44 protein-coding genes, 1 tRNA gene and 2 pseudogenes (1 of these 47 running past the window's edge) are annotated in these 57,671 nt (G+C 70.3%); 18 read left to right on the forward strand and 29 right to left on the reverse strand.

All coding sequences use genetic code 11. The annotated features are described in order from the left end of the window. Window positions 1-918, reverse strand: a 918-nt coding sequence (gene aztB / locus ACIREI_RS17975; RefSeq protein ID WP_403333714.1) for a zinc ABC transporter permease AztB, incomplete at its 3' end; no start/stop codon positions are given. Between the two features lie 14 nt (window positions 919-932). On the opposite strand from aztB, the gene aztA reads away from it, so the two are divergent. After that, window positions 933-1,676, forward strand: coding sequence for a zinc ABC transporter ATP-binding protein AztA (aztA, locus tag ACIREI_RS17980; protein ID WP_403333716.1), 744 nt, complete (start codon window positions 933-935; stop codon window positions 1,674-1,676). 331 nt (window positions 1,677-2,007) lie between these two features. Here the strand turns inward: aztA and ACIREI_RS17985 are convergent. The 5 genes and pseudogenes from ACIREI_RS17985 to sucC all read right to left on the reverse strand — a co-directional run. Next, window positions 2,008-2,721: pseudogene (locus tag ACIREI_RS17985) on the reverse strand (GlxA family transcriptional regulator); the annotation flags it as partial. 185 nt (window positions 2,722-2,906) lie between these two features. After that, window positions 2,907-2,991, reverse strand: a tRNA-Leu gene (locus ACIREI_RS17990). A gap of 295 nt (window positions 2,992-3,286) precedes the next feature. Next, entirely contained in the window at window positions 3,287-4,828 is a 1,542-nt protein-coding gene (locus ACIREI_RS17995; protein WP_403333718.1) for an aldehyde dehydrogenase family protein, read from the reverse strand. Between the two features lie 109 nt (window positions 4,829-4,937). After that, entirely contained in the window at window positions 4,938-5,822 is an 885-nt protein-coding gene (gene sucD / locus ACIREI_RS18000; RefSeq protein WP_403333720.1) for a succinate--CoA ligase subunit alpha, read from the reverse strand. Window positions 5,823-5,836: 14 nt separating this feature from the next. Continuing rightward, window positions 5,837-6,970 carry an ADP-forming succinate--CoA ligase subunit beta gene (gene sucC / locus ACIREI_RS18005; RefSeq protein WP_403333722.1) on the reverse strand — a complete coding sequence of 378 codons (1,134 nt, stop codon included), beginning with the start codon at window positions 6,968-6,970 and terminating at the stop codon, window positions 5,837-5,839. 145 nt (window positions 6,971-7,115) lie between these two features. Here sucC and ACIREI_RS18010 point away from each other — a divergent pair, with 145 nt between their 5' ends. The 5 genes from ACIREI_RS18010 (at window position 7,116) to ACIREI_RS18030 (ending at window position 15,107) form a co-directional block, all read left to right on the forward strand. Next, on the forward strand, window positions 7,116-8,813 hold the full coding sequence (locus ACIREI_RS18010) for a thiamine pyrophosphate-binding protein (protein ID WP_403333724.1): 1,698 nt from the start codon (window positions 7,116-7,118) through the stop codon (window positions 8,811-8,813). 10 nt (window positions 8,814-8,823) lie between these two features. Continuing rightward, window positions 8,824-10,065, forward strand: coding sequence for a formyl-CoA transferase (gene frc, locus ACIREI_RS18015; protein WP_403333726.1), 1,242 nt, complete (start codon window positions 8,824-8,826; stop codon window positions 10,063-10,065). A gap of 4 nt (window positions 10,066-10,069) precedes the next feature. After that, window positions 10,070-12,214: an acetate--CoA ligase family protein gene (locus tag ACIREI_RS18020; RefSeq protein ID WP_403333728.1), complete on the forward strand. Its 2,145-nt coding sequence runs from the start codon at window positions 10,070-10,072 to the stop codon at window positions 12,212-12,214. A 120-nt stretch (window positions 12,215-12,334) separates the two neighbouring features. Next, window positions 12,335-13,720, forward strand: a complete 1,386-nt coding sequence (locus ACIREI_RS18025; protein WP_403333730.1) for an OFA family MFS transporter — start codon at window positions 12,335-12,337, stop codon at window positions 13,718-13,720. A 1-nt stretch (window position 13,721) separates the two neighbouring features. Further along, complete coding sequence (locus ACIREI_RS18030; RefSeq protein ID WP_403333732.1) at window positions 13,722-15,107, forward strand: OFA family MFS transporter; 1,386 nt, start codon at window positions 13,722-13,724, stop codon at window positions 15,105-15,107. A gap of 65 nt (window positions 15,108-15,172) precedes the next feature. On the opposite strand, the gene ACIREI_RS18035 is transcribed toward ACIREI_RS18030, so the two are convergent. The 15 genes and pseudogenes from ACIREI_RS18035 to ACIREI_RS18105 all read right to left on the reverse strand — a co-directional run bounded on the left by ACIREI_RS18035 (window position 15,173) and on the right by ACIREI_RS18105 (window position 34,880). Further along, on the reverse strand, window positions 15,173-16,231 hold the full coding sequence (locus ACIREI_RS18035) for a sugar phosphate isomerase/epimerase family protein (RefSeq protein ID WP_403333734.1): 1,059 nt from the start codon (window positions 16,229-16,231) through the stop codon (window positions 15,173-15,175). Between the two features lie 114 nt (window positions 16,232-16,345). Further along, entirely contained in the window at window positions 16,346-17,725 is a 1,380-nt protein-coding gene (locus ACIREI_RS18040) for a nucleotide pyrophosphatase/phosphodiesterase family protein (RefSeq protein ID WP_403334333.1), read from the reverse strand. A 74-nt stretch (window positions 17,726-17,799) separates the two neighbouring features. Then, window positions 17,800-18,969, reverse strand: coding sequence for a metabolite traffic protein EboE (gene eboE / locus ACIREI_RS18045; RefSeq protein WP_403333736.1), 1,170 nt, complete (start codon window positions 18,967-18,969; stop codon window positions 17,800-17,802). A gap of 174 nt (window positions 18,970-19,143) precedes the next feature. After that, a pseudogene (locus ACIREI_RS18050) lies at window positions 19,144-20,019 on the reverse strand (TatD family hydrolase); the annotation flags it as partial. Next, window positions 20,019-20,792 carry an EboA domain-containing protein gene (locus ACIREI_RS18055; RefSeq protein WP_403334335.1) on the reverse strand — a complete coding sequence of 258 codons (774 nt, stop codon included), beginning with the start codon at window positions 20,790-20,792 and terminating at the stop codon, window positions 20,019-20,021. The gene ACIREI_RS18055 and the pseudogene ACIREI_RS18050, both read right to left, overlap by 1 nt. A gap of 422 nt (window positions 20,793-21,214) precedes the next feature. Continuing rightward, window positions 21,215-22,138 (reverse strand): sugar phosphate isomerase/epimerase family protein, encoded by a 924-nt coding sequence (locus tag ACIREI_RS18060; RefSeq protein ID WP_403333738.1) that lies wholly within the window; start codon window positions 22,136-22,138, stop codon window positions 21,215-21,217. Continuing rightward, window positions 22,135-23,514, reverse strand: a complete 1,380-nt coding sequence (locus ACIREI_RS18065) for an inositol-3-phosphate synthase (protein ID WP_403333740.1) — start codon at window positions 23,512-23,514, stop codon at window positions 22,135-22,137. Before ACIREI_RS18065 ends, ACIREI_RS18060 begins: the two co-directional genes overlap by 4 nt. A 116-nt stretch (window positions 23,515-23,630) precedes the next feature. After that, complete coding sequence (locus ACIREI_RS18070) at window positions 23,631-25,061, reverse strand: ThuA domain-containing protein (protein WP_403333742.1); 1,431 nt, start codon at window positions 25,059-25,061, stop codon at window positions 23,631-23,633. Window positions 25,062-25,076: 15 nt separating this feature from the next. After that, complete coding sequence (locus tag ACIREI_RS18075; RefSeq protein WP_403333744.1) at window positions 25,077-27,572, reverse strand: PQQ-dependent sugar dehydrogenase; 2,496 nt, start codon at window positions 27,570-27,572, stop codon at window positions 25,077-25,079. 82 nt (window positions 27,573-27,654) lie between these two features. After that, window positions 27,655-28,659 (reverse strand): sugar phosphate isomerase/epimerase family protein, encoded by a 1,005-nt coding sequence (locus ACIREI_RS18080; protein ID WP_403333746.1) that lies wholly within the window; start codon window positions 28,657-28,659, stop codon window positions 27,655-27,657. 14 nt (window positions 28,660-28,673) lie between these two features. Further along, a complete protein-coding gene (locus tag ACIREI_RS18085) occupies window positions 28,674-29,888 on the reverse strand; it encodes a Gfo/Idh/MocA family protein (RefSeq protein ID WP_403334337.1) in 1,215 nt (404 codons plus the stop codon). 59 nt (window positions 29,889-29,947) lie between these two features. Then, window positions 29,948-30,997, reverse strand: coding sequence for a substrate-binding domain-containing protein (locus ACIREI_RS18090; protein ID WP_403333748.1), 1,050 nt, complete (start codon window positions 30,995-30,997; stop codon window positions 29,948-29,950). Window positions 30,998-31,046: 49 nt separating this feature from the next. Further along, window positions 31,047-32,066 carry an ABC transporter permease gene (locus ACIREI_RS18095; RefSeq protein ID WP_403333750.1) on the reverse strand — a complete coding sequence of 340 codons (1,020 nt, stop codon included), beginning with the start codon at window positions 32,064-32,066 and terminating at the stop codon, window positions 31,047-31,049. Beyond that, window positions 32,063-33,586 (reverse strand): sugar ABC transporter ATP-binding protein, encoded by a 1,524-nt coding sequence (locus ACIREI_RS18100; RefSeq protein ID WP_403333752.1) that lies wholly within the window; start codon window positions 33,584-33,586, stop codon window positions 32,063-32,065. Before ACIREI_RS18100 ends, ACIREI_RS18095 begins: the two co-directional genes overlap by 4 nt. A 112-nt stretch (window positions 33,587-33,698) precedes the next feature. Further along, window positions 33,699-34,880 carry an ROK family protein gene (locus ACIREI_RS18105; protein WP_403334339.1) on the reverse strand — a complete coding sequence of 394 codons (1,182 nt, stop codon included), beginning with the start codon at window positions 34,878-34,880 and terminating at the stop codon, window positions 33,699-33,701. A 261-nt stretch (window positions 34,881-35,141) separates the two neighbouring features. Between ACIREI_RS18105 and ACIREI_RS18110 the strand changes: the two genes are divergently transcribed. Then, entirely contained in the window at window positions 35,142-35,960 is an 819-nt protein-coding gene (locus ACIREI_RS18110) for an NAD(P)H-binding protein (RefSeq protein ID WP_403333754.1), read from the forward strand. 69 nt (window positions 35,961-36,029) lie between these two features. On the opposite strand, the gene ACIREI_RS18115 is transcribed toward ACIREI_RS18110, so the two are convergent. The 4 genes from ACIREI_RS18115 to ACIREI_RS18130 form a co-directional block, all read right to left on the reverse strand. After that, window positions 36,030-36,707, reverse strand: a complete 678-nt coding sequence (locus ACIREI_RS18115) for a GntR family transcriptional regulator (RefSeq protein ID WP_403333756.1) — start codon at window positions 36,705-36,707, stop codon at window positions 36,030-36,032. Window positions 36,708-36,880: 173 nt separating this feature from the next. After that, window positions 36,881-37,819, reverse strand: coding sequence for a beta-ketoacyl-ACP synthase III (locus ACIREI_RS18120; protein ID WP_403333758.1), 939 nt, complete (start codon window positions 37,817-37,819; stop codon window positions 36,881-36,883). Window positions 37,820-38,026: 207 nt separating this feature from the next. Next, complete coding sequence (locus ACIREI_RS18125; RefSeq protein ID WP_301995480.1) at window positions 38,027-38,155, reverse strand: hypothetical protein; 129 nt, start codon at window positions 38,153-38,155, stop codon at window positions 38,027-38,029. Continuing rightward, complete coding sequence (locus ACIREI_RS18130; RefSeq protein WP_403333761.1) at window positions 38,130-39,461, reverse strand: OFA family MFS transporter; 1,332 nt, start codon at window positions 39,459-39,461, stop codon at window positions 38,130-38,132. The genes ACIREI_RS18125 and ACIREI_RS18130 overlap by 26 nt, the downstream gene beginning before the upstream one ends. Before the next feature lie 278 nt (window positions 39,462-39,739). Here ACIREI_RS18130 and ACIREI_RS18135 point away from each other — a divergent pair, with 278 nt between their 5' ends. Genes ACIREI_RS18135 through fdhD form a run of 5 tightly spaced genes read left to right on the forward strand, consistent with a single transcriptional unit; the run spans window position 39,740 to window position 46,226 of the window. Continuing rightward, complete coding sequence (locus ACIREI_RS18135; protein ID WP_403333763.1) at window positions 39,740-40,711, forward strand: 2-dehydropantoate 2-reductase; 972 nt, start codon at window positions 39,740-39,742, stop codon at window positions 40,709-40,711. Continuing rightward, window positions 40,708-42,657: a molybdopterin oxidoreductase family protein gene (locus tag ACIREI_RS18140; RefSeq protein ID WP_403333765.1), complete on the forward strand. Its 1,950-nt coding sequence runs from the start codon at window positions 40,708-40,710 to the stop codon at window positions 42,655-42,657. The genes ACIREI_RS18135 and ACIREI_RS18140 overlap by 4 nt, the downstream gene beginning before the upstream one ends. Before the next feature lie 10 nt (window positions 42,658-42,667). Continuing rightward, the gene (locus ACIREI_RS18145; protein WP_403333767.1) at window positions 42,668-44,491 is read left to right on the forward strand and encodes an NAD(P)H-dependent oxidoreductase subunit E; all 1,824 of its coding nucleotides are present in this window, start codon (window positions 42,668-42,670) and stop codon (window positions 44,489-44,491) included. Next, window positions 44,488-45,348, forward strand: coding sequence for a 2Fe-2S iron-sulfur cluster-binding protein (locus tag ACIREI_RS18150; protein WP_403333769.1), 861 nt, complete (start codon window positions 44,488-44,490; stop codon window positions 45,346-45,348). Before ACIREI_RS18145 ends, ACIREI_RS18150 begins: the two co-directional genes overlap by 4 nt. Before the next feature lie 23 nt (window positions 45,349-45,371). Beyond that, complete coding sequence (fdhD, locus tag ACIREI_RS18155) at window positions 45,372-46,226, forward strand: formate dehydrogenase accessory sulfurtransferase FdhD (protein WP_403333771.1); 855 nt, start codon at window positions 45,372-45,374, stop codon at window positions 46,224-46,226. Between the two features lie 88 nt (window positions 46,227-46,314). Here the strand turns inward: fdhD and ACIREI_RS18160 are convergent, their stop codons facing one another. Both ACIREI_RS18160 and ACIREI_RS18165 read right to left on the reverse strand, forming a co-directional pair. Then, window positions 46,315-46,842, reverse strand: a complete 528-nt coding sequence (locus ACIREI_RS18160) for an isochorismatase family protein (RefSeq protein WP_403333773.1) — start codon at window positions 46,840-46,842, stop codon at window positions 46,315-46,317. 19 nt (window positions 46,843-46,861) lie between these two features. After that, window positions 46,862-47,299: a MarR family winged helix-turn-helix transcriptional regulator gene (locus ACIREI_RS18165; RefSeq protein WP_403333775.1), complete on the reverse strand. Its 438-nt coding sequence runs from the start codon at window positions 47,297-47,299 to the stop codon at window positions 46,862-46,864. A 100-nt stretch (window positions 47,300-47,399) separates the two neighbouring features. Between ACIREI_RS18165 and ACIREI_RS18170 the strand changes: the two genes are divergently transcribed. The 3 genes from ACIREI_RS18170 to ACIREI_RS18180 all read left to right on the forward strand — a co-directional run bounded on the left by ACIREI_RS18170 (window position 47,400) and on the right by ACIREI_RS18180 (window position 51,588). Further along, window positions 47,400-48,317 (forward strand): zinc-binding alcohol dehydrogenase family protein, encoded by a 918-nt coding sequence (locus tag ACIREI_RS18170; protein WP_403334341.1) that lies wholly within the window; start codon window positions 47,400-47,402, stop codon window positions 48,315-48,317. 132 nt (window positions 48,318-48,449) lie between these two features. After that, on the forward strand, window positions 48,450-50,339 hold the full coding sequence (locus ACIREI_RS18175) for an exo-alpha-sialidase (RefSeq protein WP_403333777.1): 1,890 nt from the start codon (window positions 48,450-48,452) through the stop codon (window positions 50,337-50,339). A gap of 10 nt (window positions 50,340-50,349) precedes the next feature. After that, a complete protein-coding gene (locus ACIREI_RS18180) occupies window positions 50,350-51,588 on the forward strand; it encodes a DUF4185 domain-containing protein (protein ID WP_403333779.1) in 1,239 nt (412 codons plus the stop codon). Here the strand turns inward: ACIREI_RS18180 and ACIREI_RS18185 are convergent. Beyond that, the gene (locus ACIREI_RS18185; protein ID WP_403333781.1) at window positions 51,524-52,555 is read right to left on the reverse strand and encodes a bile acid:sodium symporter family protein; all 1,032 of its coding nucleotides are present in this window, start codon (window positions 52,553-52,555) and stop codon (window positions 51,524-51,526) included. The genes ACIREI_RS18180 and ACIREI_RS18185 overlap by 65 nt on opposite strands. 194 nt (window positions 52,556-52,749) lie before the next feature. On the opposite strand from ACIREI_RS18185, the gene ACIREI_RS18190 reads away from it, so the two are divergent. From ACIREI_RS18190 to ACIREI_RS18200, 3 genes are all read left to right on the forward strand, one after another. After that, window positions 52,750-53,613: a LysR substrate-binding domain-containing protein gene (locus ACIREI_RS18190; RefSeq protein ID WP_403333783.1), complete on the forward strand. Its 864-nt coding sequence runs from the start codon at window positions 52,750-52,752 to the stop codon at window positions 53,611-53,613. A 599-nt stretch (window positions 53,614-54,212) separates the two neighbouring features. Beyond that, window positions 54,213-56,039, forward strand: a complete 1,827-nt coding sequence (locus ACIREI_RS18195; RefSeq protein ID WP_403333785.1) for an AMP-dependent synthetase/ligase — start codon at window positions 54,213-54,215, stop codon at window positions 56,037-56,039. A gap of 117 nt (window positions 56,040-56,156) precedes the next feature. Continuing rightward, a complete protein-coding gene (locus ACIREI_RS18200) occupies window positions 56,157-56,993 on the forward strand; it encodes an aldo/keto reductase (RefSeq protein WP_403333787.1) in 837 nt (278 codons plus the stop codon). An 83-nt stretch (window positions 56,994-57,076) separates the two neighbouring features. Here ACIREI_RS18200 and ACIREI_RS18205 read toward each other — a convergent pair whose 3' ends face one another. Next, a protein-coding gene (locus ACIREI_RS18205) for a hypothetical protein (protein ID WP_403333789.1) crosses the window boundary here: on the reverse strand, window positions 57,077-57,671 show its 3' portion. Its footprint extends 17 nt past the window's final position; 595 of the gene's 612 nt are visible here — the last part of the coding sequence; its start codon lies beyond the right edge, outside the window — the gene reads right to left on this strand; the stop codon is at window positions 57,077-57,079.

A 57,671-nucleotide genomic window follows, 5' to 3' on the forward strand; every position in this document is an offset into this window, starting at 1 on the left:
GGGGGCCCCCCTTTTTTTTGGGGGGGGGGGGGGGGCCCTGGGGGGGGGGGGGTTTTGGGCGGGGGGGGGGGGGGCGGCGCCCCCCCCGCCCCCCCCCCCACGGCGGCGGTGACGGAGAGCGGATGCCAGGTGGGAGAGGAAGAACAGGCTCACCGCGAGGGCCGAGACGGTCGCGCCGGCCGCGGTGCTCAGGTGCCAGGACAGCAGCAGGCCACCGAAGGTGGCGGTGGCGCCGAGGAGCGCCGCGAGGGCCATGACGCCCCGCACACTGCGCGCCCAGGGCAGCGCTGCGGCCGGCGGAGCGATGAGCAGGCCGAGCACCAGCAGCGTGCCCACGATGTGGAAGGAGGCGACGATGGCCAGCGCCAACAAGCCGAGCAGCACTGCGTGAGCCAGGCGGGGCCGCAGGCCGAGCGTCTGGGCCTTGCGTGAGTCGAAGGCCAGGGCGAGGAAGGCCCGGTGACCGAGGACCGAGACGGCGAGTGCCAGCAGCAGCGCCACACCCAGCAGCACCAGGTCCTGCTCGCGGACGGCGAGGACGTCACCGAAGAGGAACCCGGTCAGGTCGACCGCGAAGGACTGCGACCGCGACACGATGATGACACCGAGCGACAGCATCCCCACGAACAGCAGGCCGATACCCGTGTCCTGAGACAGCCTCGGGTTGCGGCCGAGGGCTGTGACGCCGACCGTCATGACGGCCGCGCTCAGCAACGCCCCCACCAGCAGGTTGCCGCCGAACAGCGCGGCGAGCGCGACTCCCGGCAGCAGCCCGTGCGACATGGCGTCGCCGAGAAAGGCCATCCCCCTGAGCACCACCCAGGTGCCGGCGAGGGCGCAGATCGCCGACACCAACATCCCGCCCCACAGTGCCCTCTGCACGAAGGTCACCTCGAAGGGACCCGTCAACCACTCCATGTAAGCAGACTATAATGAAAACCATGTTCAAAACACAGGGGCCTCCTCCCGCTCTCGCCGAGGCCAGGACACCCCGGGTCCGCTTCACGGAGCTCTCCGCCGGTTACCCCGGCCGCCCTGTTCTGCGCCAACTCGACGCGGAAATACCGGCGTTGGCGATCACCGCACTCGTCGGCCCCAACGGGAGCGGGAAGTCGACCCTGCTCGGAGTCATTGCCGGAGTGATCCAACCCACATCAGGCCGGCTCCACCACGTCGGCAACCGGCCGCCGGCGTTCGTCCCGCAGCGCAGCGCCGTCGCTGACGTGCTGCCGCTGACGGTCAGACAGACAGTGGAGATGGGGCGCTGGGGCGACCGCGGACCGTGGCGCCGACTGACCCGACAGGATCGCGCCACCGTGGACCAGTCCATGGAGAGGCTCGGCATCACCGACCTCGCCACCCGTCAACTCGGAGAACTCTCCGGCGGACAGCGGCAACGCGCCCTGATCGCCCAAGGGCTCGCCCAGGAATCGGACCTGCTCCTCCTGGACGAACCGACCACGGGACTCGACCCCGAGGCGAAAGATCGAATCGCCGCGCTGCTGACGGAGCTGGTCGTCGATGGGGTGACCGTCGTCCACGCCACCCATGACCTCGAAGCCGCACGCTCGGCGGACGCCTGCCTCCTGCTCCGCGACGGCCACCTGGCAGGACAGGGGCACCCCGAACAGCTCCTCACCGCCTCGGCACTCGCTCAGATCTGGCAACCGGCCTGACACGACTGCCCCGTCATGTCTCGTGACGACGGTGCCTCATGTGCCGCTGTCGCATGTAACCGCGCGGTGCCGGTGGAAGCCCGAGCTGTCGCAGCGCCTATGTCACGGCACCGTCGGGCTTTCTCGGCGTCAGCAGCGATGCTCGACAACTTCACAGCCGCCGACGTGGAGAAACGGCTGACTGACATGGGTCCGGCCCGGATCACGACTCCCGCACGTCGATCGGGTCCACGCCGATGAGAGCCGACGCACCCTTTCGAGCACTCTCCCGCAGTCCCGCATGGAGTCGGTCACCGAAGTACTGGCTACCGGTAGATCCTGGTGGGCACTGGCGTGCCGCCCGGAACGTACGCCGATACGCCTGCGGCGAGACGCCGATTGCCGCGTGGAGGTGCTGCCGCAGGGAGGCGCCCGTGGCGAAGCCGACCCGGCCGGCGATCTGGTCCACCGACAGGTCGCTGGACTCCAACAGGTCCCGGGCTCGAGCGACGCGCTGCTGGATCAGCCAGCGGCCGGGGCTGAGGCCCACCTCGTCGTTGAAGCGGCGGGCGAAGGTGCGCCGGCTCATCCGGGAGTGGGCGGCGAGGTCGGCAAGTGTCAGTGGTGCGTCGAGGCGTGCGAGGGCCCAGGCGGGAGTGGCGGCTGTGCTCGCGGCCCTGCTTTCGGGGACCGGCTGCCCGATGTACTGCGCCTGGCCGCCGTTCCGGAACGGCGGCACGACGCAGCGGCGGGCGACCGTGTTGGCGAGTCGGCCGCCGTGGTCCTTGCGCACGATGTGCAGACCTACGTCGACGCCGGAGGCGGCTCCGGCCGAGGTCAGGATGGGGTGGTCGTCGACGAAGAGCACGTCCAGGGTCGAGAGTGACGTGCGGGAACATGCGCCGGAACCGCTCCGCCTGCCGCCAGTGCGTGGTCGCCTTGCGGCCGTCCAGGAGAGCCCGACCGCGGCGAGCACGAAGGCGCCGCTGCAGATGGAGACGATGCGCGTGCCCGGCCGGGTCCAGGCGAGCGCGGCGGTGACCTCGTCAGGAAGCTCGGCGGTGACACACGACGGCGAGGTGTTTCCGCAGATGAAAGGCCCAGTACCGGGACCACCACCGCCCCACCCTCACCGGGCCGATCACGAGGCTCGAAGGCCCCAGGAACAACGAATTACCGGCGAGTCACATGACTCGCCGGTAATTCGTGAACGCTTCAGGACGATCTTGCGAACATCCCGATTTGCATTTGTGTCCGAGGGGGGACTTGAACCCCCACGCCCGATAAAGGGCACTAGCACCTCAAGCTAGCGCGTCTGCCATTCCGCCACCCGGACTAGGTGTCTGCCGCCTTGCCGGGGGTCTTCCCCGCGGCGACATGGACAACAATACCAAGGTTTCGGAGTGCCCTTCACCTGCATATCCGTCCGTCGGACGGCCGTCCGGCGGCGCGCGACACGAGCCGGAGGCGAGGCCGTTCGAGGGGGTTCACCCCGTGTGATCCCGTGGTCACGCATGGCTGGGGCCGGCCGGTGGCGCCCCCTGTGGAGTGGGCGCGCCACCGGGACCCGTCCCCGGCGTGAGGGGTCACGTCACGGCATGACAGATGCCGTCACGCCGTACCAGATGCCGTCATGGCATGAGGTGGTAGTCCGGGAAGTTCCCGGGCAACCGCTCCCCCGCCGGCCCCTGCGTCACCGCGCGCACCAGCAGATCGCCACCGACGAACGCGCCCCGCCAGGACGCGCCGAAGCCGCCGAACAGCTCGTCGCGGTCGCCGCGGGAGCGGGGTTTGCCGTGGCCGACCTTGAACGCGCGGATCTGCGGGGCCAGACGGTCGTAGGTCTCCCGGTCGTCCGTGGACAGCGTGGCGACGAGCGCGCCGTTGGACGCGTTCATCGCCGCCAGCAGCTCTGCCTCCGTGTCGACCAGGACGATCGTGTCGACCGGCCCGAACGGCTCCGCGTGATGCAGCGGGGAGGACGGGGGCGGGTTCAGCAGCGTGACCGGCTGGACGTACGCCGAGGTGTCCTGGCCGGGCAGGTATCGGGCGTCCGACAGCTGTCCCCGGTGCAGCGGGACGGCACCTCGGCCGATGGCCTCGGCGACCTGATCGTGGAGTTCCTTCGCCTTGGCGGCGTTGATCACCGGCCCGAAGTCCAGCCGCGGACAGGGGTCGTCCCGCTTCTCGACCGCCAGGGGGTGGCCGACCCTCAGCGTGCGCACCGCCGGGAGGTATGCCGCGAGGAACTCGTCGAACAGCTCACGCTGGACGACGAAGCGCGGGTACGCCGTGCAGCGCTGCTTGCCGTAGTCGAAGAGTTTGGGGATGACCGCCGTGAGCGCGTCCCAGTCCGTGCAGTTCCAGATGCCCCAGGTGTTGAGTCCTTCCTGCTCGAGTACGTGTCGTTTGCCCAGGTCGGCGACGGCCGTGGCCACCGCGGCGCCGGTGTCGCGGCCGCCGACGAAGGAGACGCAGCCGATCTCGGGCGCCCGCACCAGCGCCTGGGACAGCTCGCCTCCGCTGCCGCTGACGAGGGTGACGGGAATTCCCTCGCGGGCGGCGAGCGCGCAGGCCAGGGTCAGACAGGCGACACCGCCGTCGGTCGGGGTCTTGGCGATGACCGCGTTGCCTGCCAGTGCTTGTACCAACACTGCGTGAACGAGCACGCTCATCGGGTAGTTCCAGCTCGCGATGTTGGATACCGGACCGTCCAGCGGGGCCCGGCCTGCCACCATCGGCTCGATGCCGTCGACGTACCAGCGCACGCCGTCGATGGCCCGGTCGACGTCCGCCTGGGCGAGCCGCCAGGGCTTGCCGATCTCCCAGACGAGGAGCAGCGCGAGCAGGTCCCGGTGCTGGGTCAGGGCGTCGAGCGTGGCCGCGACGCGGGCGCGGCGCTCCTCCAGTGGGATGTGCCGCCACGCGCGGTGCTGGTCGAGCGAGGCGCGTACGGCCTGGTGGGCGGTGGCCCGGTCCAGACGCGGCGGGCCGGCGATCGGGCCACCGTCGACGGGGCTGGTGGCGGGCAGGGCCCGGCCGTCCGCCTGCCAGGTGGAGTTCCAGAGGTTGAGGACGCGGTCGTCCCGGAATGCCTCCGGGGCCACGGCGAGGCAGCGCTGCCAGGCGTCGGCCCAGGAGGTGCCGGATTTCAGGGTGAGGGTGGTTGCCATCGGGGTCTCCGCTCTCGGTGCACAGTCGGGGGCGGTCGTACATGGCTGTGGCGGACGCCGGCGCGGCGCGGTGCAGCTGAAGGTGGCCTTGTGTCGACTACGGGTGACGTCACGCCCCGGCTTCCAGGCGCTCGAGCACCAGGCGCGCGGTCTCGGTGGGCGTTTGGCCGACCCGGACTCCGACGGCCTCCAGCGCCTCCTTCTTCGCCGCCGCCGTACCGGACGATCCGGAGACGATCGCGCCCGCGTGCCCCATCGTCTTGCCCTCGGGTGCGGTGAACCCGGCGATGTAGCCGACGACCGGCTTGGTGACGTGGTCGCGGATGTATGCGGCCGCGCGTTCCTCCGCGTCGCCGCCGATCTCGCCGATGAGGACGATGAGTTCGGTGTCGGGGTCGTCCTGGAAGGCCGCCAGGCAGTCGATGTGGGTCGTGCCGACGACCGGGTCGCCGCCGATGCCGACGCAGGTCGAGAAGCCGATGTCGCGCAGCTCGTACATCAGTTGGTACGTGAGCGTGCCGGACTTGGAGACCAGGCCGATGCGGCCGGGCTTGGTGATGTCGGCCGGGATGATGCCCGCGTTGGACTGGCCGGGGGTGATCAGGCCGGGGCAGTTGGGGCCGATGACGCGGGTGCCCTTGGCCTTGGCATACGTGGTGAAGGCGACGGAGTCGTGGACCGGGATGCCCTCCGTGATCACGACGGCGAGTCCGATGCCGGCGTCGGCGGCCTCGACGACGGCCGCCTTGGTGAAGGCGGGCGGCACGAAGACCACGGTCACGTCGGCGCCGGTGGCGCGCATGCCGTCGGCGACCGAGCCGAAGACGGGGACGGCACGGTCGTCGAAGTCGACGGTGCGGCCGGCCTTGCGCGGGTTGACGCCGCCGACGACGTTCGTGCCGGCGGCGAGCATGCGCCGGGTGTGCTTCATGCCCTCGCCGCCGGTCATGCCCTGGACGAGGACCTTGCTCTCCTTGGTGAGGTAGATGGCCATGTCGTCATGTCTCCTCAGGCTGTGGCGGCGGCGAGTTGGGCGGCCCGCAGCGCGGCGCCGTCCATGGTGGTGGCCTGTTGGACCAGGGGGTGGGCGCGGTCGTCGAGGATGGCGCGGCCGCGGGCGGCGTTGTTGCCGTCGAGGCGTACGACGAGCGGCTTGGTCAACTGGACGCTGTCCAGGGCTCGCACGATGCCGTCGGCGACCGCGTCGCAGGCGGTGATCCCGCCGAAGACGTTGACGAAGACCGACTTCACGGCCGGGTCGGAGAGGATGACGGTCAGGCCGTCGGCCATGATCTGGGCCGATGCCCCGCCCCCGATGTCGAGGAAGTTGGCGGGGCGGGCGCCGCAGCCCGCGACGACGTCGAGGGTGGACATGACGAGACCGGCGCCATTGCCGATGATGCCGACCTCGCCGTCGAGCTTGACGTAGTTGAGGCCCTTGGTTGCGGCCGCCGCCTCCAGCGCGTCGTCGTGCTCCACGCCATTGGCGCCCCAACGTGCCTGCCGGAAGCGGGCGTTGTCGTCGAGGGTGACCTTGCCGTCGAGGGCGAGGATCTGCCCCTGCGCGGTGCGGACGAGCGGGTTCACCTCGACGAGGAGGGCGTCCTCACGGACCAGCACCTCCCAGAGCCGCATGAGGACGTCGACGGTCTGCGGCGGCAGCCCGGCCGCTGCGGCGAGCTCGCCCGCCTTCGCGGAGGTGACGCCCTCGGCGGGGTCGATGGGGATACGGGCCACGGCCTCGGGCCGACGGGCGGCGACCTCCTCGATCTCCATGCCGCCTTCGGCCGAGGCGATGGCGAGGAAGCGGCCCGCGGCGCGGTCGAGTACGTAGGACACGTAGAACTCGGCCTCGATGTCCACCGGTTGGGCGAGCATCACCTTGCCTACCGCGTGGCCCTTGATGTCCATGCCGAGGATCTGACGTGCCGTGATCTCGGCCGCCGCAGGGTCCGCGGCGAGCTTCACACCACCTGCCTTGCCGCGGCCCCCGGTCTTCACCTGCGCCTTGACCACGACCCGGCCGCCGAGTCGGCGTGCGATCTCGCGGGCTTCCTTGGGTGAGTCCGTCACCTCTGCCCGTGGCACCAAGATGCCGTGTTCTTCGAAGAGTTCCCTTGCCTGGTGTTCGTACAGGTCCATTCCGGCTCCTGACTCAAAAGTGCCGCACGCCCCCTGGACACCACCCACCGGATGCGGGATAACAAGGTTCATACAGTATTCGTCGACTGTATGCAATGTACCGCGAGAGCCGTTCCAACCCCCTACGAAGGGACAGGACTTCGCCATGCCCGACGACACCCAGGACGTCATTTCCGGTGGTCATCTCGTTGCCAAGGCGCTGAAGGCCGAGGGGGTCGACCGCATCTACACCTTGTGCGGCGGCCACATCATCGATATCTACGACGGCTGCGTCGACGAGGGCATCGAGGTCGTCGACGTCCGTCACGAGCAGGTCGCCGCCCATGCCGCCGACGGTTACGCCCGTATCACCGGCAAGCCCGGCTGCGCGGTCGTCACCGCGGGTCCCGGCACCACCGACGCCGTCACCGGCGTCGCCAACGCCTTCCGCGCCGAGTCCCCGATGCTGCTCATCGGCGGCCAAGGCGCCCTCACCCAGCACAAGATGGGGTCCCTCCAGGACCTCCCCCACGTCGACATGATGACGCCGATCACCAAGTTCGCGGCGGCCGTGCCGGACACGGCGCGCGCGGCGGACATGGTGTCGATGGCGTTCCGCGAGTGCTACCACGGCGCGCCCGGGCCCTCCTTCCTGGAGATCCCGCGCGACGTCCTCGACGCCAAGGTGCCGGTCAGCAAGGCGCGCGTGCCCAAGGAGGGCGCCTACCGTGCCTCCACTCGCTCGGCCGGCGACCCCGAGGCCATCGAGAAGCTCGCCGATCTGCTGGTCCACGCCGAGAAGCCGGCCATCCTGCTCGGCAGCCAGGTGTGGACGACGCGCGGCACCGAGTCGGCCATCGAGCTCGTGCGCACCCTCAACATCCCGGCCTACATGAACGGCGCAGGCCGCGGCACCCTCCCGCCGGGCGACCCGCACCACTTCCAGCTGTCGCGCCGGTACGCCTTCTCCAACGCCGACGTCATCGTCATCGTCGGCACGCCCTTCGACTTCCGCATGGGCTACGGCAAGCGGCTGTCGCCGGACGCGACCGTCGTGCAGATCGACCTCGACTACCGCACCGTCGGCAAGAACCGCGACATCGACCTCGGGATCGTGGGCGACGCCGGGCTGGTGCTGAAGTCGGTCACCGAGGCGGCCTCCGGGCACGCTTTTAATGGATACAGCAACGGGGGCGCGTCGAAGCGCAAGGAGTGGCTCGACGAGCTGCGCGCGGCCGAGCAGACCGCCCTGGAGAAGCGGCTGCCCAGCCTGAAGTCGGACGCCTCGCCGATCCACCCGTACCGGCTGGTCAGCGAGATCAACGACTTCCTCACCGAGGACTCGATCTACATCGGTGACGGCGGCGACATCGTCACCTTCTCCGGGCAGGTCGTGCAGCCCAAGTCGCCCGGGCACTGGATGGACCCGGGTCCCCTCGGCACCCTCGGCGTCGGCGTCCCCTTCGTGCTCGCGGCCAAGCAGGCGCGGCCCGACAAGGAGGTCGTCGCGCTCTTCGGCGACGGCGCGTTCTCCCTGACCGGCTGGGACTTCGAGACTCTCGTCCGCTACAACCTCCCCTTCGTCGGCATCGTCGGCAACAACTCCTCGATGAACCAGATCCGCTACGGCCAGGCCCAGAAGTACGGCCTGGAGCGCGAGCGGGTCGGCAACACGCTCGGCGACGTCCACTACGACAAGTTCGCGCAGATGCTGGGCGGTTACGGCGAGGAGGTCCGTGACCCCGCCGACATCGGCCCCGCCCTGCGGCGCGCCCGCGAGTCCGGGAAGCCGTCGCTGATCAACGTCTGGGTCGACCCCGACGCGTACGCCCCCGGAACCATGAACCAGACCATGTACAAGTGAGGTGGCCTCCATGACTGGTACGCCGACCAAGGCCCTCGAAGGCATCCGCGTCCTGGACATGACCCACGTCCAGTCCGGTCCCTCCGCGACCCAGCTGCTCGCCTGGCTCGGCGCGGACGTCGTCAAGCTGGAGGCGCCGACCGGTGACATCACGCGCAAGCAGTTGCGTGATCTCCCGGACGTCGACTCCCTCTACTTCACGATGCTCAACTGCAACAAGCGGAGCATCACCCTCAACACCAAGACCGAGCGCGGCAAGGAGATCCTCACCGAGCTGATCCGGCGCTCCGACGTCATGGTCGAGAACTTCGGACCGGGCGCGGTCGACCGGATGGGCTTCACGTGGGACCGCATCCAGGAGATCAACCCACGTATCGTCTATGCCTCCATCAAGGGGTTCGGCGAGGGCCCGTACACCAACTTCAAGGCGTACGAGGTCGTCGCGCAGGCCATGGGCGGGTCGATGTCGACCACCGGTTTCGAGGACGGGCCGCCGCTGGCTACGGGGGCCCAGATCGGGGACTCCGGGACGGGTGTGCACGCCGTGGCGGGGATTCTCGCGGCGTTGTTCCAGCGCGAGAACACCGGGCGTGGGCAGCGGGTCAACGTGGCCATGCAGCACGCTGTACTCAACCTGTGCCGGGTGAAGCTGAGGGACCAGCAGCGCCTGGCACACGGGCCGCTTGCTGAATATCCGAACGAGGACTTCGGCACGGAAGTTCCCCGCTCGGGAAACGCGTCCGGCGGCGGTCAGCCCGGCTGGGCGGTCAAGTGCGCGCCGGGCGGCCCGAACGACTACGTGTACGTCATCGTGCAGCCCGTCGGCTGGCAGCCGATCAGCGAGCTCATCGGCCGCCCCGAACTCGCCGACGACCCCGAGTGGGCCACGCCGGAGGCCCGGCTGCCCAAGCTCAACAAGATGTTCCAGCTGATCGAGGAGTGGTCCTCGACCCTGCCCAAGTGGGAGGTGCTGGAGAAGCTCAACGCGCACAACATCCCGTGCGGGCCGATCCTGTCCACCAGGGAGATCATCGAGGACTCCTCGCTGGTCGCGAACGAGATGGTCGTCACCGTGCCGCACCCCGAGCGCGGCGAGTTCGTGACCGTCGGCAGCCCGCTCAAGCTCTCCGACTCCCCCGTCGAGGTCTCCAGTTCACCACTGCTCGGCGAGCACAACGAAGAGGTCTACATCGGCGAGCTCGGCCTCGGCGACGAGGAGCTGCGCCTGCTCAAGTCGAACGGAGTGATCTGACGTGATGGCCGAAGACCGCCACCTGAGGGTGCGGACGCTCCTCGATTCCGTGCGGGCCGAGGGACGCACGGCGCTGACCGCGCCCGAGGGCAAGGTGATCGCCGACGCGTACGGGATCGTTGTACCGGGCGAGGAACTCGCGACGGACGTCGACGAGGCGGTGGCGTACGCGGCTCGCTTCGGCGGACCGGTCGTCATGAAGATCGTCTCACCCGACATCCTCCACAAGACCGACGCCGGCGGCGTGATGGTGGGCGTCGAAGGGGCTGCGGACGTACGGGCGGCGTTCCACACGATCATCGACAACGCGCGCGCGTACAACGCGGATGCCCGCATCGAGGGCGTGCAGGTGCAGGAGCTGCTCCCCCAGGGGCAGGAGGTCATCGTCGGCGCGGTCACCGATCCGACGTTCGGGAAGGTCGTGGCCTTCGGGCTGGGCGGGGTGCTCGTCGAGGTCCTCAAGGACGTCACCTTCCGGCTCGCTCCCGTGGCCGCCGACGAGGCGCTGTCCATGCTGGACTCGATCCGGGCGGCGGAGATCCTGCGCGGGGTGCGCGGCCAGGCGGCCGTGGACCGTTGGGCGATCGCCGAGCAGATCCGCCGGGTCTCGCAGCTCGTCGCGGACTTCCCGGAGATCGCCGAGGTGGACCTCAACCCGGTGATCGCGACGGCGGAGGGGGCTGTCGCGGCCGACATCCGGGTGATCCTCTCCGAGGCGCCCGTGAAGCCGCGCCGCCGCTACTCGCGCGAGGAGATCCTCACCTCCATGCGCCGGTTGATGCAGCCGTCGTCGGTCGCCGTGATCGGGGCGTCCAACGAGCAGGGGAAGATCGGCAATTCGGTCATGCGCAACCTCATCGACGGCGGTTTCGCCGGGGACATCCAACCGGTGAACCCCAAGGCCGATGACATTCTGGGCCGCAAAGCGTACAAGAGTGTCACGGACGTTCCCGGTGAGGTGGATGTGGCGGTCTTCGCTATCCCCGCCAAGTTCGTGGCCTCGGCCCTGGAGGAGGTGGGACGCAAGAAGATTCCGAACGCCGTGCTGATCCCCTCCGGGTTCGCGGAGACCGGTGAGCACGAACTCCAGGCGGAGATCGTGGAGATCGCAGAGCGGCACGGGATCCGCCTCCTCGGCCCGAACATCTACGGCTACTACTCGACGTGGCAGGACCTGTGTGCCACGTTCTGCACGCCGTACGACGTCAAGGGCGGGGTGGCGCTGACCTCGCAGTCCGGCGGCATCGGGATGGCCATCCTGGGCTTCGCGCGGACCACGAAGACGGGCGTGTCGGCGATCGTGGGTCTCGGCAACAAGTCGGACCTGGACGAGGACGACCTGCTGACCTGGTTCGGCGAGGACCCGCACACCGAGTGCATCGCCATGCACTTGGAGGACCTCAAGGACGGGCGCGCCTTCGTCGAGGCCGCGCGGGCGACCGTACCGAAGAAGCCGGTCGTGGTGCTGAAGGCGGGACGTACGGCGGCGGGCGCGAAGGCCGCGGGCTCGCACACCGGAGCCCTCGCCGGCGACGACGCCGTGTACGAGGACATCCTGAAGCAGGCCGGTGTCATCCGGGCGCCCGGGCTGAACGAAATGCTGGAGTACGCGCGCGCGTTGCCGGTACTTCCGGCCCCCAAGGGCGACAACGTCGTGATCATCACCGGGGCGGGCGGCAGCGGCGTGCTGCTGTCGGACGCCGTGACGGACAACGGCCTGTCCCTGATGGAGATCCCGCCGGACCTGGACGAGGCCTTCCGGAAGTTCATCCCGCCCTTCGGGGCCGCGGGCAACCCGGTAGACATCACGGGGGGCGAGCCGCCGTCGACGTACGAGGCGACGATCCGGCTCGGTCTGGAGGATCCGCGCATCCACGCGCTGGTGCTGGGCTACTGGCACACGATCGTCACTCCTCCGATGGTCTTCGCGGAGCTCACCGCGCGTGTGGTGGCCGAGTTCCGGGAGCGCGGCATGGAGAAGCCCGTGGTGGCGTCGCTCGCGGGTGACGTCGAGGTCGAGGAGGCCTGCCAGTACCTGTACGAGCGGGGGGTCGTGGCGTACCCGTACACGACCGAGAAGCCGGTGGCCGTGCTCGGCGCGAAGTACCGCTGGGCGCGGGCGGCGGGGCTGTTGGGGGGCGGTTCATGAGGTGAGTGGGCGCGGGTCGGCCGACGGTGCGCGTCGGCCGGCCCCGGGACCCGTGCGCACACGAAAGGCATTGGACAGGGGGCGCTGGCCAGAACTTTCGACGCAAGGGGTGCAACTAACGTGACAACTACCGATGTTCCACGGGTCGCCGCCTATCGAGAGGTGACCGACAAGAACGGACGCGTCTATCGCGTCGGTGAGTCCGACATCGACATCATGGGGCGCAAACGCAAGTGGATGGTGATCCTGCCCTGGATCGGCATGATGGGCATCTCCTCCGCCGAGTACGCGTTCGCGTCCGCCGAGGACACCCTGCACACGGCGCACCACTGGAACAGCATGCACATCTTCTGGATGATGACCGTCTGGGTCTTCTTCCAGGCCGCGGTGGCCTTCCCCGCGGGCAAGCTGCGTGAGAGCGGAAAGCTGCCGGCCCGCTGGGCGATGATGTGCGGGGCGGCGGGCACATTGCTGGGCTATCTGTCGCTGGCCTTCGCGCCGCATGTCGTCTTCGCCTACATCGGCTTCAGCATGTTCAGCGGCATGGGCGCGGGCATGGTGTACGCCACCTGCGTCAACATGGTGGGCAAGTGGTATCCGGAGCGCAAGGGCGGCAAGACCGGGTTCGTCAACGGCGGTTTCGCCTACGGCTCGGTGCCCTTCGTCTTCATCTTCAACGGCTACATGGACCTGACCAACTTCCGCTGGGTGCTGGTCTCGGTCGGTGTCTTCCTGGCCGGAATCGTCGCGTTCTCCGGCTACTTCTTCAAGGACCCGCCGAAGAACTGGTGGCCCGCCTCGATCGACCCGCTCAACCCGCCGAAGGACCCGCGCGCGGCCCGCTCGCTGCGGATGAACCCGCCGGCGGTCCGCCAGTACTCCCCCAAGGAGGCGTGGAAGACCGGCCGGGTGGCCCTGATGTGGTTCTGTCTGGCGTGCACGTCCGGCGTGAACATCTTCGGTATCGCGTTCCAGGTGGACATCGGCGAGGAGGCCGGCTTCGCGGGCGGGATCGTGGCCACGGCCATGTCCCTCAAGGCGATCGTCAACGGTACCGGCCGTGGCGTCATCGGCTGGCTCTCCGACCTCTACGGCCGCAAGCGGTGCCTGCTCGCCGTGTGCGTCATCCTGGGTCTCGCCCAGTTCGGCATCCTCTGGTCCGCGGACAGCAAGAACCTGACGCTGTTCCTGATCTTCTCCGCGATCTCCGGCTTCGGCGGCGGCGCCATCTTCCCGATGTTCGCGGCGCTCACCGCCGACTACTTCGGCGAGAACAACAACGCGTCCAACTACGGCATGGTCTACAGCGCCAAGCTCATCTCCGGTCTGGGCGCGGGCATGGGCGCCGTGGTCGTCGGCGCCTGGGGGCACTCCGGTGCCTTCATCCTGGCCGGCTCGATCTCGCTGTTCGCCGGCTGCGTGGCGCTGTTCCTCCGCCCCCCGGGACGCGACAACGAAACGCGCATCGCCCCCAACCCCCAACCGCTCGGCGAGGACACGGCCTGACATGTCAGATCCGTACACGGCAAGCAGCTCGTCCGCACAGTCCGACGCCGCACACCGTCCCTACCGCGAAGTGACCGACGCGCGAGGCCGCGTCTACCGCATCGGCGAGACCGACCGCGACGTCCTCGGCCACTCCCGCAAGCTCATGGTGTATCTCCCGTGGATCGCCATGATGGCCATCAGCGTCTTCGAATACGCGTACGGCTCCGCGGAGGACACCCTGTCCCACGCGCACGGCTGGACGCAGAGCAACACCTTCTGGATCCTCAGCGTCTGGGTGTTCTTCCAGGCCGGCATCGCCTTCCCCGCGGGCTGGCTGCGGGAGAAGGGCATCCTGACGGCCCGCACAGCGATGTACCTCGGCTCGGGCCTGTGCTTGCTGGGCTTCCTCGCCCTGTCACACCTGAGCAACGTCTGGCTCGCCATCCTCGGCTTCGGCGTGATCGGTGGCATCGGCGCCGGCCTGGTCTACGCGACCTGCATCAACATGGTCGGCAAGTGGTTCCCCGAGCGGCGCGGCGCGCGGACCGGGTTCGTCAATGGCGGGTTCGCGTACGGATCGCTGCCGTTCATCTTCATCTTCAACTACGGGTTCGACACCGCGAACTACCACCGGGTGCTGGACCTGATCGGCTGCTACATCATGATCGTCGTTCTCGGATGCGCGTTCTTCTTCAAGGACCCCCCGAAGAACTGGTGGCCCTCGGACGTCGATCCGCTGACGTACACGGGCAGCCAGAAAAACGCGACGAGCCTGGCCAAGAACCCTCCGGCGGCGAAGCAGTACACGCCCCGGGAGGCCATCAGGACGGGCATGCTGCCGCTCATGTGGCTGTCGGTCGTGCTGACCGCCGGTGTGTCGATCTTCGGTATCTCCTTCCAGGTCGACTATGCCAAGGAGGTGGGTTTCGGCCCGCTGGTCGCGGCCTCCTCGATGGGCGTGATGGCGGTCATCAACGGCATCGGCCGCGGCGTCGTGGGCTGGCTCTCCGACCGGTGGGGCCGCAAGTCGACCCTGGTGTTCGTCATCGTCGTGCTGGGGCTCGCCCAGTTCGGCGTGATCTGGGCCGGCGATCTGAAGAGCGAATGGCTGTTCCTGTCCTTCGCGTTCCTCTCCGGCTTCGGCGGCGGCGCGTTCTACCCCCTGTTCGCGGCACTCACCCCGGACTACTTCGGGGAGAACTACAACGCCACCAACTACGGCCTCGTCTACAGCGGCAAGCTGATCAGCGGCCTGTTCGGCGGCGGTCTGGGCTCCATGGTGGTCGCCGCCTGGGGTTACGACGGCGCGTACGCCCTGGCCGGGGGCGTGTCGCTGGTGGCGGCAGCGATCGCGTTGCTGCTGCGACAGCCAGGACGGACGTCGGCACCCATGGCCGCGGGATGACGTGTCGCGAACGTGAGGAGGCCCTCCCCGTCTCGGGGAGGGCCTCCTCACGTTCGGTAGGGCCGTCAGCACTTCTCGCGCAGCGAGTGCAGATGCTCACTCGAACGGCGTGCGAAGGTGAAGGACTCGGTCGGGTTGTCGTGCTCCGCCTGCCAGTGGTGGGCGAATCGCTGACCGCGCAGCCTGGTCACGGCGGAGATGAACCGCTGGTAGTCGATGTCACCGTCGCCGACGTCGACCATGCGGAAGCCGTACTGGTTGGCGGGGTCGCTCACGCCGTCCTTGACGTGGAAGAGCGGGTAGCGGTGCGGCTGCTTGAGTACGTAGTCCAGCGGCTCGAAGGGGGCGGCCGATCCGTCGGGTCGCTTCGAGAAACGGAACTGGCCCGAGTACGCCCAGAAGATGTCCATCTCCAGGAAGACGAGGTCGGGGTCGGTCTCGGCGAGCAAGACGTCGTAGAGGCGGACCTTGGGGTTGTCGGTGGCGAAGGAGAACTCCTCGGAGTGGTTGTGCTGGTAGAACTTCATGCCGCGCGCCTTCGCCGCCGCGCCGTAGGTGTTGAACTCCTCGGCGGCGCGCTTCCAGGCGTCGACGGTGGAGCCGTAGCGGAACGGCCCGGACGCGGTGCCTATGTGCTTCAGGCCGAGGGCCTGGGCGTCGTCGAGGACCTTGGTGAGGTTCTGGGCGAAGGTGTAGGCGCCCGGGTCGCTCGAGTAGTAGCCGACGTGGCTGCCGATCGGGTTCAGGCCGTGGTTCCGGGCCAGCCGCTTGAGCTGGGCGAGGGTGATCGGGCCGGCCGAGCCCTGGGTGTATCCGGCGAACTCCACTTCGTCGTAGCCGTACTTCTCCAGCTCGGCGAAGACCGGGGCGAAGCCGAGCGTGGAGACCTTGTCGCGCAGGCTGTAGAGCTGGATGCCGAGCCGGCCGGGGGGAAGGACCGGACGGCCACGGCCGGCGCCACGGGGGGCTGTACCGGTGGTGGACGCGGTGCCGGGGGCGGCAGTCGCGGGGGCGGCGGCGGCTCCCAGCAGGGCGGCAGCCGTGGTGCCCGCGGCCACGCCGAGCATGCCTCGTCTGGTGAGACGGTGGGTGAGTTCGGGATCCGTCTGGGAAAAGCGGCTCATGCCTGGAACTCCCTGTGATCGAAGGCCGTTGTCAGTGGTGAGTGCTTCACTTGTGACCAGTCGAAAGAGACGGGTCGAGGGGCCGGCGGGCTGATGCATGCCGGTCGTGACCGGTCAGCCGAGACCGGCGAGTTGGAGCAGGAGTGACTTCACATCGGTGGCCGCGACGCGGTCGCCGAGAGCGCGGGGGGTGGAGCAGATGAGGAGCGGACCGTCGTCGTCGCTCGCAGGTATGCGGCCATGGCTGCCGCGAATAGGCGACGGGTCCAGGGGCACGACCGCCATGCGGTAGCGCATGCCCAGTTTCTTGCGGGCGAGAGCGGTCGCCGCCTTGACCTTGACGTAGGGGTCGAGGGGATCCAGGAAGAGTTCGACCGGGTCGTAGCCGGGTTTGCGATGGATCTCGACCAGTCGCGCGAAGTCGGGCGCGCGGGCGTCGTCGAGCCAGTAGTAGTACGTGAACCAGGCGTCCGGCTCCGCGACGGCGACGAGCTCGCCGGAGCGTGGATGGTCGAGGTGGTGGGTCTTCTTGCCCTCGTCGTCCAGGAGTTGCTCGATGCCGGGTAGCCCTTCCAGGGCAGTTCGGGTCGCGTCGAGGTCTTCCGGCCGGCGCACGTAGACATGGGCGATCTGGTGGTCGGCGACCGCGAAGGCACGTGACGTCATCGGGTCGAGGTACTCCATGCCGTCCTGGGTGTGCACCTCCAGCAGGCCTGCCCGTCGCAGGGCGCGGTTGATGTCGACGTGCCGGTTCACGGGAGTGATGCCGTACTCGGACAGCGCGACGACGGTACGGCCCTCGGCGCGTGCGTCGTCCAGCAGCGGGGCCATGGCAGCGTCCAGGTCGGCGGCCGCCTTCAGCGAGCGTGGATCGTCCGGGCCGAAGCGCTGCAGGTCGTAGTCGAGATGAGGGAGGTAGCAGAGCGTCAGGTCGGGGTGCCGGGTGCGGATGATGTGGCGGGTCGCGTCGACGATCCAGCGGCTGGAGACCAGGTCCGCGCCGGGGCCCCAGAAGTGAAAGAGCGGGAAGGCGCCCAGTTTCTCGGTGAGTTCGTCGTGCAGGGCGGGCGGCCGGGTGTAGCAGTCGGGTTCCTTGCGGCCGTCGGAGTAGTAGATCGGACGGGGGGTGACAGTGATGTCGGTGTCGGCGCCCATGGCGTACCACCAGCAGATATTGGCGACCGTGTAGCCGGGATTAGCGCGGCGGGCGGCGTCCCAGAGCTTGTCGCCGGCGACCAGCCCGTTGTGCTGGCGCCACAGGAGTACGTCGCCGAGGTCGCGGAAGTACCAGCCGTTGCCGACGATGCCGTGCTCCGACGGGTGGGTGCCGGTCAGGAAGGTGGACTGGGCGGCGCAGGTGACCGCGGGCAGGACGGTGCCGAGCGGCGCCCGGGAGCCGGACTGGGCGAGCGTCTTGAGGTGGGGCATGTGGTCGAGGAGACGCGGGGTGAGGCCGACGACGTCGAGGACGAGGAGAGGGGTGGGACCTCCCATGGTGGTGGCCTCCGGTCGGGGTGCTGGGTGGCCGCGTGGCGAGGTGGGCGGGGCTGCCGGGTCCGGCCGCTCGGTCACGGCAGCTCCTTCAGGCCGAGGTCCGTCAACAGGTCGCGTGCGAGGGTGAGTTCGGCGGCGATGCCGTCGGCGAGCTGGCTGCGGGCGCGGGGTCGCAGTTCGGCGGGGAGGGCCTGCCACGTATAGGTCTCGACCTCGAGGTGCCGGGTGAGCGGGTGCGGGCCGCCGACAAGCTGGGTCAGTGCGGCCTTGAGGACGGGGAGTGTGGAGGTGAGGGGCGCGACGGGGGCCGCGTGGAGTGGGACGTGGAAGTGGGCGCGCCATGGGGAGGCGTCGGGCAGGGCGTCGCCCTTGAGGGCCTCGCCGAGGTCGTCGGTGCCGCGCAGGCCGGCGGCTGTGGCGATGCGGGTCTGGTGCAGGAAGCGGGGTTCGTCGAAGGCGGCGAGAGCCTCGCGGACGTCGGGGAGATGGGGGTGTTCGGCGTGCAGGGCGGCTGAGAGCTGGGATTTGACGACGGGGACGCGGGCTTCGGTGAGCGCGTCCAGGGCGGTGTGCGGATCTTCGAAGGAGGTGGCGAGGTGACAGGTGTCGACGCAGATGCCGATGCGGTCGTGCCCGACCGCGGTGAGCGGGGCGATGGCGTCGGCGGTGGTCTCGACGATGCAGCCGGGTTCGGGTTCGAGGCCGACGCGGATGTCGCGGCCGGTCAACTCCTGCAGGGCGTCGAGGCGTTCGGCCAGGCTGACCAGGGCGGTGCGGGCGGTCTCGGCGCGTCGGTCGTCGTAGTGGGTGCGCCAGGCGAGGGGCAGGGTGGAGATGCTGCCTTGGCTGACGTCGTCGGGGAGGAGACCGGCGAGGACGCGGGCCAGGGAGGTGGTGTGTTCGAGGCGTTCGGGGTCGGCCCAGTCCGGCTTGTACACGCGGTACTTGACCTCTTCGGCACCGAAGCCCTCATACGGGAAGCCGTTGAGGGTGACGACCTCGAGGCCGCGCCGGTCGAGTTCGGTGCGCAGGCCGCGCAGGGCCGACGGGTCCGACACGAGCGCGTGGGCGGCGTCCTTGGCGAGCCACAGGCCGATGCCGAGGCGGTCGCGGCCGAGCCGTCGGCGGACGGGTTCGCAGTGGTCGCGGAGTTGGGCGAGGACGCCGTCGAGGGTTTCGGCCGGGTGGACGTTGGTGCAGTACGCGAGGTGGACGGTGGAGCCGTCGGGGTGTCGGAAGCGCATGGTTCACGCCTCCGGGGCCGGGGCGGCGGCCGGGTCGTCCCACCTGCTTGGTTCGCTGACCGGGTCGTCCGACGCCCTCGGTACGCCCACTGGCTCGGCCGATCCTCTCGGGGCGCCCACCAGCTCGTCCGGCATTCTCAGGGCGCCCACCAGGCCGTCCGACTGTCCTGGGGCGCCAGCCGGTCCTTCGGGGTCTTTCGGAGCTCCACGGAGGATGGAGTTGCCCTCATGGGTCGCCTCCGGGGTCGCGGTCCCGATGTCGAGATTGAGGCGGCCACTGAGCCCGTAGAAGGCGATGGGGTTGCGCCAGAGCACCAGGTCGACGTCATCCTCCCCGAAGCCTTCGGCCAGCATCAGGTCGGCGACCTTGCGTGTCTTCAGGGGATCGCTCCTGCCCCAGTCGGCTGCGGAGTTCACCAGCACCCGCTCGGTCCCATACGCGCGCAGGATCGCGACCATCCGCTCCTCGTCCATCTTGGTGTCCGGATAGACGGAGAAGCCGAGCCAGCAGCCACTGTCCTTGGCCTCCTTGACCGTCGTCTCGTTGAGGTGGTCGACCAGGACACGGTCGGGGGGCAGCGCGGACTCCCGGACGACGTCAAGGGTGCGGCGCAGGCCGGCCAGCTTGTCGCGGTGCGGGGTGTGGACGAGGGCCGGCAGGTCGTGCTCGGCGGCGAGCTGGAGCTGGGCGGCAAGTGCGGTGTCCTCGGCGGGGGTCATCGAGTCGTAGCCGATCTCGCCGACGGCGACGACCTGGTCCTTCACGAGATACCGGGGCAGTTCGTCGAGGACGGGGACACAGCGCGGATCGTTCGCCTCCTTGGGGTTGAGGGCGAGGGTGCAGTGGTGCGCGATGCCGTACTGGGCGGCACGGAAGGGCTCCCAGCCGAGGAGGGAGTCGAAGTAGTCGAGGAAGGAGGCGGGAGACGTGCGGGGCTGACCGAGCCAGAAAGAGGGCTCGACGACGGCGCGGACACCGGCGGCGTGCATGGCCTCGTAGTCGTCGGTGGTGCGTGACGTCATGTGGATGTGGGGGTCGAAGAGGCGCATCAGGACTCCTTGGCGTCGGTGCCGTCGGTGCCGTGGGTTCTGCGGGTGTCGTCGCTGTCGTGCGTGCCGCGCCCAGCGGCGGGCGCGGGTGGGGTGGCCGTGGGGTCGGTGAGGGTCAGGACGCGGTACAGGTCCTCGGGCACGGGCCGGCCCGCGGCGGTGCGTTCGGCGGCGTAGTCGCTGAGCATGCGGGCGAGTTCGGCGTCGGAGTGGGCGCGCCGGTCCAGGTCGGCCACCGCGATGACGGGCACACCGGTGAACAGGCACTTCAGGACGGCGTGGCGCCACTGATGGGGGTCGAGGTGCCGGGCGGCGTAGGGGCCGACGGCGGCGGCGAGCAGCCGGGTGTCGTTGGTGCGCAGGGCGTCCTCGACGAGCGGGAGGGCTTGTGGGCCGGGCACGAGGTGGGGCAGTGCGTGCAGGACGGCGCGGCGTTCGGCCGCGGTGCCCTGGAAGTAGACCCGGGTGACGGCGTCCACATCGGCGCGGGCCGCGTGCAGGATGAGGACGCGGGCGGCGTCGGCGTGCTCGGCGCCACAGCGGCGCCCGGCCTCGGCGATGCGCAACTCCCAGACGGAGATGGGACCGTGAGTGCCGGGATGGGCGGCGGCCTCGCTGAGGGCCCGGTGGAGCCACGCGCGGGCGGCGGTACCGAGGCGGGCCGTGAGGTGGCCGCGCAGTTCGGCGGGCGGGGTGAGGGCGAGGGAGGTGCCCGGGGTGGCGGGAGTAGCCGAGGTGTCCGGCTTGCCCGGGGTGGCCGGGGTGCCCCGGATGCCCGGGCGGCTCTCGGTATCCGCCCGGCCCCCGGCGCTTGGCCGAGCCTCGGTGCCTGGCCCCGGCCTGCCCCCGGCACCGGGCCGAGTCTCCGTCCCTGCCCCACTCCCGACACCGGGCCGAGTCTCCGTCCCTGCCCCACTCCCGGCACCAGTCTGAGCCTCCGCTCCCCGCCGGTTCTCGGCACCCACCCGGTCACCGGCGTCTGGCGGGACCTCCGTGTCCGGGCGGCTCTCGGCACCCGCGGGGCTGTCGGCGCACGCGGGGCTCTCAGCGCCCGAGCGGGAGTTGGCGCCCGCATGGGAGTTGGTGCCCACATCGGGTTCAGCGAGCGGGCTGCCCTTGGTGTCCGCCTGAGGTTCGGTGAGTGGGCTGCTCTCCGTGTCCGCATGCGGGGTTGCCGGGGTGCTGCGCGAGGGGGTCATGCGGTGCTCCCTTCAGGGGTGGCGGAGGGATCGCCAGGGCGCGGGACGAGTACGGGTGATCCGGTGGCCGTGGCTTCGGCACGACGGAGGAACGGGAGGGAGAGTTCGGCGAAGTGGGGGCCCGCGTGGGAGTGGCGGGGCAGTTCGACGACGGTCAGACCCTGGTAGCCGGTGGCAGCGAGGGCGGCGAGCACGGGCGGGAAGTCGATCTCGCCGTCGCCGAAGGGAAGGTGTTCATGGATGCCTCGGCGCATGTCCTCGATCTGGACATGACGCAGCCAGGGGGCGGCAGCGCGTACGCAGTCGGCGGGAGAGAGGGGTTCGAGGCACTGGCAGTGGCCGATGTCGAGGGTCAGGCCGAGGTGTTCCGGGTCGCCGAGTGCGCGGCGGAGGCGGTGGAAGTCGGCGAGGGTGGCGAGGAGGTGACCCGGTTCGGGCTCGACGGCGAGGGGGACGCCGGCGGTGGCGGCGGCGTCCAGGACGGGAGTGAGCGTGTCGGCGAGGCGGTGCCAGGCGGTCTCCGGGTCGGTTCCCGGTGGTGTGATGCCGCTGAAGCAGTGGACGGCGTGGGCGCCGAGGTCGGCCGCTACGCGGACGGCACGGATCAGCAGGTCGACGCGGCGGGCACGGTCGTCCGGGTCGGAGTCCAGGAGGGAGGGTCCGTGTTTGCGGCGCGGATCAAGCACATAGCGGGCGCCCGTCTCCACGGTGACTTGCAGACCGAGGGCGTCCAGGCGGTGCGCGACGCGGCGGGTGCGCGCGGTGAGACCCGGGGCGAGCGGGTCCAGGTGCATGTGGTCGAGGGTCAGGCCGACGCCGTCGTAGCCGAGGTCGGCGAGCAAGGCCAGGGCGTCGTCGAGGCGGAGGTCGGCGAGGCCATTGGTGCCGTAGCCGAAGTGGAGGGCCCCGCGCCCCTTCACTGTTGCTCCTCGGGGTGGCCGGCACCACCGCACTCGCCGGCACGGCCGGGACGGTCGCCCGGCGGCTCAGTCCCGTTCCCCGGCACGCCCAGCAGCTCAGCGCCAACTCCCCGCACGCCCAACCGCTCGCCCCCGCCTCCCCCCGCACCTGATGGCACACCCCCGCCTCCCCCCACACCCGACGGCCCACCCCCAGCTCCCCTCACACCCGACAGCTCACCCCCGCCTCCCCTCACACCCGACAGCCCACCCCCAGCTCCCCGTAGCCGCTCCGCGAACCGCCCCAGTGCCGTGTACTGCTCGCCCAGTGCCCCCGGCCCCTCCCCCACCGGATCCTTGAAGTAGAAGCCCAGTTCGGCGAGTGGTCCGGACAGTCCCGCCTCGTGGGCGCGTGCGGTCAGGCGGGCGAGATCCAGGACCAGGGGTGCCGCGAGGGCGGAGTCGCAGCCCTGCCAGATGGTTTGGAGGATCATGCGGGTGCCCAGGAAGCCGTCGAAGGCGATGTGGTCCCAGGCGGTCTTCCAGTCGCCGAGGGCGGGGACGTCGTCGATGTGGACCTCGCCCTCGGGCACCTCGCCCAGGACGTCCGCCAGCACCCTCTCCTTGCCGGCGTTCTTCGCCGCCGCGGCGGCCGGGTCGGCCAGGGAGGCGCCGTCGCCGCCGCCGAGCAGGTTCGTGCCGGACCAGGCGCGGACCGACAGCGCCCGTTGGGTGAACATCGGGCCCAGGACCGAGCGGAGCAGGGTCTGGCCCGTCTTGCCGTCGCGGCCCGCGTACGGCAGGCGGGCTGACGAGGCCAGCTGGGCCAGCGCCGGGTGGTGCAGGCCCGTCGACGGGGTGAAGTTCACGTATGGGCAGCCCGCGCGCAGTGCGGCGGCCGCGTACAGCGAACTCGGGGGCAGGGCAGTGCCGGTGGGGGCGGGTTCGGTGGACGCCACGTTCACGACGACGGCGCGGGCGAGCTCGTACCGCCGTATGAAGTCCCGAATGTCCGTGGCGAAGGCGGCGATGAGCTCCTCCTCGCCGCGGGTGTCTCCGGGGAGGGGGCCGCCGGGCCTGATCTCGCGTTCGGCGGCGGCGAGTTCGGCCCGTACTGCCGTGGGGAGGCCGGGAGGCAGGACGCCGCCTGCCGCCAGGGCCTCGGCGCGTTTGGGCAGGGGGCAGTCCACCGTGTCATGGCCGCCGAAGACGAGGGACGACAGCGGAGGCAGGCCGCTGTCCGTGAACGGGGGCGTCTCGGTGACCAGGCCCGTCGGCGGGTGCAAGCCCGCGGTGACGGCGGCGCACCCGGCGACGACGCTCGTGGCGACGGAGCCGCGCGCCCCGATCAGCCAGACGCCGACGCGCGAGTCGGAGGGGGAAACGGACGCGGACATGGCGCCTCCTTGTCGAACGCGTCGTATGTGGACCCGACCCCACCAGCCCAGGCGGGGTCCGGTCGGTTGGGGAAAAGACGGCGGGCGGGAGTCCGGCGTCCCCCGCCCGCCGTCGCTCAGTCGCCCTGCGAAGCCATGGCGCCGTCCGAAGGCATGGCGCCGTCCGGAGCCATGGCTCCATGCGAAGCCGAGGATGCGGAGGACTTCGCGGGCAGTTCCTTGACGCGGACGTCACGGATGGACACCTCGTCGTCGGCTCCGTGGTTCTGGATGCCGATGTGTCCGTCGGTGAGGCTCCGGGCCGGGTCGGTGTTGGTGAAATCGTTGATCTTCACTCCGTTGAGATAGACGCGGAGGCGTTCGCCCTCCACGCGGATCTCGTACGTGTTCCACTCCCCCGGCGGATTCAGCGCACGGTCGCGCTTCTTCAGGTCGGCGGACTGGAAGCCGTAGACGGACCCTGTCGTCTTCTCGGGCACGTCCGTGGCGTCGATCTGGATCTCGTAACCGTTGTTCACGGCTGACCACGGGTCGTCCGAGGGCGGGAAGCCCACGAACACACCGGAGTTGTCGTCGCCGGCCATCCTCCAGTCGAGCTTCAGGGAGTACGAACGGAAGCCCGACGCGGCGTACCAGAGCATGCCCATGCCGCCGGTCGACGTGAGTGTGCCGTCCTCGGACAGGGTGAAGGAGCCCGGGCCGGCCTGACGCCAGCCGTCCAGCGAAGCCTGTGTGCCGTCGAAGAGCGGGCGGTAGCCGTTCTCCGGGCGGCAGTCGGCCTCGGCGTCGCCGACGGCCCACCGGATTCCGCCGAGCAGGTGCTCGCGGAACTGGGGCTCCGCGTAGGACTCCTTGGTGTGGCCGCCGCCGGTGTAGAAGGCGCGGCCGCCCTGGTAGTTCTGGCACCAGGCGATCGGATGGTCGCCGTTCATGGTGCCACCGCTGTACGAGGACTCGTCGAGGGACGCGAGGACATGTGCCCTCTCCCGGGGATTCGAGCGGTAGTTGTACCACTCGTCCGTGCGGTTCCACGTCTCGGCCAGACCCGAGGTCGACGGGTGGGCATGGTCCTCGACGTCCACGGTCGCGGGCTGGATCGCCGGGTGCGACTGGAAGTAGGCGCCGGCGAGGCCGCCGTAGAACGCCCAGTCGTACTCGGTGTCGGCGGCCGCGTGGATGCCGACGTAGCCTCCGCCGCGTCGGATGTAGCCCTCGAAGGCCGTCTGCTGGGCGGCGTTCAGGACGTCCCCGGTTGTCGACAGGAACACGACCGCGTCGTAGCGGCGCAGGTTGCCGACGGTGAAGGCCGCGGCGTCCTCCGTCGCGTCGACCGTGAAGCCGCCCGTCTCGCCGAGCTGCTTCACCGCGGCGACGCCGTCGGGGATCGAGTCGTGGCGGAAGCCGGCCGTCTTGGAGAAGACCAGCACCCGCTTGCCGTCGTCACCCGGCCGCGAGGCCTGGGACGCGGCCGGTTCCGAAACACAACCGAGGAGCACGGCGACACCCACAGCTGCCGTGGCCACTCGTCCAGTGGGACGTGTACTCATCCTCCGTACCTCCTCTCAACCCGTCGTGAAGGTGAAGTCGTCCACGTCGAACAGGGCTCCGGTACCGCTCCCCTTGAAGACGAGGTAGAGCGTGGTCGTGCCCCTCGGTGCGCGGGACAGGTCGGCCGTGACGTCCTGGAAGGTCTCCCAACCGCCGGTCACCGGCACGGTCGTCCTGCCGAGCAGGGTGCCCGTCGAGGACCCCGCACGGACCTCGAGGGTGCCGCCCGCGCCGGCGGAAGAGATCCGGGCGGTGATCTGCTTGGCGTTGCTCAGGGCGTACGGCGTGAAGGAGATCCAGTCGCCGTTGTTGATGTTGCCGACCGTCCGGCCGCCGTGCGCGGTGGCCTTGGTGATGACCGAGACGCCGGAGCCGTTGCCGAAGTGCTCGGCCTGCCGGTGCCTGGGCTGTGTGACGTTCTGGTCGTGCGTGGTGAGCGGGGCCTGGCCGCCGCCTCCGCCGTCGGTGTACTCGGCGTCCATGACGCCGAAGATGTTGGCGTCCTCGTCGTGGCCGCCGTCGGCGCTGGTCTGGATGGTGCCGGTGCAGCCGTTCGCGGAGGTCACGGGGTGGCCGTGGCTGTCGTGGCCGAGGATGAAGGTGACCTTGACCTTCGCGCAGTCGATCGTCCGGTCTTCTGGGTCGCTGACCCGCACCTTGAACGGGATCGCGTCACCGAAGCTGAACAGCTGCCCGTCCTGCGGGAGTTCCAGCGTCACCTTGGGCGCGGTGTTGCCGACCACGATCTGCACACTCGCGCTGCCGGTACGACCCGAGGGGTCCTTGGCGGTCAGGGTCGCGGTGTAGGTGCCGTTCTTCTTGTAGCGGTACGTCGGGTTCGCCGCCGTCGACTTGCCGCCGTCGCCGAAGTCCCAGCTGTACGTGAGTGCGTCGCCGTCCTGGTCGCTCGTGCCCTCGGACGAGAACTGCACCCTCAGCGGCGCCTGCCCCGAGGTCTTGCTCGCCGCGGCCTGCGCCACCGGGGAGTGGCCGTCGGTCGCGTTCTCGATGCGGTAGAGGCCCGAGTTCTCGTCGCCGCCGAACCACGCGGTGCCGTAGTCCAGCACATACAGCGCGCCATCCGGACCGAAAGCCATGTCCATGATCTGGGTGCCGGTCCACGGGACGTCGTTGATCGACTGCACGGTCCCGGCGTCGTCGCTCACGATGCGCTTGATCCAGCGGCGACCGAACTCCCCGGCGAAGAAGTTCCCGTCGTAGGCCTCGGGGAACTTCACCGGCGAGTCGAGCGAGGCGTCGTAGCGGTAGACGGGGCCGCCCATCGGCGACTCGGAGCCGGTGCCGAACTCGGGTACCGATCCGCCGTCGTAGGGGATCCAGGCGGCCTGGGCCGGGGGCAGGTCGGTCAGGCCCGTGTTGTGCGGCGAGGTGTTCTTCGGGGCGGCGCAGTCGAAGGACGCGCCGGACTGGCCGGTGGCGAAGTCGTAGTCGACGTAGGCGTCGTTGTCGCCGGTGCAGTACGGCCACCCGTAGTTGCCGGGGCCGGTGACGCGGGCGAACTCGACCTGGCCGGCCGGGCCGCGGGCCGGGTCGGCGGCGCCGGCGTCGGGGCCGTAGTCGCCGACGTAGAGGATCCCGGTCTCCTTGTCGACGCTGAAGCGGAACGGGTTGCGGAAGCCCATCGCGTAGATCTCGGGCCGCGTCTTGTCCGTGCCGGGCGCGAAGAGATTGCCGTCCGGGATCGAGTACGAGCCGTCGGCGTTCACCTTGATGCGCAGGATCTTGCCGCGCAGGTCGTTGGTGTTGCCGGAGGAACGCTGGGCGTCGAAGGCCGGGTTGCGGTTCGACCGCTCGTCGATCGGGGTGAAGCCGTCCGACTGGAACGGATTGGTGTCGTCGCCCGTTGAGAGATACAGATTGCCCGCCGCGTCGAAGTCGATGTCGCCGCCGACATGGCAGCACAGGCCGCGGGAGGCGGGAATGTCGAGGATCTTCGTCTCGCTGGCTGCATCCAGCGTGCCGTCGGTCTTCAGGACGAAGCGGGAGAGACGGTTGACGCCGTCGAAGGGAGCGAAGTCGGCCGCCGTTCCCGTCTCGGGGGCGTCGCCGGCCGGGGTGTCGAGCGGGGGTGCGTAGTAGAGGTAGATGAAGCGGTTCTCGGCGAATCCGGGGTCGACGCCGATGCCTTGCAGGCCCTCCTCGTCGTGCGTGTACACATCGAGTTTGCCCGCGAGCTTGGTGTTGCCCGCCGCGTCGGTGAGGCGCAGCTCGCCGTCGCGGGAGGTGTGCAGGACCGAGCGGTCCGGGAGGACGGCGAGCGACATGGGCTCGCCGACCTCCGGTTCGCCCTTGGCGAGGGTGACCTGCTGGAAGTCCTCGGCCGCCGTCGTGGTGCCCTCGTCGGCGACGGCTGCACCGACCTGAGGTGCGGTGAACGTGAGTGCCGCGCCTGCCAGCAGCGCGCCACTGAACAGCGCTACCGCCCTACGGAAGGGCAGGCGTCGTCTGTGGGTCTCGATTCTGTCGGTGCCATGGGATTTCCCGTGCACGGATGCCTCCAGAAAGGGGCTGGTTGTACGTGCGGGTGCGATACGCCGGGATGCGCCGTCATCCCGGAATCACGGCAACGGCCTACTCGTTGCCGCCGAACGCCGCGTCGAAGGAGGCCGACGGCGGCTCGAAGTCGTACGCCTTGAGGCGGGTCAGCGCCTCGGGGGCACCCTGGAGCCGGTCCATACCGGCGTCCTCCCACTCCACGGAGATGGGCCCCTGGTAGTCGATGGAGCGCAGCATCCGGAAGACGTCCTCCCACGGGACGTCGCCGTGTCCGGCGGATACGAAGTCCCAGCCACGGCGCGGATCGCCCCACGGAAGGTGCGAGCCGAGGCGGCCGTTGCGGCCGTCGAGGCGCTTGCGGGCCTCCTTGCAGTCGACGTGGTAGATGCGGTCGCGGAAGTCCCACAGGAAGCCGACCGGGTCGAGGTCCTGCCACACGAAGTGCGACGGGTCGAAGTTCAGGCCGAAGGCGGGGCGGCCGCCGACGGCCTCCAGGGCCCGCCAGGTCGTCCAGTAGTCGTAGGCGATCTCGCTGGGGTGGACCTCGTGCGCGAACCGCACGCCCTCCTCGTCGAAGACGTCCAGGATGGGGTTCCAGCGCGTCGCGAAGTCCTCGTAGCCGCGCTCGATCATCGACTCGGGTGCGGGCGGGAACATGGCGACGAGATGCCAGATCGCGGAGCCGGTGAAGCCGACGACGGTGTTCACGCCGAAGGCGGCCGCGGCGCGCGCGGTGTCCTTCATGCGGTCGGCGGCCCGCCTGCGGACCCCCTCGGGGTCTCCGTCGGCCCACACCTCGCGCGGCAGAATGGCCTGGTGGCGTCCGTCGATGATGGCGTCGCAGACGGCCTGGCCGACGAGGTGGTTGGAGATGGCCCAGCACTTGAGGCCGTACTTGTCGAGCAGGGCCTTCCTGGAGTCGATGTAGGTCGGGTCCGCGAGGGCCTTGTCGACCTCGAAGTGGTCGCCCCAGCAGGCGAGTTCGAGTCCGTCGTAGCCGAAGTCGCGGGCGAGCCGACAGACCTCCTCCAGCGGCAGGTCGGCCCACTGGCCGGTGAAGAGCGTGAAGGTGCGAGGCATTCTCGTCGGCCTCCTCAGACCGCTATGGGCGTGTAGACGGAGTTCTTCTCGGCGCTCTCCTCGACCGCCGCCAGGACGCGCTGCACCTGCAGCCCGTCGGCGAAGGAGGGGTCGGGCCGGCGGCCCTCCGCGATGGCGTGGACCAGGTCGCGGGCCTGGTGGACGAAGGTGTGCTCGTAGCCGAGGCCGTGGCCCGGGGGCCACCAGGCGTCCAGGTAGGGGTGGTCGGGTTCGGTGACGAGGATGCGGCGGAAGCCCGCGTGGGCCGCGGGTTCCGTGCCGTCGTGATAGGCGAGTTCGTTGAGGCGCTCCAGGTCGAAGGCCAACGAGCCGCGCTCACCGTTGAGTTCGATGCGCAGGGCGTTCTTGCGCCCGGTGGCGTAGCGGGTGGCCTCGAAGGAGGCGAGGGCGCCGGAGGGGAAGCGGCCGGTGAACAGGGCTGCGTCGTCGACGGTGACCCGACCGGTGGCGCCCTCGGCCGAGACGGCGGACAGTCCCTTCACGGCCCCGCCGGGCAGCGGGCGTTCCTTCACGAAGGTCTCCGTCAGAGCGGACACCCCGGTCAGCCGCTCCCCCGTCAGGTACTGCGCGAGGTCGATGATGTGCGCGCCGAGGTCGCCGAGCGCGCCCGATCCGGCCAGCTCCTTGCGCAACCGCCAGGTCAGCGGGAATTCGGGGTCGACCAGCCAGTCCTGGAGGTACGTCACACGCACATGCCGCAGCGCGCCCAGGCGACCCTCGGCGACCATGCTGCGCGCCAGTGCGGTGGCGGGCACCCTGCGGTAGTTGAACCCGGCCATCGCCAACTGTCCTCGCGTGTACGCCTCTTCCGCCGCCCGCGCCATCGAGGTGGCTTCCTCGACGGTGTTGGCGAGGGGCTTCTCGCACAGGACGTGCTTGCCGGCGGCCAGAGCCGCGAGGGCGATCTCGGCGTGGCTGTCGCCGGGGGTGCAGATGTCGACGAGGTCGATGTCGTCCCGTTCGACGAGGGCACGCCAGTCGGTCTCGACGGACGCCCAGCCGTGCCGGTCGGCCGCCGCCCGCGCGGCCGCGGCGTCGCGGCCGCAGATCACGGCCTGCACCGGGTTCAGCGGCAGGTCGAAGACGCGGCCCGCGGTGCGCCAGCCCTGGGAGTGGGCGGCGCCCATGAAGGCGTAGCCCACCATCCCCACGCGCAGGGGTGGCTTGCCTGCCTCGGTCCCTTCTGACTGCTGCTGCGGCTGTCCCATGTGGGTGTCCTCCTCGTCCTGGTCGGGGTGGCGCACGTGGGGGGTGCGGGCGGAACGGATCACTTGAAGCCGGTGGACATGTACTGGTCGACGTTGGTCTTGTCGACGACCGCCGAGTAGAGCGTGATCGAGGCCGGGATCTCGTACTCGGCCATGCCGCCGATGCCCTTGCCCTGGCCCAGCGCGCGGGCCAGGTCGATGGCGGAGGCGGCCATGGTCGGCGGGTACAGGACGGTGGCCTTGAGGACGCCGTCGTCCTGCTTGATCGCCTGGAAGGCGGACAGCGCGCCCGCGCCGCCGACCATCAGGAAGTCGTCGCGCCCGGCCTGCTCGATGGCGCGCAGGGCGCCCACGCCCTGGTCGTCGTCGTGGTTCCACAGGGCGTCGAACTTCGACTGGGCCTGCAGGAGTTGGGCCATCTTGGCCTGCCCGGACTCGACCGTGAACTCGGCCGCCTGACGGGCCACCTTCTTGATGTTGGGATAGTTCTTCAGCGCGTCGTCGAAGCCCTCGGTGCGCTGCTTGGTCAGCTCCAGGTTGTCCAGGCCGGCCAGCTCGATGACGGTGGCGTTGGACTTCCCCTTGAGCTTCTCGCCGATGTAGTGACCGGCGTTCAGGCCCATCCCGTAGTTGTCGCCGCCGATCCAGCAGCGGTACGCCTGCGGGGTGTTGAAGATCCGGTCGAGGTTGATGACCGGGATGCCCGCACGCATCGCCTTCAGGCCGACCTGGGTGAGCGCCTTGCCGTCGGCGGGCAGCACCACCAGCACGTCGACCTTCTTGTTGATCAGCGTCTCGATCTGGCCGATCTGCGCGGCGGTGTCGTTCGATCCCTCGGTGATCTCCAGCGTGACGTCGGAGTACTTCTTCGCGCGGCTCTTGGCGTTGTCGTTGATGGCGTTGAGCCAGCCGTGGTCGGCCTGCGGTCCGGCGAAGCCGATGGTGACCTGCCGGCCGGGCTTGTCGTCGGCGGCCGGCTGGTCGTTCGCGGCCGGCTCGTCGCCGGACTCGTTGCTCGTGCAACCTGCGAGGAGGGCACCGGCACCTACGGCGGCGGTCCCGAACAGCAGTCCTCTGCGACTGGTGAAGCGGTCCATGGTCTCTGGCATGGCGGTGAACCCTTTCCTCAGGTCTTGCTGAGCGGGAGCGGTACGGCCCTCAGGTCGTGCTCGCGGTACGGCGCTGGACCAGCACGGCGGCGACGATGATCGCGCCCTTGGCGATCTGCTGGACGTCGCTCTGCAGGTTGTTCAGGGCGAAGATGTTGGTGATCGTGGTGAAGATCAGGACGCCGAGAACCGAGCCGGTGATGGTGCCGCGGCCCCCGCTGAGCAGCGTGCCGCCGATGATCGCGGCCGCGATGGCGTCGAGTTCGTAGAGGTTGCCGTTGGTGTTCTGACCGGAGCCGGACAGGATGATCAGCAGGAAGGCGGCGATGCCGCAGCACAGTCCGGACAGCAGGTAGAGGTAGAGCCGCTGGCGGCGGACGTCGATGCCGGCGAGCCGGGCCGCCTCCGCGTTGCCGCCGACCGCGACCGTGCGCCGCCCGAAGGTGGTGCGGTTCAGGATCAGCCAGCCGATGATCGTCACGACCGCGAACACCATGACCAGCGGCGGGATGCCGAGCACGTACGCGTCGCGCTCGCCGAGGTCCAGCACGGACGGCACGGTCACGATCTGCGTCTTGCCGTCCGTGATCTGCAACGCCAGTCCGCGAGCCGAGGCCAGCATGGCGAGGGTGGCGATGAACGGGACCATCGCGCCGTACGCGATGAGCATCCCGTTGACCAGCCCGCAGCCCACGCCGACGATCACCGCCGTGAAGAGGATGCCGCCGAAGCCGTACTCCTGGGTCGCGACCGTCGTCGCCCACACCGAGGCGAGCGCGACGATCGCGCCGACGGACAGGTCGATGCCGCCGGAGGTGATGACGAAGGTCATGCCGACGGTGACGACGCCGATCACGGACGCCTGGGTGAGGACGAGTTGGAGGTTGCGGGTGTCCAGGAACTCGTCCGGCTTGGTGATGCCGCCGATGACGATCAGTACGGCGAGGACGCCGAGCAGGGAGAGGGTGCGCACGTCGGCGCGGGCCATCAGGCCCCGCCAGGCGGGCGGTGCGCCGGCCGACGGCACCTTGCCGGTGCTGTCCCGGGGCGGGGAGGCGTGCTGCGTCATGACGCCGGGCTTCCTTCCATGACGAGGTCGAGGACACGGTGTTCGTCGAGTGCGCGGGCCGGTGCGGTGTGGACGACGCGGCCTTCGCGGAGGACCAGCACGCGGTCGGCGAGGCCGAGGACTTCGGGTACTTCGCTGGAGACGAGCAGCACGGCGAGGCCTTCGTCGGCCAGTCGACGGACGACCGCGTACAGTTCGGCGCGGGCGCCGACGTCGACGCCGCGGGTGGGTTCGTCGAGCAGCAGGACGCGGCAGCCGCGCAGCAGCCAGCGGGCCAGGACGGCCTTTTGCTGGTTGCCGCCGGAGAGAGTGCGCACCGGCACGGACGGGTTGTCGGGCCGCAGCGAGAGCTCGCGGGTCGCGGCTCGCGCCGCCCGCAGTTCGGCGGCGCGGTCGATCCAGCCGCCGCGTGAGAAGCGGGACATGGACGACACCGACACATTGCGGGTGACGGATTCCAGCATCAGCAGGGCCTGCGCCTTGCGTTCCTCGGGGGCGAGTCCGAGGCCGGCGCGGACGGCGGCGCGTACGCTGCCGGGCTTCAACGGCCGCCCGTCGACCAGCACCTGACCGGATGTCGGCTTCCGCGCGCCGTACACAGTTTCCAGGATCTCGGAGCGCCCCGAGCCCACCAGTCCGGCGAGCCCGACGATCTCCCCGGGCCGCACGCTCAGGTCGAACGGCTCGAACTCCCCGCCCCGGGCGAGCCCCCGCACCTCCAGCAGCGGCTTCCCGGCCGCCGTCACGTCCTCGGTCGGCCGCTCGGGAAAGACGTACTCGACATTGCGGCCCGTCATCAGCGCCACGACCTCGCGCGTCGGCGTCGTCTTCGCCGGAAGCCCGCCCGCCACGGCCCGCCCGTCCTTCAGCACCGTCACCCGGTCGCCGATCCGGCGGATCTCCTCCAGCCGGTGCGAGATGTAGACGACCGCGACACCGGCGGCGGTGAGGTCACCGACGATGCGGAAGAGGTTGTCGACCTCGTCCGGGTCGAGGGCGGCGGACGGCTCGTCCATCACGATCAGCCGTACGTCGTGGGAGAGCGCCCGGGCCATGGAGACGATCTGCTGCTGCGCCGCCGACAACTCCCCGACCAGCCTTGCCGGATCGATCTCCGGATGCCCAAGTCGCTTGAGCAGCTGGGCTGTTGACGCTCGCGCCACTTTTCCGCGTACGACGAAACCGGCCGCCGTGGGTTCATGGCCGAGGTGGACGTTCTCGGCCACCGACAGGTGCTCCACCAGGTCGAGTTCCTGGTAGATGGTGGCGATGCCGAGGCGCATGGCGGCGATGGGCGAGCGGAGGGTGACCGCCTCGCCGCGCCAGTGGATCGTGCCGGTGTCGGGCTGGTGGGCGCCGGCCAGGACCTTGATGAGGGTGGACTTGCCGGCGCCGTTCTGGCCGAGCAGGCAGTGCACCTCACCGGCCTGGACGTCGAGGTCCACGCCGTCGAGGGCGCGGACTCCGGGGAACGACTTGGTGATGCCGGACATGCTGAGCAGCGGTGGTTCTGATGCCATGAGGTCCCCTTGGCGGGCGTGCGGGCCGTGTCAGGGCAGCCGCAGAGCAGGGCAGAGCAGGGAGCCGTACTGGTGTGATCCGTGCTGGTGAGATCCGTGCTGAGGTCGGTGCTTAGGCGGGTGAGAACAGGTGGTCGCTGATCAGCCGGGCCGCGCCGATGACGCCGGCGGTGGGGCCCAACTCCCCCAGAACGATGGGAAGGTTGCCGGTCGCCAGGGGAAGCGACTGGCGGTAGACCTGGGTGCGGATCGCGGCGAGCAGGGTGTGGCCGAGGCCGGTCACCCCACCGCCGATCACCACCAGGCCGGGGTTGAAGAAGCTGACGAGTCCGGCGATGACCTGGCCGACGCGGTTGCCGCCCTCGCGGATCAGGTCGAGCGCGGTGGCGTCGCCCGCGGCAGCCGCGGCAGCGACGTCGACGGCGGTCAGGGTGCCGTTCGCCTCCAGCCGCGAGGCGAGTTCCTCCGACCGCCCCTGCTGGGCCGCCTCCACGGCGTCCCGGGCGAGGGCGGCCCCACTGAAGTGGGCCTCCAGACAACCCCGGTTGCCGCAGGCGCAGGGGCGGCCGTCGGGCACGGCCTGGATGTGCCCGATGTCGCCCGCGCTGCCCGTGACACCGCGGTGGACGTCACCGCCCGCGACGATGCCGCAGCCGATGCCGGTGCCGATCTTGACGCAGAGGAAGTCGCCCACGGAGCGTGCGACGCCCGCGTGCTGCTCCCCCATCGCCATGAGGTTCACGTCGTTGTCGACCATGACCGGGCAGCCGAGTTCCTGGCTGAGCGCCTCCCGCACCGGGAAGCCGTCCCAGCCCGGCATGATCGGCGGAGCCACCGGGACGCCCTCGGGGAAGCGGACGGGGCCCGGGACGCCGATGCCGGCGCCGTCGTACCCCTCCGCGAGCCCGGAGGCCCTCAACTTCGCTGCCATGGACAGGACTTGCTCGAAGACCGCGACCGGGCCCTCGCGTACGTCCATGGGCTGGTTGAGGTGTCCGAGGATCTCCAGTTCGGCGTTGGTGACGGCGACGTCGACCGAGGTCGCGCCGATGTCGACGCCGAGGAAGCGCAGGTCCGGGTTGAGCCGGATGTTGTGGGAGCGGCGGCCACCGCGCGAGGCGGCGAGTCCGTCGGCCACGACCAGGCCCGTCTCCAGCAGGCGGTCCACCTCCACGGCCAGCTTGGACCGCGAGAGGTCGATCTGGTCGCCCAGCTGGGCCCGGGAGTTGGGCCCTCCGTCGCGCAACAGCTTGAGCAGCCGGGCCTGATGGGCGTTCGCGGGTCGCGCCGTCATGCGTCTCACGAGCCCCTCCCCGCCTCGATCGGCCTGCGCGCGCCGGGTTTCGGCCACTCGCGTGGCCTGCTTTCGAGGGGAACGTAGCAGCGGCTGCCGGGAGTGGGAAGAAGTTGCGCAGAGATTGCCCTCAACTTTCTCCACTCACAGGACAAAGGGCCGAGGGTCCCCCTGGTGTCCTCGGCTCCGGCCCCGCAGGATGGGCCTGGCGCCGGACCTGCCGGGGGCTCGGAGCGGGGAGAGGGGGACCGGGTGTTTCTGGTGACGGGTGCCACGGGGAATGTGGGTGCCGAAGTCGTGCGGGCGTTGGTGGAGGCCGGGGAGCCGGTGCGCGCGATGAGTCGCTCCGGCCGGCCGGAGGGGTTGCCGCCGGGGACGGAGGCCGTCGCGGGCGACCTGAACCGGCCCGAGACGGTACGGGGCGCGCTCGACGGCGTACGGTCGCTGTTCCTGTTGCCCGGCTACGAAGGGCAGAGCCGGATCCTGGCCGACGCGCGAGCGGCGGGCGTGGAGCACGTCGTACTCCTGTCCGGGAAGTCGGCGGAGATCGACGACGACAACGCGGTCACGCGCTATCTACGGGCGGCGGAGTCTCAGGTGCGCGCGTCCGGGCCGGCGTGGACCTTCGTGCGGCCGGTGAGCTTCATGTCCAACGCACTGGCCCTGGCCGACCAGATCCGCATGGGCGACGAGGTACGCGTACCGTTCCCGGCGGTGCGAACGGCGGACGTCTCCCCCTACGACATCGCCCAGGTGGCCGCCCGCGCCCTCCGCTCGGCCGGGCACGAGGGCCGTGTCCACACGGTGACCGGACCCGAATCCCTGCTGCCCTCGGACCGCGTCCGGATCCTCGGCGAGGTGCTCGGCCGCGACCTGCGCACCGTCGGCCTCACGGACGACGAGGCACGCGCGGCGATGGGCGCCCGCTTCCCGGCCCCGTACGTCGACGCGTTCTTCCGCTTCTTCGTCGACGGCGCCCTGGACGAATCCCAGGTGCTGCCGACGGTTCAGGAGGTCACCGGGCAGGCGCCGCGCACCTTCGAGCAGTGGGCACGGGCGCACGCCGGCATGTTCGGGTGACGGCCCCGGCCGTGCTCCGGTGAGGTCCGGTGAGCCGTGCTCCGTTGAGGCCCGGTGAAACGACGCCCGCTACGAACGCTGTCGCGCGTGGTACGACCGCCGTGTGTGCTCCGTGTGCTCTCGCATCAGCTCCGTTGCCCGCTGCTCGTCCCGCTCGGTGATCGCGGCGATCATGCCCCGGTGCTCGGTCCAGGACTGCTGTCCGCGCTGGCGGGCGACGGGCGTGTAGTACCAGCGAACGCGGCGGTCGACCTGTGCGGCGAGCTCGGCGAGGACCGCGTTGCCCGCCAGGTCCATGATCTTCGCGTGGAAGCGGGCGTTGAGGGCGACGGCCGCGTCCACGTCGTCGGCGGCGACGGCCTTCTCGCCCTCCGCGCACAGCGACTCCAGGACCGCGATGCCGGCACTGTCGGCGTGGGCGGCGGCGAGCCGGGCGGCCTCGGCCTCCAGGAGGGTACGGACGGTGAGGAGCTGGTCGGCCTCCTCCTCCGTCGGCTCGTGCACGAACGCGCCCTGGGCGGGCCGCAGATCGACCCAGCCCTCGGTGTTCAGCCGCTGCAGCGCCTCGCGCACCGGCTGCCGTGACACACCGAGGTGGCCTGCCAGCTCGCTCTCGACCAGGTGCTGGCCCGGCTGGAGTGCGCGGGTGGTGATGAGTTCGAGCAGCGCCTCGTAGACGCGGTCGCGCAGCGGACCGGGCCGTTCGAGCTTGGGCACCGCACCCTGCGGCAGTCCTGTCGACAACATCGGTCCCCCTCCTGGGCGAACACCGGGCGGCGACTGCACCGGTAGCCGACCGTCACTGGAAAGCCAGTATCGATTGTCTTTCGTCTACAGTCTACGGCGCACAAAGGCCAGGGGACCGGGGAGTTGACCTCGTCACACGGGCGTCACACGGAGAACAGGGGAACGCCGGAGGGTCAGGGACAGCGGACGACCTGACCCGCGTACGACAGGTTCCCCCCGAACCCGAAGAGCAGCACCGGATCACCGGACGAGATCCGCCCCTGTTCCACGAGCTTGGAGAACGCCAGCGGAATGCTCGCCGCCGAGGTGTTCCCGGACTCGGCGACATCGCGCGCGACCACGGCGTTGACGGCGCCGAGCTTGGCGGCGAGGGGTTCGATGATGCGCAGGTTGGCCTGGTGCAGGACGACCCCGGCGAGGTCCTCCGGCAGGAGCCCGGCCCGCTCACAGGTCCTGCGGGCGATGGCCGGCAACTGCGTCGTCGCCCAGCGGTAGACGCTCTGCCCCTCCTGCGCGAACCGCGCGGGCTGTCCCTCGATGCGCACCGCGTGCCCCATCTCGGGCACGGACCCCCACAACACGGGCCCGATGGCGGCCTCCTGGGACGCTTCCACGACGGCAGCGCCGGCCCCGTCCCCGACCAGCACACAGGTCGTGCGGTCGCTCCAGTCGGTCACGTCGGACATCTTGTCGGCGCCGATCACGAGCGCCCGGGTCGCGGCGCCCGCGCGGACGGCGTGGTCGGCGGTGGCCAGGGCATGGGTGAAGCCCGCGCAGACGACGTTGAGGTCCATCGCGGCGGGCGACGGGATGCCGAGCCGGGCCGCGACCCGGGCGGCCATGTTCGGGGAGCGGTCGATGGCGGTGGAGGTGGCGACCAGGACCAGGTCGATGTCGCCGGGCGCGAGGCCGGCCGCCGCGAGCGCCTTGGCGGCGGCGTGCGAGGCCAGTTCGTCGACCGGCTCGTCGGGCCCGGCGATGTGGCGCGTGCGGATGCCCACCCGGCTCGTGATCCACTCGTCACTGGTGGCCACCATGTCCGCCAGGTCCTCGTTGGTGAGCACCTTGGCGGGCTGGTAGTGGCCGACAGCGGCGATGCGCGAGCCGTTCATGGGTGGATCCCCCTCGTTGCCTTGGGTAGCGGGATTCACCAGTCTGATGAGTGACTCACGAGTAGCGGTGCAGGTGATGGCACAGGAATGGGCCCCCGGGGTTGTCGATATCCCTCAGGCCGTCGAACGTCCTGGCACTTGGATGCCACTGCGCACGACGGTTTACGCACCGGGGCCCACCGTCCTCATATGTCCGACATGACCAACTCATCCCGTGAACAACTGGGTCGCCTTCTGTACGAGTTCGTACAGCCCGTAGACGAGCGGCACTCCCACCCACACCCAGGCGAAGGCGATGAGCCCCCGTCGGCTAGGCGGGCTGCTGTCGCTGGACATCTGGGGCCTCCTTCGACTCCGGGGCGGGGATGTGGTGGCGGGGGTGGACGGGCCGGACGAGTTCGTTGGCGACGAAGCCGACGGCGAGCAGCCCGATCATGATGAACAGGGACATCGTGTACAGGGACGAGCCGTCCTTGCCGGCCTCCTCCTGCCGGTCGGCGATCCAGTTCACGATCAGCGGACCGAGGACACCGGCCGTGGACCAGGCGGTGAGCAGCCGCCCGTGGATGGCGCCGACCTGGTAGGTGCCGAACAGGTCCTTCAGATACGCGGGGATCGTGGCGAAGCCGCCGCCGTAGAAGGAGAGGATCACCAGCGCGCACAGGATGAACAGCGGCTTGGACGAGTCGCCGGCCAGCGCGATCAGCCCGTACATGAGGGCGCCGACGCCCAGGTACAGGCGGTAGATGTTCTTGCGTCCGATCAGGTCGGAGGTCGACGACCAGCCGATCCGGCCCGCCATGTTGGCGGCGGACAGCAGGGCGACGAAACCGGCGGCGGCCGACGCCGACACCGTTGTCGAGGTGTTCGCGAAGAAGTCCGTGATCATCGGCGCGGCCTTCTCCAGGATGCCGATGCCCGCGGTCACGTTCATGCAGAGCACGATCCACAGACACCAGAACTGCGGTGTACGCACGGCGTTGCGGGCGGACACCTGCGGTCCGTCGAAGGCGCTGGGCCCGTCACCGACCGGCTTCTCGGTGCGCGGCACCCGCACCAGCAGCACACCGAGCAGCATGAAGACGGCGTACGACAGCCCGTGCACCAGGAACGCCAGCGCGATCCCGGAGCTGTCGGAGCCGAACGACTCCAGCATCTGCGCCGACCAGGGCGAGGCGATCAGCGCGCCGCCGCCGAAGCCCATGATGGCTATGCCGGTGGCCATGCCGGGCCGGTCCGGGAACCACTTGATCAGTGTCGAGACCGGGGAGATGTAGCCGATGCCGAGGCCGATCCCGCCGACGAAGCCGTAGCCGAGGACGATCAGCCAGTACTGCTCGGTGGCCGCGCCGAGCGCGGAGAGCAGGAAGCCGGACGAGAAGCAGATCAGGGCGACGGTCATCGCCCAGCGCGGCCCGTTGCGCTCCACCAGCGTGCCGCCGAACGCGGCCGACAGGCCGAGCATGACGATGCCGAGCTGGAACGGCAGCGCGCTCTGGGTGCCGCTGAGGCCGAGCGCGGACTCGAGCGGGGGCTTGAACACACTCCAGGCGTAGGCCTGGCCGATGGACAGATGAACCGACAGAGCGGCGGGCGGAACCAGCCAGCGGCTCCATCCCGGGGGAGCTACAGGGGGACTCATGATCCCGAACGGTAGGAAGGAGCGGGAGAGTTGAGAAGGCGGCGCGTCGACGGTATGCGATGAACGGTATGCCGGGCGCGACGAACGGTCGAACGCCGTACGGAAAGCCGTGACGAACGCCGTGCACGAACCCTTGCTGACCCTCCATCCATACTGTAGACAATATTCCGTCGACAGGATTCGGTAACAACTTCCCAGCCACAGTCGGTACTTCCCTGCCAGTCGGCACTTTCCAGCCACCTCCGCGGTACTCCCTCGACCGAACGGAGCGTTCCGAAGTGAAAGTCGCAGTCCTCGGCGCCGGTGCCATCGGCGCCTATGTCGGAGCCGCGCTCCATCGCGCCGGCGCCGACGTGCATCTCATCGCCCGTGGACCGCATCTGGCGGCCATGAGGCAGCACGGGGTCCGGGTGCTCAGTCCGCGCGGCGACTTCACCGCCCGCGCCCACGCGACCGACGACCCGGCCGAGGTCGGCCCGGTCGACTATGTCTTCCTGGGCCTGAAGGCCAACTCGTACGCGGCGTGCGGGCCGCTGATCGAGCCCCTTCTGCACGACACCACGGCGGTCGTCGCGGCCCAGAACGGCATTCCCTGGTGGTACTTCCACCGCCACGGCGGCCCGTACGACGGCCACCGCATCGAGAGTGTGGACCCGGACGGCGCGGTCAGTGCGGTGCTCGCGCCCGAACGGGCCGTCGGCTGCGTGGTCTACGCGGCCACCGAACTCGAAGGACCGGGTGTCGTACGGCACTTGGAAGGCACCCGGTTCTCCGTCGGGGAACCCGACCGCAGCGTCTCCAGGCGCTGTGCCGCGTTCAGCGAAGCCATGGTGGCCGGTGGCCTGAAGTGCCCGGTGGAGCCGGACCTGCGCAACGACATCTGGCTCAAACTGCTCGGCAACATCTCCTTCAACCCGATCAGCGCGCTGGCCCGCGCCACCATGCGGCAGATGTGCCTGCACGGCGGCACCCGCAAGGTCATCGAGATCATGATGACCGAGACGCTCTCGGTCGCCGAGGCCCTCGGCTGCGAGGTCGGTGTCTCCATCGAGCGCCGGCTCGCGGGCGCCGAGCGGGTCGGCGACCACCGCACCTCCACGCTCCAGGACCTGGAGCGCGGCAAGCCGCTCGAACTCGACGTACTCCTCGCGGCGGTCGTCGAGTTGGCGGAGATCACCGGCGTGGAGGTGCCCACCCTGCGCACCGTGCACGCCATCTCGGACCTGCTCGCGCTGAGGAGCGCCGCATGAACTCTGACGAACGCCGCACGAGGAAACGCGACCGGACCCCGAAGACCTACACCCGCCTCACCCACCCCCTCGTCCGGGACTCCCGCGACGAGCCCTTCCGGCAGGCGAGCTGGGAGGAGGCACTGGACCGTGCCGCCCGCGGCCTGGCGGCGGCCCGCGGCGCGTTCGGCATGTTCTCCTGCGCCCGCGCGACCAACGAGATGAACTACGTCGCCCAGAAGTTCGCCCGCGTCGTCATGGGCACCAACAACGTCGACTCCTGCAACCGCACCTGCCATGCGCCCAGCGTGGCCGGCCTGTCGGCGGCCTTCGGCTCGGGCGGGGGCACCTCGTCGTACGAGGAGATCGAGCACACCGACGTCATCGTGATGTGGGGCTCCAACGCCCGCTTCGCGCACCCGATCTTCTTCCAGCACGTCCTGAAGGGGATCAGGAACGGCGCCCGCATGTACGCCGTCGATCCGCGCCGCACCTCCACCGCCGAGTGGGCGGAGAGCTGGCTCGGGCTGAACGTCGGCACGGACATCCCGATGGCGCACGCGATCGGCCGCGAGATCATCCACGCGGGCCTGGCCAACGAGGCGTTCGTCGAGCGGGCGACCAGCGGCTTCGAGGAGTACAAGGCGCTGGTCGAGCCCTGGACGCTGTCCCTCGCCGAGAAGGTGACGGGTGTACCGGCCGCCGCCATAGGGGAGTTGGCCCACGCCTACGCCCGCGCCGAGCGCGCCCAGCTGTGCTGGACCCTCGGCATCACCGAGCACCACAACGGCACCGACAACGTCCGCGCGCTGATCAACCTGTCCCTGCTGACGGGACATGTGGGCCGCTACGGCAGCGGGCTGCAACCCCTGCGCGGTCAGAACAACGTCCAGGGCGGCGGCGACATGGGCGCGATCCCCAACCGGCTGCCCGGCTTCCAGGACATCCTCGACCCCGGATCCCGCCTGAAGTTCGAATCGGCCTGGGACACCGTCATCCAGCCCCACTACGGCCTCAACCTCACCCAGATGTTCGAGGCGATGGAGGAGGGCACGCTCAAGGCCGTCTACTGCATCGGGGAGAACCCGGCGCAGTCGGAGGCGGACAGCGAGCAGGCCGTACGGCGCATGCGGCAGCTCGACTTCCTGGTCGTGCAGGACATCTTCCTGACGAAGACGGCCGAGCTGGCGGACGTCGTCCTGCCCGCGACCGCCGGGTGGGCCGAGACCGACGGCACCACGACCAACAGCGAGCGGCGCGTCCAGCGGGTACGCCGGGCCGTCACTCCGCCCGGTGAGGCACGCGAGGACATCGACATCATCTGCGAGCTGGCCGCGCGGCTCGGCCACGAGTGGAAGTACGCCGACGCCGAGGCCGTCTGGAACGAGCTCAGGTCCGTCTCGCCGGACCACTACGGGATGACGTACGAACGCCTGGAGGAGCACCTGGGCATCCAGTGGCCGTGCCCGAGCACCGACCAGCTCGAACCGACCTACCTGCACGGCCGGTTGTGGGAGACGGACCCGGCCAGGCGTGGCATGGCGGCCCCCTTCGGGATCGTCCAGCACGATCCGCCGGTCGACCTCACGGACGAGGAGTACCCGATCCGGCTCACCACCGGGCGGCGGCTCGACTCCTACAACACCGGTGTGCAGAGCGGGAGTTTCGCCTCCCCGCTGCGGCGCGGCGAGTTCGTCGAGCTGTGCCCGGAGGACGCCGAGCGGTACGGGGTCGTGGTCGGCGAGGAGGTCCAGGTGACCTCGCGGCGGGGTTCGGTCGTCGCGCCGGTGTGGGTCGACACCGCGCTGCGGCCCGGGCTCGCCTTCATGACCATGCACTTTCCCGACGAGGTGGACACCAACCAGCTGACGATCGAGGCGAACTGCCCGATCGCGGGGACGGCGGAGTTCAAGGCGTCGGCGATCCGGATCGAGAAGCTCCCCGTCGCGACCGTAGTGACGAACTGAGGTGACGTGAGTGGACCTGCACTTCGGCGACAGTAAACCGACGGACGACGAACGGGCGGCCGTGGACGCCCTGTTGGGCCCCCCGGAGTCCTCATGGGAGGGGGCGGACCGCAGCGACGCCGACCTGAGGTGGGCGCGCGGCGGACGCGAGGCCCGGGACCGCCGCGACCTGCTGTTGCCGGGGCTGCACGCGATCAACGACCGGATCGGCTGGATCAGCGAGGGCGCCCTCGACTACCTGTGCCGGCGGCTGACGGTGCCGCCGGCGGAGGCGTACGGCGTCGCCACCTTCTACGCCATGTTCTCGGTCAAGCCACGCCCCGCCACCGTGCTCCACGTCTGCACGGACCTCGCGTGCGCGGCCGCCGGGGCGAGCGAGCTGTGCGCCGGCATCGAGGCGAGACTCGGGCTCGGCAGCGGGGTGTCGGTCGAGCGCAGTCCCTGCCTGGGCCTGTGCGAGCGGGCTCCGGCGGCGCTCGCGATCAAGGCCGGGGACCCGGTGCGTACGGCGGTGTCGGCTCCGGCGACCGTGCACGACGCCGTCCTCGCCGCGAGCGCGCCGGACTCGGCGCCCGAGGAGCCGCCGGCCGCGATGGCCGTACCGCAGGCAGGCGATCCGTCGCTGACCCTGCTGCGGCGCGTCGGCGTCGTCGACCCCTCGTCGCTGGACGACTACCGCGCCCACGGCGGCTACACCGCCCTGCGCCGGGCCTTCGACCTCGGTCCCGCCGGAGTAATCCGCGAGGTCACCGACTCCGGCCTGGTCGGGCGCGGCGGCGCCGCCTTCCCCACCGGCCGCAAATGGCAGGCCACGGCGTCGCAGCCCGACCACCCGCACTACGTCGTCTGCAACGCCGACGAGTCCGAGCCGGGCACCTTCAAGGACCGCGTGATCATGGAGGGCGACCCGTACGCGCTGGTGGAGGCGATGACGATCGCGTCGTATGCGATCGGCGCCCACAAGGGCTACCTCTATCTGCGCGGCGAGTACCCGCGCGCTCTGCGCCGCCTGGAACACGCCATCGCCCAGGCACGCGCGCGCGGCTTCCTCGGCGATGACGTCCTAGGCCAGGGCTACGCCTTCGACATCGAGGTCCGCCGCGGCGCCGGGGCGTACATCTGCGGCGAGGAGACGGCTCTCTTCAACTCCATCGAGGGCTACCGGGGCGAACCGCGCTCGAAGCCGCCGTTCCCGGTGGAGAAGGGGCTGTTCGGCAAACCCACGGTGGAGAACAACGTGGAGACGCTGGTCAACGTGCTGCCGATCCTGACCATGGGAGCACCGGCGTACGCGGCGATCGGCACCGCGAAGTCCACCGGGCCGAAGCTGTTCTGCGTCTCCGGGAGTGTGGACCGGCCCGGCATCTACGAACTCCCCTTCGGCGCGACGCTGGGCGAACTGCTGGAACTGGCCGGAGTGCGCCGGCGGCTGCGGGCGGTGCTGCTGGGCGGGGCGGCGGGCGGCTTCGTACGGGCCGACGAGCTGGACATCCCGCTCACCTTCGAGGGCACGCGGGAGGCAGGCACGACGCTCGGCTCGGGCGTGGTCATGGCTTTCGACGACACCGTTCCGCTGCCCCGGCTGCTGCTGCGCATCGCCGAGTTCTTCCGCGACGAGTCGTGCGGGCAGTGCGTGCCGTGCCGGGTCGGGACCGTGCGGCAGGAGGAGGCGCTGCACCGGATCGTCGAGCGGTCGGGTGCGGCGGCCGCCGATGACATCGCCCTGCTCAGGGAGGTCGGCCGCGCGATGCGGGACGCCTCGATCTGCGGTCTGGGGCAGACCGCGTGGAACGCCGTGGAATCCGCCATCGACCGTCTGGGGGCGTACGAATGACCGTGACACCGCTGGGGATCCCGCGCCGGCTGCTGGAGTTCACGATCGACGGGGAGCCGGTGCGCGCGACGGAGGGCTCCACGATCCTCGACGCCTGCCGGGCCGCCGGGAAGGACATCCCGACCCTGTGCCAAGGGGACACCCTCACGCCCAAGAACGCCTGCCGGGTGTGCGTCGTCGAGGTCGAGGGGTCCCGGACCCTGGTCCCCGCCTGCTCACGCAGGGCCGAGCCAGGCATGGCGGTGAGGACCGACACCGAACGCGCCCGGCACAGCCGCAAGATCGTCCTCGAACTGCTCGCCTCGTCGGTCGACCTGTCGACCACCCCGCAGGTCGCGGAGTGGATCAAGGAGTACGAGGCGAAGCCGGACCGCTTCGGCCCCGACGCGGCGCGCCTCAACGAGGAACCGAAGATCGACAACGACCTCTACGTGCGCGACTACGACAAGTGCATCCTCTGCTACAAGTGCGTGGACGCCTGCGGCGACCAGTGGCAGAACACCTTCGCGATCTCCGTCACCGGGCGCGGCTTCGACGCCCGCATCGCGGTGGAACACGACGCCCCGCTGACCGACTCGGCCTGCGTGTACTGCGGGAACTGCATCGAGGTGTGCCCGACGGGGGCCTTGTCCTTCAAGTCCGAGTTCGACATGCGGGCGGCGGGTACCTGGGACGAGGCGGCGCAGACGGAGACGACCACGGTGTGCGCGTACTGCGGAGTGGGCTGCAACCTCACCCTGCACGTGCAGGACAATGAGATCGTGAAGGTCACCTCGCCGCACGACAACCCGGTGACCCACGGCAACCTGTGCATCAAGGGTCGCTTCGGCTACCAGCATGTACAGAACCGGGACTGATCAGGACTGGTGGGGACAGGGACATGGGACGAGTCACGGAACGACGCAAGGTGATCCGGATCCGGGACGGCGCCGTCTCCACCCGGCCGGACACACTCGTCGCCGAGGAACCCCTGGAGATCCGGCTCAACGGCAAGCCGCTGGCGATCACCATGCGCACACCCGGCGACGACTTCGCGCTGGCCGCCGGGTTCCTGGTGAGCGAGGGAGTGCTCGCCGAGCAGGCCGATCTGCAGAACATCGTGTACTGCGCGGGCGCCACGGTGGACGGCTCGAACACGTACAACGTGGTGGACGTGAGGACGGCCCCGGGGGTGGCGATCCCCGACATCACCCTCGAGCGCAACGTCTACACGACGTCGTCCTGCGGGCTGTGCGGCAAGGCGTCGCTGGACGCGGTGCGTACGACGGCCCGCTGGACCATCGACGACGGCGAGGGCGCCCCGGTCCGGCTCGACCCCGACCTGCTCGCCGCCCTCCCCGACCGGCTCCGCGCGGCCCAGCGGGTCTTCGACCGGACCGGGGGCCTGCACGCGGCGGCCCTGTTCACCGAGGACGGCGAGCTGCTCGACATACGGGAGGACGTCGGCCGGCACAACGCGGTCGACAAGCTGGTCGGCCGCGCCCTGCAGAACGGCGACCTGCCCCTGTCCCGCACGGTCCTGCTTGTCTCCGGCCGGGCCAGCTTCGAGCTCGCCCAGAAGGCGGTCATGGCCGGCATCCCGGTCCTGGCGGCGGTCTCGGCACCCTCGTCCCTCGCGGTGGACCTCGCCGCGGAGACGGGGCTGACACTGGTGGGCTTCCTGCGGGGCAGCTCCATGAACGTGTACGCGGGTGAGGACCGCATCGCCCTGCGGGCCGCGGCCGCCCAGGGCTGACATGGTTCCCCCGCTGCACGGCGGCGGGGCCCCGAACGGCGGGGAGCGCCCCCTGCGCCTGTAGGGGCCCCGCTGTTTCCGTCCTGCTTCAGGTGGCCGTGAAGGTCACGTCCGCGGCACGTGTCACGGAGCCCAGCCTCGGGAAGTCGAGCCGCACCGAGGCCTCGTGCTCCGCCGCCGTGAACGCCGTCATCGCGTCCTCGACGAAGACCAGGTCGTAGCCCAGGTCGCCGGCGGCGCGGGCGGTGGACTCGACGCCGAGGTTGGTGGCGATGCCGCCGAACACCAGGGTGGTGACGCCGCGTTCACGCAGGCGGTCGTCCAGGCCCGTGCCCTGGAAAGCGCCGATCGTGCGCTTCACGATCTCGATGTCGCCGCCCTTCGGCAGTCCCGCCACCAGACCGCTGCCGGGCGGCTGCTCGGCGACCGAGGGGCGTTCGACCCGGACGAGGACGACGGCCGCCCCCGCGGCGCGGAACCTGGCGGCCAACTCCTCGCAGGTCGAGAGGACTTCGGTGCCCTTGCGGGGCTCCAGGGGCAGCGCGACGATGCGGTCCATCAGATCGACGAGCACAAGGGCGGTACGGGCGCCTTCGAGCGCGAGTGGTGCGGTCATGACGGAACGTTATCCGCCATCAGCTCTGCGTACCGGAGATCCGGATCAACAGGTCCATGAACCGGTCACGTTCGGCCTTCGAGAGCGGCGCGAGGAGGGTGTCGTTGGCCTCGCGGGCCGCCTTCTCGCAGCGCGTCAGCAGGCGGCCACCCGCGTCCGTGAGGGAGACCGCGTTCTTGCGGCGGTCGCGGGGGTCGGGCTCGCGCACGACGAGGCCGGCGGACTGCAGGTCGTTGAGGATCCCCACCAGGTCCTTGGGGTCGAGCTGGACGCCGCGCCCCAGGTCGGCCTGGGCGACGGGGGCGAGGTCGCGGACGGCGGAGAGCACCACGTGGTGCCACATCTTCATGCCCTCCGCGGCCAGTGCCTCGGCCACCAGGGACCGCCCCCGGGCGGCGGCACGGCCGAGCAGCCAGCTGGGGAGGGAGCGGATCGCGGGGAGCGGGGCTTCGGACATGTGGGCACCCTACCGGGATTTCGTTGGACTTCCCAACGACTGGCCGGTAGCGTCAGCGCCGTCGAAACCGTTGGTATACCCAATGACTTCTGGAGGTGCGATGCGCCGCGTCCGCTACGAGTCCCCCGGCGGCCCCCTGTTCCTGGAGCAGGCCCCCGTCCCGGAGCCGGGCCCCGGTGAACTCCTCGTCCACTGCGAGGCGATCGGCGTGACGCTCCCCGTCGTCCGCAAGGTCACCGAGGCTCCCGAGCCCGTCCCCCTGGGCGGCGAGATCGCGGGCAGGGTCGCGGCCGTGGGCGAGGGGGCCGCCCGCTTCCGCACCGGCGACCGCGTGACCGGCCTGTGCTTCGGCCACGGCTACGCCGACTACGCGCTCCTGCACGAGGCCATGGCCTCCCCGATTCCCGACACCGCCACCGCCACCGATGCCGTCGCCCTCGTCCGCAGCGGCCTGGTCGCACTCGGCGCGCTGGAGGCCGCCCGGCCCGAGCGCGGAGAGGCGGCGCTGATCACCGCGGCGGCGAGCGGTGTGGGGCATCTCGCCGTACGGCTCGCGCGGGCCCGGGGCGCGGGGCGGGTCGTGGGCGCGGTGTCCGATCCGGCCAAGGCGGATTTCGTACGCTCCCTCGGCGCCGACGACGTCGTCACGTACCGGGAGGGCGGTTGGGGAGCCCCCGTCGACTACGTCCTCGACGCGGTGGGCGGCGACCTGCTCACCCCGGCCCTCGCCGCGCTCGCACCGGGAGGGCGGCTCGTGGCGTACAGCTCGGGCGGCGGGACGATCCAGGCGTACGACCTTCTCGTGGGCGCCAAGTCCGTCGTCGGGTTCCAGATGGGACGCATCGCTCGCGAGGAGCCGGAGCTGTACGAGCGGTGGCGCAAGGAGCTGTGGGAGCTGTTCGCCGAGGGCGTGCTGAAGCCCGCCGTACACGGGGAGTTCGGGTTGGAGGAGGCGGCCGAGGCGCACGCGGCGATCGAGTCCCGGGTCAACCGAGGGAAAGTCGTACTCCATCCGTGAGGTGACACGTGCACGGTTCTTGTGATGTGTGCGATAGCCCAACTAACGTCTGTGATGCGCACCTTGGACGTGGGATGTCCGAATGTTCAGATGCCTGGACGCACGACCAGACGATGAAGGGCGGGCCGCACCATGCCGTCAAGAGTTCGCGCACGTCTCAGAGCTGCCCTCGTCGCGGCCGTCGCCACTACGGCGACGGCCGCGACGTTAGGTTCGGCGCCGTCCCAACCGACCACCCGCACACCGCTGTTCGAGCAGCAGGTGCTCTTCAAGGCGTCCCAGGATCCCGGGTACGCCTGCTTCCGGATCCCCGCGATCGTGAAGACCAAGGACGGCACGCTGCTGGCGTTCGCCGAGGGGCGGGTGCTCAACTGCGGTGACGCCGCCGACATCGACATCGTTCTCAAGCGCTCGACGGACGGTGGCCGCACCTGGGGGCCGCTCCAGGTCGTCAACGAGGGCGACGGCGACACACACGGCAACCCGGCGCCGATCGTGGACCGTGAGACCGGCCGCATCCTCCTGGCGGAGACGTACAACCCGGGCCGTACGGACAGCGGCAGTTGCTCCGTCCCGTGCGAGCGCACCCCCTATCTCCAGTACAGCGACGACGACGGCCGGACCTGGTCCGAGCCGCGCGACCTGAGCGACGAGATACTGCCCGCGAACTGGAACTCCTGGTACGCCACCGGCCCCGTGCACGGCATCCAGCTCACCAGGGGCAAGCACGCCGGGCGGCTCGTCTTCGGCGTCAACACCGAGACCTGGGACGGCAGTCGGGTCACCGCCAACCACGCCGCCCTCATCGTCAGCGACGACGGCGGCGACCACTGGCGGATCGGCGCCACCGACTCCTGGCCCATCGCCGCGGCCGACGGCACCTTCCGGCAGAAGCCCTCCGAAGTGACCCTCACCGAGCGCACCGACGGCACGATCCTCATCAGCGGCCGGGAACAGGACGGCACCGACCTCGGGCACCGCTCCCAGACATACAGCCGCGACGGCGGCGACAGCTTCACCGGCCCGTTCCGGGACCTTCCTGACCTGTACACGCCTCAGGTCCAAGGCGCCACGCTCCGTCTGGGCAAGCGCCTCCTGCTGTCCGCGCCCGGCGATCCCGACCGCCGGCGGACCATGATGATCCGGTCCTCCTGGAACGGCGGCACCACCTGGGACAGCGTGGACCGCGGCAAGGTCGTCACCACGGACTGGTCGGGCTACTCCGACATGGTGGGCATCGACGCGTCCACGGTGGGCCTGATGTACGAGGGCGGCGCCGTCGACGCGCGCGACGAGATCCGCTTCGCCCGCTTCGACGAGGCCTGGCTCGGCCCGCGCCGCGGCCCCGACCCGACCACCCCCGACCTCGCCCCGGGCGCACCCCGCGCGACCGTCCTCGGGGGCCCCGAGGCTACGGACGGGGTGATCGGCAACGCTGTGGAGTTCGACGGCGACGACGACGCCGTACGTCTGCCGTACCGCTCTCGACTCCCGCTCAAGGACGGTCCGTTCACGGTCTCGCTGTTCTTCCGCTACTCCGCCACCACCGGCGAGCAGCCGTTCCTGTGGATGGGCGGAATCGGCTCCACCCAGCCCCAGGTCTGGCTGCGTGGCGAGCCCGACAACGACCGGGTGCGCGCCCTGATCACCACACGGCAGGGTTTCGGGACCGTGCGGACCGCGTCCCTGTGGGCCACCGGCGCCCACAACGACGGTGAGTGGCACCACCTCGCCCTGCGGCGCGGCGGCGGGCAGCTGACGCTGTTCCTGGACGGTACGGAGATCAGCACCGCGGACGTGCCCGGTTCGGTCAGCCGGAACTCGCCGTTCGGTGTGCACGTAGGCCAGCGCATGGACAGCCGGGCCTTCCTGACCGGCGCGATCGACGACGTCCACGTGTGGAACCGGGCGCTCGGCGACGCGGAGATCAACGCCGCGGCACGGGTCACCGCCCGTAAGGGTTCGGCCACCGACGGCACCGTGCTGTGGCTGCCCATGGACCAGGTGCGCCGAGGCCACTAACGTCCCGGGCGTGCCCGAAGACACACGAGCACGGCAGCGCACCGCCACCGGCCTCGGACTCCTGCTGGCCCTGGTTCTCGGGGCCGTGCTGCTCACCGCCCTCCCGGACGACGGCGAACGGGAGGGCGGTGGCACGTGCGCGCCGCATTCGGTCGCCTCCTGGAAGGCCGACGACGGCCTCACCGCCGAGTTCGCCCGCTACGGCGACGACCCCGCCCGCACCGACGACTGGACCGGCGGCGACGGCACCCACTCGGTGCGGCTGCCGGACGGCCGGCTGCTGTGGCTGTTCTCGGACACCTACCTCGGCCAGGTGTACGCCCCGCCCAACCCGTTCGGCGAGTCCCACACCTGGCGGGATACGACCGCGCCCCTGGTGCGCAACTCGGCGGTCGTCATGCGCGACGGACGCCTGGAGCGCACGCTCGCCACTCCCCTGTTCCCCGACCCGGCCCCGAACCAGTGGCGCTGGCCGGTGGCGGCCCGCGTCGAGCCCCGCTCCCCCGGCTCTTCCGAGCAGGTGCTGCGGGTGCTGCTGTGGGTGCGCACGGCCGGGCAGGCCCCCTGGATCTACGGTGTGCCCACCGCCACCGAGGTCGCCACGCTCTCGCTGCCCGACCTGCGGGTGGAGTCGGTCGTCAAGGTTTTTGACCAGCAGCTGGTGCCGGATCCCTCCCGGCGGGTCCTGTTCGGCACGACGCTCGTCGAGGAGGACGGCTGGACGTACGTCTTCGGGGGCGACGACGGGCAGGCCGCGTCCCGGCCGGCCTCGCACGCCTTCGTCGCCCGCGTGCCCGAGGGCAGGCTGGCCGAGCCGGGGGCCTGGGAGTACTGGAACGGGTCGGCGTGGGGCAGGGCCGGGGCCGCCCGGCCGCGCCCGGTGCTCGGGGACGGGGAGCGCAAGGGGGTGGGCAGCGCGTTCTCGGTGGTGCGGGTGCGGGGGACGTACGTCCTGTTCACGATGGCCGCGGGCACCGAGGGGCTGACCACTGTCACGTCGTACTGGGCCTGTTCCCCCACCGGCCCGTGGCACGGGCCGACGAAGGACTTCAGCCCGGCGCTGCCGCAGGGCGGCCAGGTCGCCGCCTACAACCCGCAGACGCACCCCGAGCTGAGCGGCGACGGACGTCTCGTGGTCAGCTACGACGTCAACTGGCTGGAGACGGGCGGCGCGGCGGCGCAGCTCAACCGGAACGTGTCCCTGTACCGACCGCGGTTCGTGACGCTGCGGCTCGCTCCGACGCGGTGACCGGCTCCGAGGCGTCGTCGGCGGCCTGGGCGTCGTGCGCCCGGCGCTTGGCGATGACCGCGCACACCATCAGCTGCATCTGGTGGAAGAGCATCAGCGGCAGCACGGCCAGCGAGGCGTGTGCGCCGAACAGGACGCTCGCCATGGGCAGGCCGGCGGCGAGAGACTTCTTCGAGCCGGCGAACTGGATCGCGATGCGGTCCTCGCGGTTGAAGCGCAGCGCCTTGGCGCCGTACCAGGTCAGGGCGAGCATGACGGCCAGCAGCACCACCTCGACGGCGAGCAGTCCGGCCAGCCGTACCGGGCTCACCTGGTGCCAGATGCCCTGGACCATGCCCTCGCTGAACGCGGTGTAGACGACCAGCAGGATCGATCCGCGGTCGACCAGCCCGAGCACCTTCTTGTGCCGGGCGACGAAGCCGCCGATCCAGCGGCGCAGCAGCTGCCCGGCGACGAACGGCACCAGCAGCTGCAGCACGATCTTGACGAGCGAGTCGGCCGAGAAGCCACCGCCGGTGCTGCCGAGCACGGCCGCCGCGAGGAGCGGGGTGATGACGATGCCGACGAGGGAGGAGAAGGAGCCCGCGCAGATCGCGGCGGGCACGTTGCCGCGGGCCATCGAGGTGAAGGCGATCGACGACTGGATGGTCGACGGGACGAGGGTGAGGAAGAGCAGGCCCTGGTAGAGAGGGTGGGTCAAAAGCACCGGTACGAGTCCGCGGGCGGCCAGGCCCAGCAGCGGGAAGACGACGAAGGTGCAGGCCAGGACGGTGACATGGAGCCGCCAGTGCTTCAGTCCGTCCATGGCCTCACGGGTGGACAGCCGGGCGCCGTAGAGGAAGAACAGGAAGGCGATCGCGGCCGTGGAGGCGCCGGACGCCACGTCGGAGGCCGTCCCGCGTGCCGGGACGAGGGCCGCGAGGCCCACGGTCCCGAGCAGCAGCAGAATGTACGGGTCGATCGGCATCCAACGCGGCCATCGCAGGCGTTTCACTGTGCTCCACTACTTCGCTGTCGTACTCGGCTGTTCCTTCACGGAACGTCGGGTTCCCGGCACGGACGTGCCCTCTCCATCGTCCTCCGGCGATCAGCGATCGGGAATCCGGCATACCACTCTGACTGTCATCACGTTCCGCGATAACGGCCGGTAGCCTGAGTGCCGTGTACGACCCCTCCCACTTGCGCACGTTCCTCGCCGTGGCCCAGACGCTGAGCTTCACGCAGGCGGCGCGCCGTCTCGGCCTGCGCCAGTCGACCGTCAGCCAGCACGTGCGGCGTCTTGAGGACGCCACTGGGCGGCCGCTGTTCGCCCGGGACACCCACTCCGTGGAGCTGACCGAGGACGGCGAGGCCATGCTCGGCTTCGCCCGCCGGATCCTGGATGTGCATGAGCAGGCCACGGCGTTCTTCACCGGCACCCGGCTGCGCGGCCGGCTCCGCTTCGGCGCCTCCGAGGACTTCGTCCTGACCCGCCTGCCGGAGATCCTGGAGGGCTTCCGCCACGACCACCCCGAGGTCGACCTGGAACTGACGGTCGAACTCTCGGGCACCCTTCACGAACAGCTGGCCGCCGGGAAGCTCGACCTGGTCCTCGCCAAGCGACGCCCCGAGGACCCTCGGGGCGAGCTGGTCTGGCACGACCGCCTGGTGTGGATCGGCGCGGAGCGGCTCCGCCTGGAGCCGGAACGTCCGGTGCCGTTGATCGTCTATCCGCCGCCGGGGATCACCAGGGCGCTCGCGTTGGAGGCGCTGGAACGGCAAGGGCGTGAGTGGCGGATCGTGTGCACGAGCGGCAGCCTCAACGGGCTGGTCGCGGCGGCACGCGCCGGGCTGGGGGTGATGGCGCACTCACGGGGGCTGATTCCGCCGGGGCTGGTGCGGATGCCCGAGCGAGCCGGGTTGCCGGAACTGGGGAGGGTCGACTTCGTGCTGGTGCACGGGCGGCGGCGGACGGCCGCGCAGGGGGCGGCTGATGCGTTGGCGGGGGCGATTCTGGCGGGCGGGGACCGGTTGCACCGGCGGTAGGCGCCGATCGGGCCCGCGCGGCGCGGCCGTAGGCGGCGGTCGTTGGCGCATGGCGGTCCTGGACGCCGGGTCGACGGCGAGTGCCCTGGCACCGGGGCTGGTGCTGGTGGGTGTCGGTGCGGGGCTGGTGTCGCCGGCATCGCGGGCGCCGCGCCGGCCGCCGTGCCGCAGGAGTGGGCCGGTGTGGCGGGCGGCGCGGTGAACCACCTTCCGGCTGACCTCTCGGACGCAGGACACGCTGCCGCGGGAGGCGGCGGAGTGACAGCTTCGGCCCCTCGCGCGCTGACAGAGGAGAGGGCTCGAGAGACGACGGAAGAGACGAACAAGGCGTCGGCGACACGCCGGGGATGACATGATCGACAGGGCCCGTACCGGGTAACCGGGTCGTACAGATTCGGTGGAGATTACGGGCCCGAAACTTACTCAACCGTCAGTTTTCTGTCCGACCCTTCCCCATGTGAGCGCATTTTCCCGCACTGACCAGTGCGTGCCTGAGCACTGGTCGATTTCCGGCCCCCTCCCGTCCGAAACGCGGGTGGGGTAGCTTTCACCGCGCTGAGCGGAGCTTCAGCCGAGGCATTCGGAGCGGGGAGCGGGGTTTGCGCGAGTTCACCAACCCTCCGTTGGCGTTGGCACCGCCGGTGGGCGGCCTGGCCGACGTCGTCTTCGAGCATGCGCAGGAGGATCCGCTGTACGTCGCCCTCGGCCGCAAGGACGAGGACGGACAGTGGCGGGACGTCACCGCCGCCGAGTTCCGGGACGAGGTGCTCGCCCTCGCCAAGGGCCTGCTCGCCCAGGGCATCCGGTTCGGCGACCGGGTCGCGATCATGTCCCGTACGCGGTACGAGTGGACGCTGTTCGACTACGCGCTGTGGACGATCGGCGCCCAGGTGGTGCCGATCTACCCCACCTCCTCGGCCGAACAGTGCTTCTGGACGCTGTACGACGCCGAGTGCTCGGCGGCGATCGTCGAACACGAGGACCACGCGATGACGATCGCCACCGTCATCGACCGGCTGCCCCGGCTGCACCAGCTGTGGCAGCTGGACTCGGGCGCGGTGCAGGAGCTGTACGACGCCGGCGCCCACCTCGACGACGAGGTGGTCCACCGCCACCGGCAGGCGGTCACCCCCGACTCCGTCGCGACGATCATCTACACCTCGGGCACGACGGGGCGCCCCAAGGGCTGTGTCATCTCGCACGGCAACTTCATGTACGAGGCGGACACGGTCATCCAGCGCTGGGAGCCGGTGTTCCACTCCAAGAAGGGCGACGAGGCGGCGACCCTGCTGTTCCTGCCGCTGGCGCACGTCTTCGGGCGGATGGTGCAGGTCGCCGCGATCCGCGGCAAGGTCCGCTTCGGCCACCAGCCGCAGATGAACGCGGCCGCGCTGCTGCCGGACCTGGCCGCGTTCAAGCCGACGTTCTTCCTGGCCGTGCCGTACATCTTCGAGAAGGTCTTCAACGCCGCCCGCCGCAAGGCCGAGAAGGAGGGCAGGTCGGGCGCCTTCGAGAAGGCCGTCGAGGTCGCCGTGAAGTACGCGGACGCCATCGAGGCCAAGGCGTGGGGCATCGGCCCCGGCCCGTCGGCGGGTCTGCGCATGCAGCACCAGCTCTTCGACAAGCTCGTCTACTCCAAGATGCGGGCCGCGATGGGCGGGCGCATCAAGCAGGCGATGACCGGCGGCTCGGCGATGGACCGGCGGCTCGGCCTGTTCTTCGCGGGCGCCGGCATCCACGTCTACGAGGGGTACGGCCTCACCGAGACCACGGCGGCCGCGACCGCCAATCCGCCCTACCGCACCCGCTACGGCACCGTCGGCCAGCCCATCCCGGGCATGACCGTGCACATTGCGGACGACGGCGAGATCTGGCTGAACGGGCCCAACGTCTTCCAGGGCTACCTCAACAACCAGAAGGCCACCGACGCGGCCCTGCACGACGGCTGGCTGGCCACCGGCGACCTGGGCTCCCTCGACGAGGACGGCTACCTCACCATCACCGGCCGCAAGAAGGAGATCCTGGTCACCTCCGGCGGCAAGAGCGTCTCGCCGGGCGTGCTGGAGGAACGCGTCCGCGACCATCCGCTGGTCGCGCAGTGCATCGTCGTCGGCAACGACCGCCCCTACATCGCGGCCCTGGTCACCCTCGACCAGGAGGCCGTGGAGCACTGGCTGATGATGCGCGACAAGCCCCAGATGACCCCGGCCCAGCTGGTCCGCGACGCCGACCTGGAGACCGAGGTGCGGCGGGCCGTCGTCGCCGCCAACACCCTTGTCTCCCAGGCCGAGTCGATCCGCACCTTCCGCATCCTCGCCCAGCCCTTCACCGAGGAGCACGGACTGCTCACCCCGTCACTGAAGCTGAAGCGCAAGGCGATCGAGAACGCGTACGCCAACGAGGTCGAGGCGCTGTACCGGGCCTGAGCCGGCCCGCGCGAGGGACTCTCTTTCGATCGGATTCCGCCGTCAGGAATGCATCACGCCTCGTGATCGTTGACGATATGAGTACCACCTGACGACAACCGTAAGGATCAAGAGCTCGTGAGCAGCAAGGTCCCCCAGATCACCCTCAACAACGGCGTCGAGATGCCCCAGCTGGGCTTCGGCGTCTGGCAGGTGCCGGACGACGAGGCGGAGCAGGCGGTCGGCATCGCGCTGGAGGCCGGGTACCGCAGCATCGACACAGCGGCGATCTACGGCAACGAGGAGGGCACCGGCAAGGCCATCGCCACCGCCGGCATCCCCCGCGAGGACATCTTCGTCACCACCAAGCTCTGGAACGCCGAGCAGGGATACGACTCCACGCTGCGCGCCTTCGACGTGTCGCTGGAGAAGCTCGGTCTGGACTACGTCGACCTGTACCTCATCCACTGGCCGCTGCCGGCCCGCGACACCTACGTCGACACCTACAAGGCCTTCGAGAAGCTCTACGCCGACGGCCGGGTCCGCGCGATCGGTGTGTCCAACTTCCTTCCGGAGCACCTGAAGCGGCTGATCGGCGAGACGTCGGTCGTCCCGGCGGTCAACCAGATCGAGCTGCACCCCCACCTGCAGCAGCCCGCCTCCCGTGAGTACCACGCCGAGCAGGGCATCGCCACCGAGGCCTGGTCGCCGCTCGGCCAGGGCAAGGGGCTGCTGGAGGTCCCGGCGATCGTCGCCATCGCGCAGAAGCACGGCCGGACGCCGGCCCAGGTGGTGCTGCGCTGGCACCTCCAGCTGGGCAATGTCGTGATCCCGAAGTCCGTGACGCCGTCGCGGATCAAGGAGAACATCGAGGTCTTCGACTTCAGCCTGGACGCCGAAGACCTCGCGGCGATCAGCGCGCTGAACGAGGACCGGCGGATCGGTCCGGACCCGGCGACGTTCGACGTGGCCTGACGCCCGCTTCGGTACGACCGTCCGCCCGCCGCTCAGCCCTATGAGCGGCGGGCGGACGCGTACGAGGACGGGGGCGGAGCGCCTCAGTCGCCGCGCACGTCGGTGAAGACGACCTCGAACTCCTCCAGCCCGGTCACGGCCACATGCGCCTTGGCCGCGCCTTCGTGCCGGGCCGCCGCCTGGCCCGCGCGGGACGCCGCCAGGGACGCCTGATCGACGAAGACCGCGCCGACCATTCCGCGCCCCCGCTCCCGGTCGACCATCAGTGACGCCCGGGCCAGCCCCGTGAGGGTCTCCAGCTTGGGCACCACCGTCGAGCGGAACGTGTCGGCGAGCAGGTCGGTGTCCATGGGGTCGAACTCCAGCCTGGTGAGCCGTAGTCCGCCGCCCGCCAGCGGCTGCCTGACCTGATGGAAGACCAACGCCTCGTAGTTGAAGACCGCCAGTGTCCCCGCGAACGGCTCCAGCATGGCCGCCCGCCGCTCGCGCAACACCTCGTCGCTGTTGCGCCGGTCCTCCTCCGACTCCCACCAGCTCGCCGCCAGCAGCTTCCCGAGCGCCCGGTCCACGAAGACACTTGCTCCGCGGTACCCGGGACGGTCCTCCAACAGGTCCCGTCCTTCTGTGTTCATCGCCCTGATCGCTGTGTCGATCTTCGCGGGATCGCCGGTCGTGTAG

Origin of the sequence: Streptomyces sp. NPDC093591, from assembly GCF_044764885.1 — a bacterium.
Classification (GTDB): domain Bacteria; phylum Actinomycetota; class Actinomycetes; order Streptomycetales; family Streptomycetaceae; genus Streptomyces.

Excerpts from the sequence above, each read along its gene's own strand:
- aztA (WP_403333716.1), top strand. The coding sequence starts at position 933 with ATGAAAACCATGTTCAAAACACAGGGGCCTCCTCCCGCTCTCGCCGAG.
- ACIREI_RS17995 (WP_403333718.1), bottom strand. The coding sequence starts at position 4,828 with ATGGCAACCACCCTCACCCTGAAATCCGGCACCTCCTGGGCCGACGCC.
- sucD (WP_403333720.1), bottom strand. The coding sequence starts at position 5,822 with ATGGCCATCTACCTCACCAAGGAGAGCAAGGTCCTCGTCCAGGGCATG.
- sucC (WP_403333722.1), bottom strand. The coding sequence starts at position 6,970 with ATGGACCTGTACGAACACCAGGCAAGGGAACTCTTCGAAGAACACGGC.
- ACIREI_RS18010 (WP_403333724.1), top strand. The coding sequence starts at position 7,116 with ATGCCCGACGACACCCAGGACGTCATTTCCGGTGGTCATCTCGTTGCC.
- frc (WP_403333726.1), top strand. The coding sequence starts at position 8,824 with ATGACTGGTACGCCGACCAAGGCCCTCGAAGGCATCCGCGTCCTGGAC.
- ACIREI_RS18020 (WP_403333728.1), top strand. The coding sequence starts at position 10,070 with ATGGCCGAAGACCGCCACCTGAGGGTGCGGACGCTCCTCGATTCCGTG.
- ACIREI_RS18030 (WP_403333732.1), top strand. The coding sequence starts at position 13,722 with ATGTCAGATCCGTACACGGCAAGCAGCTCGTCCGCACAGTCCGACGCC.
- ACIREI_RS18035 (WP_403333734.1), bottom strand. The coding sequence starts at position 16,231 with ATGAGCCGCTTTTCCCAGACGGATCCCGAACTCACCCACCGTCTCACC.
- ACIREI_RS18040 (WP_403334333.1), bottom strand. The coding sequence starts at position 17,725 with ATGGGAGGTCCCACCCCTCTCCTCGTCCTCGACGTCGTCGGCCTCACC.
- eboE (WP_403333736.1), bottom strand. The coding sequence starts at position 18,969 with ATGCGCTTCCGACACCCCGACGGCTCCACCGTCCACCTCGCGTACTGC.
- ACIREI_RS18065 (WP_403333740.1), bottom strand. The coding sequence starts at position 23,514 with ATGTCCGCGTCCGTTTCCCCCTCCGACTCGCGCGTCGGCGTCTGGCTG.
- ACIREI_RS18070 (WP_403333742.1), bottom strand. The coding sequence starts at position 25,061 with ATGAGTACACGTCCCACTGGACGAGTGGCCACGGCAGCTGTGGGTGTC.
- ACIREI_RS18080 (WP_403333746.1), bottom strand. The coding sequence starts at position 28,659 with ATGCCTCGCACCTTCACGCTCTTCACCGGCCAGTGGGCCGACCTGCCG.
- ACIREI_RS18085 (WP_403334337.1), bottom strand. The coding sequence starts at position 29,888 with ATGGGACAGCCGCAGCAGCAGTCAGAAGGGACCGAGGCAGGCAAGCCA.
- ACIREI_RS18090 (WP_403333748.1), bottom strand. The coding sequence starts at position 30,997 with ATGCCAGAGACCATGGACCGCTTCACCAGTCGCAGAGGACTGCTGTTC.
- ACIREI_RS18095 (WP_403333750.1), bottom strand. The coding sequence starts at position 32,066 with ATGACGCAGCACGCCTCCCCGCCCCGGGACAGCACCGGCAAGGTGCCG.
- ACIREI_RS18100 (WP_403333752.1), bottom strand. The coding sequence starts at position 33,586 with ATGGCATCAGAACCACCGCTGCTCAGCATGTCCGGCATCACCAAGTCG.
- ACIREI_RS18105 (WP_403334339.1), bottom strand. The coding sequence starts at position 34,880 with ATGACGGCGCGACCCGCGAACGCCCATCAGGCCCGGCTGCTCAAGCTG.
- ACIREI_RS18115 (WP_403333756.1), bottom strand. The coding sequence starts at position 36,707 with ATGTTGTCGACAGGACTGCCGCAGGGTGCGGTGCCCAAGCTCGAACGG.
- ACIREI_RS18120 (WP_403333758.1), bottom strand. The coding sequence starts at position 37,819 with ATGAACGGCTCGCGCATCGCCGCTGTCGGCCACTACCAGCCCGCCAAG.
- ACIREI_RS18125 (WP_301995480.1), bottom strand. The coding sequence starts at position 38,155 with ATGTCCAGCGACAGCAGCCCGCCTAGCCGACGGGGGCTCATCGCCTTC.
- ACIREI_RS18130 (WP_403333761.1), bottom strand. The coding sequence starts at position 39,461 with ATGAGTCCCCCTGTAGCTCCCCCGGGATGGAGCCGCTGGCTGGTTCCG.
- ACIREI_RS18140 (WP_403333765.1), top strand. The coding sequence starts at position 40,708 with ATGAACTCTGACGAACGCCGCACGAGGAAACGCGACCGGACCCCGAAG.
- ACIREI_RS18150 (WP_403333769.1), top strand. The coding sequence starts at position 44,488 with ATGACCGTGACACCGCTGGGGATCCCGCGCCGGCTGCTGGAGTTCACG.
- fdhD (WP_403333771.1), top strand. The coding sequence starts at position 45,372 with ATGGGACGAGTCACGGAACGACGCAAGGTGATCCGGATCCGGGACGGC.
- ACIREI_RS18160 (WP_403333773.1), bottom strand. The coding sequence starts at position 46,842 with ATGACCGCACCACTCGCGCTCGAAGGCGCCCGTACCGCCCTTGTGCTC.
- ACIREI_RS18165 (WP_403333775.1), bottom strand. The coding sequence starts at position 47,299 with ATGTCCGAAGCCCCGCTCCCCGCGATCCGCTCCCTCCCCAGCTGGCTG.
- ACIREI_RS18170 (WP_403334341.1), top strand. The coding sequence starts at position 47,400 with ATGCGCCGCGTCCGCTACGAGTCCCCCGGCGGCCCCCTGTTCCTGGAG.
- ACIREI_RS18175 (WP_403333777.1), top strand. The coding sequence starts at position 48,450 with ATGCCGTCAAGAGTTCGCGCACGTCTCAGAGCTGCCCTCGTCGCGGCC.
- ACIREI_RS18185 (WP_403333781.1), bottom strand. The coding sequence starts at position 52,555 with ATGCCGATCGACCCGTACATTCTGCTGCTGCTCGGGACCGTGGGCCTC.